The sequence below is a fragment of the Alteromonas sp. KUL150 genome, from assembly GCF_009811475.1.
GTDB classification, from domain to species: Bacteria; Pseudomonadota; Gammaproteobacteria; order Enterobacterales; family Alteromonadaceae; genus Alteromonas; species Alteromonas gracilis.
Map to the genome: position 1 here is coordinate 1 of NZ_BLIJ01000033.1, position 57,671 is coordinate 57,671.

General features: G+C 44.9%; 54 protein-coding genes. 27 read left to right on the forward strand and 27 right to left on the reverse strand.

The features are described 5' to 3' along the window. Positions 1-25: 25 nt before the first annotated feature. On the reverse strand, positions 26-1,030 hold the full coding sequence (locus tag GVO62_RS07140; protein ID WP_159118367.1) for a 5'-methylthioadenosine/S-adenosylhomocysteine nucleosidase family protein: 1,005 nt from the start codon (positions 1,028-1,030) through the stop codon (positions 26-28). A 271-nt stretch (positions 1,031-1,301) separates the two neighbouring features. On the opposite strand from GVO62_RS07140, the gene GVO62_RS07145 reads away from it, so the two are divergent. From GVO62_RS07145 to lysC, 7 genes are all read left to right on the forward strand, one after another. Then, positions 1,302-3,014: an ATP-binding protein gene (locus GVO62_RS07145; protein ID WP_159118368.1), complete on the forward strand. Its 1,713-nt coding sequence runs from the start codon at positions 1,302-1,304 to the stop codon at positions 3,012-3,014. 150 nt (positions 3,015-3,164) lie between these two features. Further along, positions 3,165-4,346, forward strand: coding sequence for an alpha/beta hydrolase-fold protein (locus tag GVO62_RS07150; protein ID WP_159118369.1), 1,182 nt, complete (start codon positions 3,165-3,167; stop codon positions 4,344-4,346). A gap of 6 nt (positions 4,347-4,352) precedes the next feature. Next, complete coding sequence (locus GVO62_RS07155) at positions 4,353-4,637, forward strand: DNA ligase (protein WP_159118370.1); 285 nt, start codon at positions 4,353-4,355, stop codon at positions 4,635-4,637. 140 nt (positions 4,638-4,777) lie between these two features. Continuing rightward, complete coding sequence (locus GVO62_RS07160) at positions 4,778-5,725, forward strand: DNA ligase (protein ID WP_159118371.1); 948 nt, start codon at positions 4,778-4,780, stop codon at positions 5,723-5,725. A 361-nt stretch (positions 5,726-6,086) separates the two neighbouring features. Continuing rightward, positions 6,087-8,699 (forward strand): bifunctional aconitate hydratase 2/2-methylisocitrate dehydratase, encoded by a 2,613-nt coding sequence (acnB, locus tag GVO62_RS07165; protein ID WP_159118372.1) that lies wholly within the window; start codon positions 6,087-6,089, stop codon positions 8,697-8,699. Positions 8,700-8,771: 72 nt separating this feature from the next. Further along, complete coding sequence (locus GVO62_RS07170) at positions 8,772-9,221, forward strand: DUF192 domain-containing protein (protein ID WP_159118373.1); 450 nt, start codon at positions 8,772-8,774, stop codon at positions 9,219-9,221. 60 nt (positions 9,222-9,281) lie between these two features. Further along, positions 9,282-10,631: a lysine-sensitive aspartokinase 3 gene (gene lysC, locus GVO62_RS07175; RefSeq protein ID WP_159118374.1), complete on the forward strand. Its 1,350-nt coding sequence runs from the start codon at positions 9,282-9,284 to the stop codon at positions 10,629-10,631. 73 nt (positions 10,632-10,704) lie between these two features. On the opposite strand, the gene GVO62_RS07180 is transcribed toward lysC, so the two are convergent. The 8 genes from GVO62_RS07180 to lptD form a co-directional block, all read right to left on the reverse strand. Further along, positions 10,705-11,271, reverse strand: a complete 567-nt coding sequence (locus tag GVO62_RS07180; RefSeq protein ID WP_159118375.1) for an SOUL family heme-binding protein — start codon at positions 11,269-11,271, stop codon at positions 10,705-10,707. A gap of 229 nt (positions 11,272-11,500) precedes the next feature. Next, complete coding sequence (locus GVO62_RS07185) at positions 11,501-13,525, reverse strand: HAMP domain-containing methyl-accepting chemotaxis protein (protein WP_159118376.1); 2,025 nt, start codon at positions 13,523-13,525, stop codon at positions 11,501-11,503. 300 nt (positions 13,526-13,825) lie between these two features. Next, entirely contained in the window at positions 13,826-14,653 is an 828-nt protein-coding gene (locus GVO62_RS07190) for a symmetrical bis(5'-nucleosyl)-tetraphosphatase (protein ID WP_159118377.1), read from the reverse strand. A 7-nt stretch (positions 14,654-14,660) separates the two neighbouring features. After that, a complete protein-coding gene (gene apaG / locus GVO62_RS07195; protein ID WP_159118378.1) occupies positions 14,661-15,035 on the reverse strand; it encodes a Co2+/Mg2+ efflux protein ApaG in 375 nt (124 codons plus the stop codon). A gap of 8 nt (positions 15,036-15,043) precedes the next feature. Further along, positions 15,044-15,871: a 16S rRNA (adenine(1518)-N(6)/adenine(1519)-N(6))-dimethyltransferase RsmA gene (gene rsmA / locus GVO62_RS07200; protein WP_120960816.1), complete on the reverse strand. Its 828-nt coding sequence runs from the start codon at positions 15,869-15,871 to the stop codon at positions 15,044-15,046. After that, positions 15,868-16,854 carry a 4-hydroxythreonine-4-phosphate dehydrogenase PdxA gene (gene pdxA / locus GVO62_RS07205; protein WP_159118379.1) on the reverse strand — a complete coding sequence of 329 codons (987 nt, stop codon included), beginning with the start codon at positions 16,852-16,854 and terminating at the stop codon, positions 15,868-15,870. Before pdxA ends, rsmA begins: the two co-directional genes overlap by 4 nt. A 13-nt stretch (positions 16,855-16,867) precedes the next feature. Then, complete coding sequence (surA, locus tag GVO62_RS07210; RefSeq protein WP_268891131.1) at positions 16,868-18,181, reverse strand: peptidylprolyl isomerase SurA; 1,314 nt, start codon at positions 18,179-18,181, stop codon at positions 16,868-16,870. 29 nt (positions 18,182-18,210) lie between these two features. Next, positions 18,211-20,463 (reverse strand): LPS assembly protein LptD, encoded by a 2,253-nt coding sequence (gene lptD / locus GVO62_RS07215; RefSeq protein WP_159118381.1) that lies wholly within the window; start codon positions 20,461-20,463, stop codon positions 18,211-18,213. A gap of 499 nt (positions 20,464-20,962) precedes the next feature. Here lptD and djlA point away from each other — a divergent pair, with 499 nt between their 5' ends. From djlA to GVO62_RS07275, 12 genes are all read left to right on the forward strand, one after another. Continuing rightward, on the forward strand, positions 20,963-21,826 hold the full coding sequence (djlA, locus tag GVO62_RS07220; protein ID WP_159118382.1) for a co-chaperone DjlA: 864 nt from the start codon (positions 20,963-20,965) through the stop codon (positions 21,824-21,826). Continuing rightward, positions 21,827-22,753: a site-specific tyrosine recombinase XerD gene (gene xerD / locus GVO62_RS07225; RefSeq protein WP_159118383.1), complete on the forward strand. Its 927-nt coding sequence runs from the start codon at positions 21,827-21,829 to the stop codon at positions 22,751-22,753. 332 nt (positions 22,754-23,085) lie between these two features. Next, entirely contained in the window at positions 23,086-23,808 is a 723-nt protein-coding gene (dsbC, locus tag GVO62_RS07230) for a bifunctional protein-disulfide isomerase/oxidoreductase DsbC (protein WP_159118384.1), read from the forward strand. A gap of 215 nt (positions 23,809-24,023) precedes the next feature. Then, on the forward strand, positions 24,024-25,745 hold the full coding sequence (gene recJ, locus GVO62_RS07235; protein ID WP_159118385.1) for a single-stranded-DNA-specific exonuclease RecJ: 1,722 nt from the start codon (positions 24,024-24,026) through the stop codon (positions 25,743-25,745). A 43-nt stretch (positions 25,746-25,788) separates the two neighbouring features. Then, complete coding sequence (locus tag GVO62_RS07240) at positions 25,789-26,070, forward strand: hypothetical protein (protein WP_159118386.1); 282 nt, start codon at positions 25,789-25,791, stop codon at positions 26,068-26,070. Positions 26,071-26,177: 107 nt separating this feature from the next. Next, complete coding sequence (gene recO / locus GVO62_RS07245; protein ID WP_159118387.1) at positions 26,178-26,891, forward strand: DNA repair protein RecO; 714 nt, start codon at positions 26,178-26,180, stop codon at positions 26,889-26,891. 199 nt (positions 26,892-27,090) lie between these two features. After that, positions 27,091-27,828, forward strand: coding sequence for a pyridoxine 5'-phosphate synthase (gene pdxJ / locus GVO62_RS07250; protein WP_159118388.1), 738 nt, complete (start codon positions 27,091-27,093; stop codon positions 27,826-27,828). Between the two features lie 17 nt (positions 27,829-27,845). Further along, positions 27,846-28,226 carry a holo-ACP synthase gene (gene acpS, locus GVO62_RS07255; RefSeq protein ID WP_159118389.1) on the forward strand — a complete coding sequence of 127 codons (381 nt, stop codon included), beginning with the start codon at positions 27,846-27,848 and terminating at the stop codon, positions 28,224-28,226. Positions 28,227-28,376: 150 nt separating this feature from the next. After that, on the forward strand, positions 28,377-29,837 hold the full coding sequence (gene rlmD / locus GVO62_RS07260; protein WP_159118390.1) for a 23S rRNA (uracil(1939)-C(5))-methyltransferase RlmD: 1,461 nt from the start codon (positions 28,377-28,379) through the stop codon (positions 29,835-29,837). Positions 29,838-29,849: 12 nt separating this feature from the next. Continuing rightward, positions 29,850-32,033, forward strand: coding sequence for a GTP diphosphokinase (relA, locus tag GVO62_RS07265; protein ID WP_159118391.1), 2,184 nt, complete (start codon positions 29,850-29,852; stop codon positions 32,031-32,033). Beyond that, complete coding sequence (mazG, locus tag GVO62_RS07270) at positions 32,011-32,898, forward strand: nucleoside triphosphate pyrophosphohydrolase (protein ID WP_159118392.1); 888 nt, start codon at positions 32,011-32,013, stop codon at positions 32,896-32,898. The genes relA and mazG overlap by 23 nt, the downstream gene beginning before the upstream one ends. A gap of 275 nt (positions 32,899-33,173) precedes the next feature. Then, positions 33,174-33,542, forward strand: a complete 369-nt coding sequence (locus GVO62_RS07275; protein WP_159118393.1) for a YbaN family protein — start codon at positions 33,174-33,176, stop codon at positions 33,540-33,542. Between the two features lie 85 nt (positions 33,543-33,627). On the opposite strand, the gene GVO62_RS07280 is transcribed toward GVO62_RS07275, so the two are convergent. The 15 genes from GVO62_RS07280 to GVO62_RS07350 form a co-directional block, all read right to left on the reverse strand. After that, positions 33,628-34,794, reverse strand: coding sequence for a hydroxymethylglutaryl-CoA reductase (locus GVO62_RS07280; RefSeq protein WP_159118394.1), 1,167 nt, complete (start codon positions 34,792-34,794; stop codon positions 33,628-33,630). A 165-nt stretch (positions 34,795-34,959) separates the two neighbouring features. Beyond that, entirely contained in the window at positions 34,960-35,661 is a 702-nt protein-coding gene (locus GVO62_RS07285) for a tetratricopeptide repeat protein (RefSeq protein ID WP_159118395.1), read from the reverse strand. A 15-nt stretch (positions 35,662-35,676) separates the two neighbouring features. Then, positions 35,677-36,522, reverse strand: coding sequence for an SDR family oxidoreductase (locus tag GVO62_RS07290; protein WP_159118396.1), 846 nt, complete (start codon positions 36,520-36,522; stop codon positions 35,677-35,679). 65 nt (positions 36,523-36,587) lie between these two features. Continuing rightward, entirely contained in the window at positions 36,588-37,259 is a 672-nt protein-coding gene (locus tag GVO62_RS07295; protein ID WP_159118397.1) for a TenA family transcriptional regulator, read from the reverse strand. A 3-nt stretch (positions 37,260-37,262) separates the two neighbouring features. Then, a complete protein-coding gene (locus GVO62_RS07300; RefSeq protein WP_159118398.1) occupies positions 37,263-38,777 on the reverse strand; it encodes an AMP-binding protein in 1,515 nt (504 codons plus the stop codon). Further along, positions 38,767-39,510, reverse strand: coding sequence for a thermostable hemolysin (locus GVO62_RS07305; protein WP_159118399.1), 744 nt, complete (start codon positions 39,508-39,510; stop codon positions 38,767-38,769). Before GVO62_RS07305 ends, GVO62_RS07300 begins: the two co-directional genes overlap by 11 nt. Positions 39,511-39,619: 109 nt before the next feature. After that, positions 39,620-41,431: an ArnT family glycosyltransferase gene (locus tag GVO62_RS07310; RefSeq protein WP_159118400.1), complete on the reverse strand. Its 1,812-nt coding sequence runs from the start codon at positions 41,429-41,431 to the stop codon at positions 39,620-39,622. Beyond that, positions 41,428-42,105 carry a TVP38/TMEM64 family protein gene (locus GVO62_RS07315; protein ID WP_159118401.1) on the reverse strand — a complete coding sequence of 226 codons (678 nt, stop codon included), beginning with the start codon at positions 42,103-42,105 and terminating at the stop codon, positions 41,428-41,430. Before GVO62_RS07315 ends, GVO62_RS07310 begins: the two co-directional genes overlap by 4 nt. After that, positions 42,095-42,832 (reverse strand): glycosyltransferase family 2 protein, encoded by a 738-nt coding sequence (locus GVO62_RS07320; protein WP_159118402.1) that lies wholly within the window; start codon positions 42,830-42,832, stop codon positions 42,095-42,097. The genes GVO62_RS07315 and GVO62_RS07320 overlap by 11 nt, the downstream gene beginning before the upstream one ends. Before the next feature lie 90 nt (positions 42,833-42,922). Continuing rightward, positions 42,923-43,627: a hypothetical protein gene (locus GVO62_RS07325; protein ID WP_173359619.1), complete on the reverse strand. Its 705-nt coding sequence runs from the start codon at positions 43,625-43,627 to the stop codon at positions 42,923-42,925. Continuing rightward, complete coding sequence (locus tag GVO62_RS07330; protein WP_159118403.1) at positions 43,621-44,382, reverse strand: FTR1 family iron permease; 762 nt, start codon at positions 44,380-44,382, stop codon at positions 43,621-43,623. Before GVO62_RS07330 ends, GVO62_RS07325 begins: the two co-directional genes overlap by 7 nt. Next, complete coding sequence (locus tag GVO62_RS07335; RefSeq protein WP_159118404.1) at positions 44,372-44,737, reverse strand: cupredoxin domain-containing protein; 366 nt, start codon at positions 44,735-44,737, stop codon at positions 44,372-44,374. Before GVO62_RS07335 ends, GVO62_RS07330 begins: the two co-directional genes overlap by 11 nt. Then, entirely contained in the window at positions 44,721-46,010 is a 1,290-nt protein-coding gene (locus GVO62_RS07340) for a sensor histidine kinase (protein WP_159118405.1), read from the reverse strand. Before GVO62_RS07340 ends, GVO62_RS07335 begins: the two co-directional genes overlap by 17 nt. Position 46,011: 1 nt before the next feature. Continuing rightward, positions 46,012-46,677, reverse strand: a complete 666-nt coding sequence (locus tag GVO62_RS07345; protein WP_159118406.1) for a response regulator — start codon at positions 46,675-46,677, stop codon at positions 46,012-46,014. A 260-nt stretch (positions 46,678-46,937) separates the two neighbouring features. After that, a complete protein-coding gene (locus tag GVO62_RS07350; RefSeq protein WP_159118407.1) occupies positions 46,938-47,858 on the reverse strand; it encodes a hypothetical protein in 921 nt (306 codons plus the stop codon). A 273-nt stretch (positions 47,859-48,131) separates the two neighbouring features. On the opposite strand from GVO62_RS07350, the gene rplM reads away from it, so the two are divergent. The 7 genes from rplM to GVO62_RS07385 all read left to right on the forward strand — a co-directional run bounded on the left by rplM (position 48,132) and on the right by GVO62_RS07385 (position 53,259). Beyond that, a complete protein-coding gene (gene rplM / locus GVO62_RS07355) occupies positions 48,132-48,560 on the forward strand; it encodes a 50S ribosomal protein L13 (protein WP_012517329.1) in 429 nt (142 codons plus the stop codon). Positions 48,561-48,572: 12 nt separating this feature from the next. Further along, on the forward strand, positions 48,573-48,965 hold the full coding sequence (rpsI, locus tag GVO62_RS07360; RefSeq protein ID WP_025256473.1) for a 30S ribosomal protein S9: 393 nt from the start codon (positions 48,573-48,575) through the stop codon (positions 48,963-48,965). Between the two features lie 392 nt (positions 48,966-49,357). Continuing rightward, positions 49,358-49,987: a ubiquinol-cytochrome c reductase iron-sulfur subunit gene (gene petA / locus GVO62_RS07365; RefSeq protein WP_105930682.1), complete on the forward strand. Its 630-nt coding sequence runs from the start codon at positions 49,358-49,360 to the stop codon at positions 49,985-49,987. Between the two features lie 5 nt (positions 49,988-49,992). Beyond that, positions 49,993-51,258: a cytochrome b gene (locus tag GVO62_RS07370; RefSeq protein ID WP_159118408.1), complete on the forward strand. Its 1,266-nt coding sequence runs from the start codon at positions 49,993-49,995 to the stop codon at positions 51,256-51,258. Continuing rightward, entirely contained in the window at positions 51,255-51,989 is a 735-nt protein-coding gene (locus GVO62_RS07375) for a cytochrome c1 (protein WP_159118409.1), read from the forward strand. Before GVO62_RS07370 ends, GVO62_RS07375 begins: the two co-directional genes overlap by 4 nt. A gap of 167 nt (positions 51,990-52,156) precedes the next feature. After that, a complete protein-coding gene (gene sspA / locus GVO62_RS07380) occupies positions 52,157-52,789 on the forward strand; it encodes a stringent starvation protein SspA (RefSeq protein ID WP_159118410.1) in 633 nt (210 codons plus the stop codon). Beyond that, positions 52,786-53,259, forward strand: coding sequence for a ClpXP protease specificity-enhancing factor (locus GVO62_RS07385; protein WP_120960770.1), 474 nt, complete (start codon positions 52,786-52,788; stop codon positions 53,257-53,259). The genes sspA and GVO62_RS07385 overlap by 4 nt, the downstream gene beginning before the upstream one ends. 197 nt (positions 53,260-53,456) lie before the next feature. Here the strand turns inward: GVO62_RS07385 and GVO62_RS07390 are convergent, their stop codons facing one another. Further along, on the reverse strand, positions 53,457-54,314 hold the full coding sequence (locus tag GVO62_RS07390; RefSeq protein WP_159118411.1) for a spondin domain-containing protein: 858 nt from the start codon (positions 54,312-54,314) through the stop codon (positions 53,457-53,459). A gap of 12 nt (positions 54,315-54,326) precedes the next feature. Next, positions 54,327-55,142 carry a spondin domain-containing protein gene (locus GVO62_RS07395; protein ID WP_159118412.1) on the reverse strand — a complete coding sequence of 272 codons (816 nt, stop codon included), beginning with the start codon at positions 55,140-55,142 and terminating at the stop codon, positions 54,327-54,329. Positions 55,143-55,365: 223 nt separating this feature from the next. Here GVO62_RS07395 and GVO62_RS07400 point away from each other — a divergent pair, with 223 nt between their 5' ends. Further along, the gene (locus GVO62_RS07400) at positions 55,366-56,118 is read left to right on the forward strand and encodes a winged helix-turn-helix transcriptional regulator (protein WP_159118413.1); all 753 of its coding nucleotides are present in this window, start codon (positions 55,366-55,368) and stop codon (positions 56,116-56,118) included. A gap of 54 nt (positions 56,119-56,172) precedes the next feature. Here the strand turns inward: GVO62_RS07400 and mgtE are convergent, their stop codons facing one another. Then, complete coding sequence (gene mgtE, locus GVO62_RS07405; protein ID WP_159118414.1) at positions 56,173-57,531, reverse strand: magnesium transporter; 1,359 nt, start codon at positions 57,529-57,531, stop codon at positions 56,173-56,175. Between the last annotated feature and the right edge of the window lie 140 nt (positions 57,532-57,671).

Below are 57,671 nucleotides of genomic sequence, written 5' to 3' on the forward strand. Positions count from 1 at the left end.
CTCAGACTCTGACCCCATTTATTATCTATTGTGGGTCGGTTGCTACGAGTTCATCGAGTATACCAAGTAGCAGTTTGGTGCCGGTGCCAGAGGCTATTGCGTCAAAAACATTCTCTACATTTTTACCGTGCTGCCCGCCAGCTAGGTCGCTGATTGAGCGGATAATTAGCCAGTCCACATCGTTTACAAAACTCACCTGTGCAACTGTTGCCGATTCCATTTCAGCTACATCTGCGGTATAGACGTCCCGTAGCCATTCGCGATATTTGGCGTTGTCTACGAACACAGAGCCGGTTACCCCGTTACCACCTATATCTACCAGTATTTCTTTACCTGATGGCATAGTGATAGGCGGGATCTTTTTGAGCGCACGTTTTGCCATTTCTAACAACGCTTTATCGGCAGTAAAGTATGGCATTCTCTTGCGAGCATCCCATCCTTCTTTCACAACGGCGACTTCAGTAGGGTGAATAAATCCTATGTTTTTATAGTTAGGGGCATGCTCATCTGTGTCCCGGCGCGCTTTGTAATACTCGAGTTGTTTAGCGTAATAGTCAGGTAATTCATAGGCGCTAGCGTCATCTTTTTTAGGGTTAATATAGACAGATTCATCGTGGAAGTACCAGCGTTCAGGCACAGCAATATCACCAGGGGTGTATTTAGGGTTGATGGCGCCAGCAATCCCCATCATCACCAACTTATCAATAGGAAAGTAATCCAGCGCCATTTGTACTGTCATCGCTGCATTAGTGATGCTGACGCCGGTACTAAATACAACGATGGGTTCGCCTTTGTAGGTGCCAAGTTGGTATTTAACTCCTTTTATATAGATGGTTTGCGTAATTTGAGCGTCATCTATATCCGCAAATGCAGCATCTATGGCTTCAATTTCGGGCTCGTAGGCGGCAACAACAGCCGTCCATTTGTTAGATACATTTGAAAAATCTTTCGGGCCATATTGGCTGGTGTCGTCGTTAGCGAAAGACGACAGTGATATACATACGAATAAAACAAAACTACTTAAGCGCATAGTGACCTTATTTAATTTATTTGCGCACCAAACAGGTGCAGACTATGGAACAAGAGGGAGTCTTAAAGCCTTTGAGTGCTGTAGGCAAGGCTTAAGACACTACTATTCAATATATTAGTAAGGTTCGGCAGCAAGGTTTAGGCCAAAAATGAGTGAGCGGGACGGAGTTCATTGCTGGGGAAAAGTACGCTGACCCCATTATTTTTATGCAGAGACTCTGTTTAGTACTTATACTGTGTTATCAGCTATTTACTCATCTTTAGAACACCTAATGTCGAAGCAGTACACCACAAAACCTGAATCATTTGGCGAAGTCACTGCGAGCGTGCGAAGCGCGGGCTTCAAGATTTTGCTGGGTTTTTCTTTATTGATCCTAGCGGTTATTGCTATTAAACAACCCGATAACGTTTATGTGGCATCATTTTTCGGCCTTTCTTGGTGTTCTATATCAGCAGCAGGTCTCACCTTTCCTAAATACCAGGAACTATTGGCAAAATTGTGGGCCATACTCACAATTCCAGTCGCCCCTTATTTGGTAATAAGCAATGGACTTATGCCCGCAACCTTGGCGCCAATTGCCACCATATTTCCTATTTTGTTGCTCTCTAATAGTTGGCGAGTTGTTGCCATGGTGGTACTTGCAAGCTGCACGTTTCTCGTCCCTTTCTATGACAAACCTTACGATGAAGCCCTTTGGTTAAGGTTATGCTTAACAAATGTGGTGGTTTCCCTAATCATCTATGTCTTGGCAAGTCAGTTGGAGAAAGCCTTGCTGGAGAGTAAAAAGAAGTCCCTTGAGCTAAACAGAGCACTTGAGAGTGAAAAACAAGCTTCGGCTGCACAATCGCGGTTTCTTGCAACTATGTCACATGAAATCCGCACGCCGTTAAACGGTATTCTGGGCTTGACTGATGTTGTGTTATCCAATGAAATTACAGAAAAAGTGCGGCCAAATTTGGAAAAGATCCAGCGTTCAGGGCTCTCACTTAACCGCATTTTGAACGACGTTTTAGACCTCTCTAAATTGAATGCGGGAAAACTCGCATTGGAATCTATTCCCTTCGACTTAAAACGTACTGCCAAAGATTGTGTGGCTTTCTATGCACAATTAGCAGAGAACAAAGCCATTTCACTGCGAATAAGTGTCGATAAAAAATTGAATACCAGTGTAGTGGGTGATGCAACGCGCCTTTCTCAAATATTAAACAATTTAGTGAGTAACGCGATAAAGTTTACTCATCACGGAAGCGTCACGTTATGTCTGGCTAAAGGAGAATCGTCAAACACCCATCAATTTGTCAGGTTTTCTGTCAAGGATACAGGAGAGGGGATTAATGCCTCTGAACAAGATCGCGTATTCGATGCTTTCACCCAAGCTAACAGCAGCATAAATCGAAAGCATGGTGGTACAGGACTTGGTTTACAGATAGTAAAAAGCTTAGTTGAAGCAATGGGCGGTACGGTTTATCTACTAAGTGCTCAGGGTGAAGGAAGTGAATTTTATTTCGAGCTGCCGTTTGAAATTGCAGAGAGCCCAATTGACGTTTTAGAACAAGTGAATGCACCGTCGTTCTCGAATCTTAGCGTGCTAGTGGCCGAGGACAATGACATTAATCAGGTCGTGGCCAAATCGTTATTAGAAGATTTAGGGCTTAAAGTAGTACTTGCTAATAACGGAAAGCAAGCCGTAGAGCTCGCGCATAATCAGGATTTCGACCTTATCTTAATGGATTTGCATATGCCTGAAATGAACGGCTCTGAAGCTGCATTCGCATTGCGACAGGCAAATATCACCATTCCTATTATCGCGTTCACTGCTGCGGTAGTTGTAGAAGAAATAGATAAAGCGTTAGCGTCAGGAATGGATGGATACCTTACGAAACCAGTCAATAGGTCGGAGTTATACGCGACGCTGACCAAATATTTGGGCGGGGATATGTCTGCCAAAAATTCCCGTATTGCCAAAGTGGAGGACACGGAGTAATTTAGCCGTATGAGTAAAGATAGTTCTAATAAACTGCTTTAAAAACATAAGTTAAACAAGACGCCCGTGCCCCAATCGAGCCGATATTCAAATTCTTTACTAAACGATAGTGCTTGTGGAAAATAGGGGGCTACATAACAGGATTTAAATTTGAAGTCATATATACACACCATTATTGCCCTATTATTTTTTGCTTTGCCGAGTTTTACGGTTAGCAGTGAGCCTGACACAAACAGTCAGCGTTATGAACTGAAAGTAGAGAAACTCCAATCCCATGTGTTAAACGAGCAACGAGAAGTGGTGGTTCAGCTTCCTAAAAGCTATGCGGAAAATCCTGATAAGAAATATCCCGTTGTTTATCGACTTGATGGTGGAGGCAATCTTCCTGTAATGAATGCGGTACTGGAGTCGCTCCAATCTCAAAATGCTGCGCCAGAAGTGATTATAGTAGCGATTGAAAATACCGACCGTCTTCGAGATCTTTACCCAACGGCAAATGAAGATCCAAACGGGCCATTAGGCTATGGTGGTGGCGGAGCAAAGTTTCTTTCTTTTATAACCACCGAACTTATGCCCATGGTAGAGAGTAAATATCGTGTGCATGACTTTCGAGTGATTGAGGGCGCATCAGCAGGTGGTGTATTTGCGTTATACGCGCTTTCCCAAAAACCTGAGCTTTTTAACGCCGCGCTTACTTACAGTGCTGCAGTTTGGTGGAATTATGGCGCATCTGCAAAGCGGATGGTTGCGTTCTTAAAATCTGCCAACCAATTAGACCATTATATTTATACGTCTATTGGGAATGAAGGTGCCCCCATGCGTTCTTATTACAATGACATGATTTCTGGAATACGAGCTAACCAACCCGCCGGCTTGAGGTGGGAAAATGAAGCCTATGCCGATGTCCCGCATAATCTGGTTACTGCCGCGTCTACTTTTAGCGCTTACCACCACCTGTTTTTATCAGCCTATTTGATGCCGCAGCAGTACACTGGCGATGTGAATAGTATCAGCGAGTATTATGCCCGCGTTTCAAGACAGCGAGGCGAAAAACTGGAAGCACCGGAATGGGTCATTCGTGAATTGGGCTATCACTACGTAGGTTTACAGAACTATGACAAGGCTATTGACTTGTTTAAACACGCCATCGCCAAATATCCGCAGACTCCAGATGCGTATAATGGCCTAGCGTATGGTTACGAGCGCATGGGTGAATATGAAAAATCGCTGGAGAGTGTGAATAAGGCTTTGGCCCTTTCGACGCCAGAGCACGACGGTCATCAGGTGTATTTAAGCCGACAAAAACGTCTGCAATCTCTGCTTGAGGAATAAGTTACATTGAATTATCCAAATACAAATCGACAGCTAAAACCATTTGCTACTGCACTTATTATGGTTGCTATCATAGCAAGCATGAGCGGTTGCAGTACCGTTACGACAGGTCAAACTGATTACTGCATTGAGCAAGCTAATAACGCAGATGTTCATGGAGTAAGCACCGCCGATGAGCAGTTAAATGCCTGTTTAGAGACTTATCAAATCCGACGGAATGAAGAAAGAACCTTTGGTGAAGCTTTAGCTGAAGAGGTGCTGATCTCTGTCATTGATATAATTACTGATTAAAGCCTGGGTTAAACGAAAAACTATCCAACGTACAGTTAAAAAAGATGAGAAGGCAGAGTAATTTACTCTGCCTTCTTTGTTTTTGCTCTGTTTTTGAAAGCGCTGAAGTGGGTAACGTTTAATGCATAAAGGTGAATCTAGTGCGATACTTTTTAACTTTATTTTGGTTGTTTTTTGTTACGGGTCTTGTCAGTGCCAACGACAAGTTAGAATTTGTCGATGGGGTACAACTTGCCAAGCAGTACGATTTCAATGACACTGAAATTAACATAGCCGATTATTGGGTGAGCGAAAAGTTAGACGGCATTCGCGCAAGATGGGACGGGTCTGAACTGCGCACCCGCAACGGTAACAAGATTTTTGCGCCCGCGTGGTTCACTGCTAAGTGGCCAAAAGCCACTATTGACGGTGAACTTTGGATAGAAAGAGGAGAGTTTGAGCGGACGGCTTCTATAGTGCTTTCAACGTTAACGAGCGTTGAGCTGCACTCTGTTACCAACGCTTTATTGAGCACTAAATCTATAACTGACGCTACTGCAGCAACAGGTTCCGTATCAAGGCAACGCTGGACTAAAATTAGGTTTATGGCCTTTGACATGCCTATGACAGGTGAGCTTTTTCAAACCCGGCTTAACATGCTTAACAGGCTAAGTGAGATTACCCCTAACCCAACGTTTGCCGTTATCCCTCAATTTAAGCTTACATCTATTGATGCACTTGTAGAAAAGCTAAATCAGGTAACACAAGAAGGCGGGGAGGGCTTGATGCTACATCATGAAAAAGCGCTATACATCTCAGGGCGAAGCAACAAGCTACTCAAAGTAAAAAAATTTGAAGATGCAGAAGGGAAAGTATTGGCACAACTTCCAGGGAAAGGTCGTTTTAAAGGGATGATGGGGTCGCTTCTTATAGAAACGCGAGAAGGCATTCAATTTAAATTAGGAACGGGCTTTTCGAAAATAGACCGCCAGTCGCCGCCAGCCATCGGCAGTTGGGTGACCTTTAAGTTTTACGGTGTAACGAAAAATGGGAAGCCAAAGTTTGCAAGCTACCTTCGCACTAGACCTCAGTCAGACTTACCCAATTAGCACTTTTCAAAATGACTGTGCACACTCCATGAACCGCCTCTCACTTGCTGTTGTTAATCGTTTACGGTTTTCTTTATTCAAGGAAACATCACGTACAGTTAACTTCTTGTCTTTAAGTCATAAACCCTTATAACTTATCTATATGCTAATTACTCGAAAGACTTTATTTACTTCTATTTAATCGCTTTTATCGTTTAAAAGTAATGGTATGAATAGCGATTATAAGTAAATAAAAAGGGCGCAAAATTTAAAAAACTAGCCTGTGAAGTTATACTGTTGATGATTTATTAAACACACCTTGCGTCAAGTGTTCACAAGACCGTTTACTCCCAGCGCGCAAGCTAACGTAGAGGAAGACACTGTGTTACAAGATTACCGCAATCACGTTGAAGAACGTGCCGCTCAAAATATTCCACCTAAACCTCTCAATGCTGAACAGGTGGCTGGCCTGGTTGATTTATTAAAAAATCCCCCGGAAGGTGAAGGGGATTTTTTATTAGAACTGCTTTCTGAGCGAGTGCCGCCAGGGGTTGATGAGGCGGCTTACGTTAAAGCCGGATTTCTAAGTGCCATCGCAAAAGGCGAGGACAGCTGTGAGCTTATTTCTAAAGAAAAAGCCGTTGAACTGCTTGGTAATATGCACGGTGGCTACAATATCGCCACATTAGTAGCGCTACTCGACGATGAAGCATTAGCGCCGCTGGCAGCGAAAGAGCTAAAACATACGCTTTTAATGTTTGATGCCTATCACGATGTGGAAGAAAAGCACAAAGCAGGTAACGAGTACGCCACTGACATCATTAAATCGTGGGCTGAGGGTGAGTGGTTTACGTCGCGCAAGCTAATGGACGACAAAATTACCTACACCGTTTTTAAGGTAACCGGTGAAACCAATACTGATGATTTGTCTCCTGCCCCTGACGCATGGTCTCGCCCAGATATTCCTCTGCACGCCCTTGCAGCTTATAAAATGCCGCGGGAAGGACTTGTTCCGGAGGAGCCAGGCGTTAAAGGCCCAATGGCACAGATAGAAGAAGTTAAGAGTAAGGGATACCCTGTCGCTTTTGTCGGTGATGTAGTCGGTACAGGTTCGTCGCGTAAATCGGCCACTAACTCTGTGTTGTGGTTCTTTGGCGAAGACCTGCCGGGCGTGCCAAATAAGCGCGGTGGCGGTGTGTGCATTGGTTCAAAAGTCGCACCTATCTTCTTTAACACAATGGAAGACGCCGGCGCGTTAGTGTTTGAAGCTGATGTGGACAAAATGAACATGGGGGATGTGATAGATATCTATCCGTTTGAAGGCAAGATCACTAATCACGAAACCGGTGAGCTTCTCTCAGAATACAGCTATAAGTCGAAAGTAATTTTAGATGAGGTGCGTGCAGGCGGACGTATTAATCTGATTATCGGTCGCGGCCTCACCGAGAAAGCGCGCGAGACACTTGGTCTCGGCCCAACCGATCTTTTCCGCACGCCGGAACAACCCAAAGAAAGCGCAGCGGGTTTCTCGCTAGCACAGAAAATGGTAGGTAAAGCCTGCGGTGTTGAAGGTATTCGCCCTGGCACCTACTGTGAGCCTAAAATGACAACCGTGGGCTCGCAAGATACCACAGGCCCTATGACTCGCGATGAGCTCAAAGACTTAGCTTGTTTAGGGTTCACCGCCGATTTAACCATGCAGTCATTCTGTCATACCGCGGCTTATCCAAAGCCGGTGGATATCGAAACCCAGCACACATTGCCTGACTTTATTATGAACCGTGGCGGTGTATCGCTTCGCCCGGGGGACGGTATTATTCACAGCTGGTTAAACCGTATGTTGCTGCCGGATACGGTTGGTACTGGCGGTGATTCCCATACCCGTTTCCCACTAGGTATTTCATTCCCCGCGGGTTCTGGCTTAGTGGCGTTTGCTGCGGCAACCGGCGTTATGCCCCTTGATATGCCAGAATCGGTACTGGTGCGATTTAAAGGCGATATGCAACCGGGTATTACGTTACGCGACCTAGTACACGCCATTCCGCTGTACGCCATTAAACAAGGGCTGTTGACGGTAGAGAAAAAAGGCAAGATCAACGCCTTCTCTGGTCGTATTCTTGAAATCGAAGGCCTAGAAAACCTCACGGTAGAGCAGGCGTTTGAGCTTTCAGATGCATCAGCAGAACGTTCAGCCGCAGGGTGTACTATCAATTTATCTGAAGCGTCGATTGCTGAATACCTGCGTTCAAACATTACTATGCTTCGCTGGATGATTAACGAAGGTTATGGCGACCCACGTACGTTAGAGCGTCGAGCGCAGAAAATGGAAGAGTGGCTAGCTAACCCAGAATTAATGCGTGCCGATGCAGATGCCGAGTACGCAGAGGTTATAGAGATTGATCTCAACGAGATCAAAGAGCCCATAGTGTGCTGCCCGAACGATCCAGATGATGCAAAAACCTTATCTGAAGTTGCTGGCGATAAAGTAGATGAAGTCTTTATTGGCTCGTGTATGACAAACATTGGTCACTTCCGCGCAGCCGGTAAGCTACTTGAGCAGTACAACAAAACATTGCCAACCCGTTTATGGATGTCACCACCGACTAAAATGGATAAAGCCCAGTTGATGGAAGAGGGCTATTATAATATTTATGGTCGTGTGGGTGTGCGCACAGAAATGCCAGGATGCTCACTATGTATGGGAAACCAAGCAAGGGTTGATGCCGGCACAACGGTCCTTTCAACGTCTACTCGTAACTTCCCTAACCGGTTGGGCGATGGGGCCAATGTATATTTGACCTCAGCTGAGCTTGCTGCTGTGGGCGCTATTGTAGGACGTATCCCAACAGCCGACGAATACATGGAATATGCCAGCAAAATTAACGCGATGTCTGGTGAAGTTTTCCGCTACTTAAACTTCGATAAAATGCCTAGCTTTAAGAAGGCTGAAGAAGAAGCGAAAGCGCGCATTATTCCAACATTGAATGTTGCTTAAAATAGTGTATAAACTACAAAGCCGGTGACCGTAATGGTGACTGGCTTTTTTTATGGCGAAAAGGAATGTCTAATGGGAAAATCTTTCTTTATTGTTGCTGCACTTGTATTAACCTTAGGGTGTGCAAAAGCGCAGGTTGATCCTGTAACGTCGTTGAACTCAGTGGACTTCGAATCCATCACACTGGAGATAGGCGGCAAGCACTATGAAGTAGAGTATGCCAAAACCTTCGAACAGCGCGCCCAGGGTCTAATGTTTCGTAAAGCCCTATGCGTAGATTGCGGTATGTTTTTCAAATTTTCTAGCCCCAAATTTGCGGGCATGTGGATGAAAAATACTTTTGTTCCCCTAGACGTGGCATTTATCGACAGAAATGGCGTAATAACGGATATAAAACCTCTCACTCCCCACAGTTTGGAGTCGGTCGGATCATCGAAAGAGGTACTTTACGCGTTGGAAATGAACCAAGGGTGGTTTGCCGAGAATAATATAAAAGTAGGCGACCAAATTACGATTGATTAACTGCGCAGACCGCGCGGTTACTGCTAGCAAAAAGCTAGTTTTATTCTGGAGTTAAATATAGTGACAAATGCCTTATCGATAGCTAAGTTCGGTGGAACTAGCGTTGCGAATTACGAAGTAATGCAAAACTGCGCCCGAATTGTTGCCGGTAATGACAAAACGCGCATTGTGGTAGTAAGCGCTGCAGCAGGTGTAACCAATCATCTAGTAAGTTTAGCGCATACACCCATGACGCAGCAGCAAATTGAAGAGACCTGTCAGGCTATTATCAACATTGAACTTGCCATTCTTAACAAGTTAAAAGACAAAGATGCGGTAGAGCCGAAACTCAATGACTTGTTAGAAGAAATGCGTAGCTTAGCGTTTCACGAAGAAATACTTCATCGAGACGACTTGAAAGATCAGCTGCTTTCTATGGGTGAGCGAATGTCATCACTGATGTTCGCCTCAGTGCTTGCAGAAGAGGGCGTGAAAACCATGAACTTTGACGTACGTAAGGTGCTGCGTACGGACAGTGAGTTTGGTGAAGGCGCGCCTCAAATTGAAGAAATAGAAAAGCTGTCCAAACAATTATTGGCACCTGAAATTGAGAACGCTATCGTTGTTACACAAGGCTTCGTCGGTGCAGATGAACAAGGCCGAACCACAACGCTAGGTCGTGGCGGTTCTGACTTTACAGCTGCCCTGCTTGCAGAAGCACTTGATGCCGAATCGTGTGAAATTTGGACCGATGTAACTGGTGTATACACAACTGACCCGCGCATTACACCTGCGGCTCACCCTTTGCCAGAGCTTAGTTTTGAAGAAGCGGCGGAAATGGCCACCTTCGGAGCCAAAGTTCTTCACCCGGCAACTATGGAACCAGCGCTTCGAAAAGACATTAAAGTGTTTGTAGGGTCAAGCAAAGAGCCTGAAAAGGGCGGTACATGGATTGTGCGTGACTGTGAGCACGAACCACCGTATCGTGCTATTACTCGCCGTAAAGAGCAGGTAATGGTGACAGTGAAAACACCGAAGATGATGTATGCGCAAGGCTTCCTACAGCAGGTATTTGCCATCATCGCTAAGCACAAGCTAAGTGTTGATTTGGTTACGACCTCGGAAATCTCGGTATCTTTTACCCTTGATAACCCAGCAAATTCTGTGGCTCAGCGACTGAACAAAGAAACCATTGCCGAACTTGAGACCATCTGTGATGTGAAAGTGGAAAAAGGCTATGATCTTGTTACCGTTGTTGGTAACAACATGCAGACAGCTGTAGGCGTTTCAAGCAAAATTCTATCTGCGGTATCAGACTTTAACCTGCGTATGATTTGCTTTGGTGCTAACCCGCACAACTTGTCGTTTTTAGTGAATGAAACAGACAGCGATGTGATTGTTCGAAAACTTCACACAACGTTATTTGAATAACACCTGTGATTGCATGTATTAAATTAAAACGGCCGCTTATGAAAGCGGCCGTTTTTTTTAAGGCTAGACTGGTTTATTTAATTTCTACAGGAACGATGATCTCGTGGCGTTTATTCCAAGGAAGCGTAAAAGGGGAATCATACCCCATGTAACTGGGCGCTCCGACCGCCTTGATATTGTTATCGCTCAACGTTTTAAGCAGTTTATTTTTAAACTCCTCTTTTTTATCATCACCGTTTAGCCCAGAGTACCGAATTGCAGCCACCGTTCTTTCTGGCACGGTGACTAAAGATACATCTTTATGGGTTGGCAAAGGGGCGTTCTCAGCACTGTATTTACTCGGTAAGAAAAACATCATTTTCTCTGACGATGACATCTCTACAGGGGAGGTCATTGAAATCTTTGTGGCATTATTGCCAACCTCTACAGGTGACGTCATTGACACATCAGTGTTCGTTTTGTTTTCACCTGAAATGTAATTAAACAAGAGCCTGAAAGCCCCGGTGTCTTGATTACCAGACGATTCTACGGCCATAGACGCTTCATAGTGTCTAATCTCCGTATCGTCAGAAAGTGTTTCGATGACGGCGTAAGAAAGTGTTTCTGTGTCTTTGTAATACGAAGGCTCGGCATGACTCATGGAAAGCGGTATCCAAAAAACGGTTAATGCAGAAATAAGGCTAATTCGACGTAAAAACATATTATTTAAAAAAGTTAGAAACTCATATTCTTATTACGTGTTTCCAGCTTTTTATGCTCATTTATATTTACAGTGAAGCGCAGCGGTAGAAGATGGATGGATTGATTTCGGCAAGCTAAAAACAAAAAAAGGGGCGCGCGCCCCTTTTAAAATAGTCTGTTGAGCAAGATTACACTTTAAACTGCCTAATAGACTGCTGTAACTCGTCAGCAAGGCGAGCCACTTCATGGCTAGACTCAGACGTTTGTTGTGCACCTGCTGTAGTCTCTTCAGCGATGCCAACAATGGTTTCGAGCTTTTCACTGATTTCTTGCGACACTGTGTTCTGTTCACGCGCTGACTGCTCAATTTGAGAGCTTACGTCATGTGCTTTGTGCACCGCATCGGTGATGATATCCAGTGCTTGGGTTGCTTTTTCAGTTTGCGCAACGCAGGCCGCGGTTTGTTCTTTACCTTGATCCATTACCGCTACAGCTTTCTCAGCCCCAGCTTGTAGTACTTCAATCATGGCATTGATTTCTTGGGTTGACTCCTGCGTACGGCTGGCAAGGGTTCTTACTTCATCGGCAACTACCGCGAAGCCTCGGCCTTGCTCACCTGCACGTGCAGCTTCAATAGCCGCGTTCAACGCTAGCAAATTGGTTTGGTCTGCAACACCGCGGATAACGTCAAGGATCCCGCCAATGCTCGCACTGTCTTGATGAAGCTTATTGATAACGTCAGCAGCTTCCTGTACGTCGCGAGATAAGATCTCAATCGTGTTTTTATTTTCAAGAGAAATCTTACGAACGTTTTCCGCTTCTGCATCTGCATGGCGAATTTGGCTTAGTGTATCTTCAGCATTCTGAACGACCAGTTGCGACGTTGAGTGCATTTCTGTCGTCGCCGTGGCCACTTGGCCAATTTGTGATTTTTGATCTTGAATAGAATGGGTAGTTTGTGCCGTAACCGCTGACGTTTGTTCTGACGCCGCAGCTAACTGCTCCGCTCGCACGTTAATCGCAGTGATAAGCTCTTTTAGGTTACCAATTAGCGTATTACAGTTTCGCGCTAGAAGACCAAATTCGTCCTGTGCAGAGTCATCTAAACGATGTGTGAGGTCGCCTGATGAAGCAACAGTAAGTAGCTCGTTTACGCGATAAAGGGGGCGTGTGATAGCGCGCACTGTTGCGAAACCGATAATTGCCGCCACGGCGATAGAAATTAATACCACCACAATTACAACGGTGTTACCCGTTGTGATAGCACCGTTTACCTGACTTTCCACATGCGATGCTTTTTTATCTGCAAGCGTAAGTAGGTTTTCTAGAGCTACAACACCTTGTGCAATATTGTCATCTGACGCGTTTAACCCTTTTTCAGCGTCGTTTCTGCGCTCTAATCTATCAACGTGAAGCTGCATTACCCCGTCGTTTGCTTTGATCGCGTTAATTGCGTTATTAACCAGATCGTTAATGTCATCAAGCGTGCCCGAATCGTCGCGTCCGCCCGCGGTCTGCATCATGTCGCTCAGCTGAGTTACCACTTTCTCAACCACAAGATCAACTTCGTTCCCCAAGGTTTGTGAACGTACTATTGTCTGAGTTTTAATGTACTCATAAGATACAGTTAGCAAAGAAAGCAATGAAGTTTCTAGCTGACCGCCAACCTCGGCTGCCCTACGAAGGTTTGCGTCGCGCTGAACACTGTCTAAATCTGAAAAGTCTAGTAGATACGTTGATGCGTCGTCAGCATTATCTTCAGCGTCACCGAGTCTGTCTTGAATCGTGTTGCGCAAATCAAGGTACATTTGGTGGTTTTTATACATAGCCTCAACGTTAGTGATATAACTCTCGTAAGACTCGCGTACTGAGCTAAGCGTATTTTTTAGTTCAGGCTCGTTGTTAACTGCCAGTGCTAGCTTTTTATATTCACTTTCGAAGGTATCTTTTGCCGAATTGAAAGCCGTTCTTTTGTCTTTCAACTCACTTAAATTCTCTTCAATGTAGCTTTCAAAGGTCAGGCGACCCATGTTAAGAAAGCTTGCTTTAAGCGCGTTACTGCCCGCTACTGTTGGAAGCGCAACATCGTTAACTTCTTCAGTGGCTGAACCTATTGAGTTGAGGTTATAAAGTGAAACAACACTAATGACGATTAGAAGTGCGCTAATCGCGACAAATCCCCCGATTACGCGTGTGGCTACCGTTATTTTCATCGGAACTCCTGGATGAGTGTTTTTATTTTTATCTCTAACGATATTACCCGTCTCAGCCAACAAAATATAGCGCTTAAAAGCTGCAGTATTGTTCTTAAGCAGAGAAGATAATTAAACATCATCGTTACTAACTGACGTAATTGTATCGGCTACAATAACTTAATGTTTATTTTATTTAGTCACTTAGTATAAAAATAATTTGCAAAATTTAGCTGGTAATACCAGTTATTTTTTAAAAGTAGCGTCGGTAAGGGGGGAATTATCTATGCGGACTGGTATTAAAGTTGTCTTTTGTGTTTTTTAAGCGTCGATTGCAACTTGTAATGAGTTGTCTAAATTCAGTAAGGTCATGCTCTGTCCCCAAACATATCCCGTATCTAGCCCTATAAATTGATGGCTGTTAGTTTGGCCAGAAAGCGCGGCCCAATGACCAAAAACAACCCGTTGTTCAGATGAAAGCTGAGTGTTTTTACGCTCGAACCAAGGCATGATTGTGTTGCTCGTGCTATGAGACACGGCGCTAGGGTGGGACTTGTTATTAAAATCGAGTGTGCCATTATCGTAAACAAATCGCATACGAGTACACGCATTTACGATAAAGCGAAGTCGCTCTGCGCCTTCTAAGTTCTCAGACCAATTATCGGGGGTATTCCCGTACATGCTTTCCAGAAAGTCAGCATAGTTATCAGCCATCAAAATTTCGCTGACTTCGTCGCTAAGAGATATGCTTTGTTCGATAGACCATTTAGGATAAAGCCCCGCATGTATCATTACCGAGCGATCGTCAATTTTCATTGCCAACGGAAAGCGTCGTAGCCAGTCAACAAGTTCAGGTAAGTCTGATGCCTTAAGCAGTGGCTCTAATTTATCTGACTTTTTTGACTTTCGTATGCCATTAACTACCGAGAGCAGATGTAAATCATGATTGCCCAACACGCTATGAAAATTTTTACCGAGGGATTTTAAAAAGCGTAGCGTATTTAGGGAGTCTTCTCCCCGGGCAACTAAGTCGCCTACAGCAAGAAGCGTATCGTTTGTGTCATCGAATTTAACTTTATCAAGAAGGCGACGAAGACCATCATAGCAGCCTTGAATATCGCCAATAACGTAAGTGTTTTCGTGAGACATAAAATCCTTAATGGAGAATACTAGGGATAGCTAGACGAAATATATCGATTGGAAGTCGAAAACGCTCGCCGTCTTCTAACTCCATCTCGTAATAGCCTTCCATATTACCCACTGGGGTGTCAATGACTGCGCCACTCGTATATTCAAATTGCTCGCCAGCTTTCAATATGGGTTGTTTACCCACCACACCTGCGCCTTGTACTTCCGACGTCTTGCCATCTGCGTCAGTTATTTTCCAATAGCGATTAATAAGCTGTACGGTTTTATCACTATTGTTCTCAATTGTGATGTGGTACGCAAAGGCAAACTGCTTTGAATCTGACGGAAGGTGTTCTGGGAGGTGGCGGGTTTTTACCCGCACCTTAATATCAAGTACATCCATGAATATGGCTATTGCTCTTGTTGACTCTCTTTTGCCGTTACTGCATTAGCCAGTGTGGCAAAATCGTTGAGTGATAAAACTTCAGCGCGACAAGTAGGGTCGAGACCCAGTTCACGAATTTCATCTTCACTTAAACAATCTTTAAGTGAGTTGCGTATGGTTTTACGGCGCTGATTAAAGGCTTGAGCACAAACACGTTCGAGTGTATTCACAGACTCAACGTCAACAGGCGGTGCCTGGTGTGGCACAAGCTTCACTACCGCAGAATCGACTTTTGGTGGTGGCTTAAACGCACCAGGCGGCACATTCAGTACCGGGATAACATGGCAATAATATTGTGCCATGACGGAAAGCCTGCCGTAATTTTTCGACCCAGGCCCTGCAGCCAAACGATTAACCACTTCTTTTTGTAGCATGAAGTGCATGTCTTCAATGCAGTGAGCATGGTCGAAAAGGTGGAACATCAACGGCGTTGAGATGTTGTAAGGCAAGTTACCAAACACGCGAAGCTTTTTGTCTTTTACCGGCATCTCTTTGGCCAGTGAGCCAAAATCCATGGTCATCGCGTCTTGTTCAATAACGGTGAGTTTATCACCATTGAACGGATGATGGCGTAAGCGCTTTGCTAAGTCGCGGTCTAATTCTATAACCGTTAGTGCGTCTACTTCTTCACAAACGGGGTCTGTCAACGCACCTAAACCAGGTCCAATCTCTACCAAGTTTTGTTCGTTTTTAGGCGCGATTGCGGCGACAATTTTTCCTATAACATATTCATCATGTAAGAAATTTTGTCCAAATCGCTTTCTGGCCGTATGGCCTAAATGTGTTTTACTCATTGTTGGTGATATGCAAGCTCAATGGCTTTTTCCAATGCTTTTCTAAAACTGCCGGCGTCGGCTTCTCCCGTACCCGCTAAATCTAGCGCAGTACCGTGATCGACCGAAGTGCGAATAAAGGGTAATCCTAAGGTAATGTTCACAGATGCCCCAAAACCTTTGTATTTTAACACGGGAAGGCCCTGGTCATGATACATAGCAAGCACTACGTCAGCATGTTCTAAGTATTTAGGTTGAAAGATGGTATCGGCCGGTAAAGGTCCAGTTATCTTTAGCCCTTCTTCCCTAAGCTCATCGAGCGCAGGAATAATTGTATGAATTTCTTCAGTGCCAATATGCCCATCTTCTCCGGCATGCGGGTTCAAACCGCATACATATATGTGGGGCTCTTTAATACCAAATTTAAGTTTTAAATCGGTATTGATGATATGAATAACTTTGTACAGACGGTCTCGAGTTATTGCTTTTGCTACATATTCTAACGGAATATGGGTTGTAGCAAGCGCAACGTTTAGCCCTTCAGTGGCAAGTAGCATCACAACGTCTATGGTATTTGATTGATACGCAAAAAATTCGGTATGGCCACTAAACGATACGCCCGCTTTGTTAATAATACCTTTGTGAACAGGGCCTGTAACAACCGCATCAAAATCGCCTTCCATATTTGCCTGACACGCTTGACGCAGAGTTTCTACCACGTATAAACCGTTTTCGCTATCAAGGGTGCCCGGTAAAACTTCGACCGACGTATCAATTTGTTTTATAAACAGTGAACCCGCAGCTTGAATCTGCGGGTTATTGGCATCGTAATCGATAAGTGTGAGGGGAAGACCTAAGGCGCTTGCTCGTGCTTTAAGCATCTCGCCATCGGCGAATACGACAAGCTGCGCTTGCCATGCTTCTTGGGCCAGTTTAATTATCAAATCTGGCCCGATACCTGCCGGCTCTCCCGGGGTTATTGCTATTTTTATTGGTGTAGTCATGAATAACTTATTGTTACGACTCGACAACTTCGACGTAAGCTGCATCGCGCATCTCACGTAACCAGTTCTCGGTTTCCTCTGCAAATTTACGGTTGAAGATAAGCTGGTATGCTTTGTCTTCTTTACGCTTATCTGTTGCGTCATCCATGCGACGCTCGATAAGCTGAATTAGGTGCCAGCCATGAACGGTGCGAACTGGTTCACTGAATTCACCCGGCTCAAGTTGAGATAATGCGTCTTTGAATTCAGGAACATAATTGCTCGGGTCTGACCAGCCAAGCTCGCCACCACGAAGGGCCGATCCCGGATCTTCTGAATATTCTTTCGCTAAATCAGCAAATTCTGATTCACCGCTTTTCACTTCTTCTTTGAAGCGAGAGAGCATTGCTTTGGCCTTCTCTTCACTAAGAATGATAGACGGCTTCACAAGAATGTGACGAGAATTTACTTCTTCAACAGTGACTTTTTCAATTCCGCGTGTGTCTAACACTTTCAAAATGTGAAAACCAGCACCACTTCGAATAGGCCCAACAAGCGCATCTTTATCCTTGTCTTGAACAGCTTCAGCAAACAGTGTAGGCATAGCATTAATGTTCAGCCAGCCCATATCACCGCCTTCTAGTGCCTCATTGCCTGACGATGATGCAATGGCGATTTTAGCAAAATCAGAACCTGACTCTAAGAGTGAAATGACTTTATCTGCACGCTCACGAGCAGCTTGAATATCTTCATCCGTTGGTTCCGGCGGAAAACCAATAAGAATGTGGCCTAAACGGTATTCTGCCTGGGTCGCGCCCTGTTGCTCAATTAAGTCAATCAGCGTATCAATTTCTTGTGGCGTAATGTAAACACGACGGCGCACGTTAGCACGGCGAACTTCACCCATGATAATTTCTTCACGAATATCTTCGCGGTAATCATCGTAGGCGATACCCTCAGCTGCCAATTGAGCACGAAGTTGTTCAACGGTTGCATTTTGGTTAGACGCAATATTGCTAATGGTCTGTTCTAACTGTGGGTCGCTGATGCGTATACCCATACGTTCAGCCATTTGAAGCTGTAGGTTTTTGGTGATCAAACGCTCAATAGCCTGTGTGCGCAGCGCTCTGTCTGAAGGCAGCTGTTGATTATTCGCTTCTGCGTTGCGCTTTACTTCTTGTACAAGGGCATCAATTTCGCTTTCAAGTACCACGCCTTGGTCAACAATGACAGCAACACGGTCGAGCATAACTTCTTGCGCAACACTGTTAAACGAGAGTAGGGCACCTAACATCAATGCACGGATAATGAACTTCATACACACTCTTTTATTATTGGTTAATTGCATTTAAGCGATTAAAAACGCTCAACTGCGGGTTAATTTAAACTATAAGGCTGACGATAGCCAAACATACCGTCTTGTAGCATGCTTCTTCGGGTTCCCGACGAACCAATACCTTTAAAGATAAACTGCAGCGATATACCAGAATCAAAGTCGTCGGTTGTTTGCTGGCCAACGTCATTATAACGGTTATTTAAGCTGCGCTGTGCAACAAGGCGCACTGCCCAGCAGCAAGATTCATATTGTATACCTGCATAAGTTTCTACACTTCTGTTGCGCTCTAAATCTCGATACGTACGGCCAACCCATTGCCAGTTTTCAGAAATAGGCCAGCTTGCAGAAATACCGATTTGATCTATCGTCTCGCCGCTGAGATCGCGAACATAGCGATGACTTAATTGAATAAAGCGCGCGTCATCTTTGCGGTATTCAATACCTACGCTACTCAAATCAACTTTATCAGTATCAGTGGTTACCTGCACATCAGAATGGAAGAACCAATTGTTGTTAAAGCGCCAGTCAATTTCGGCCGCAAGTGCAGAACGATCTTGATTTTTAGTTGCCGCAACGACTTTGTTATCTTCAAGGTAGAATATCTGACCCACACTAAGAACAAATTGTTCCCGATTGTTTTTATCAAGCATGCGTGTGGTAGCGCCAAGGGTTATCTGATTGTTGTCACTAATGCGATCAAGTCCAGTAAATTCCTGGCCCCTAAATAGCCCTTCCACGTCGGTAAGAAGAGGCGTGGAATCGTAAAATCCGATGGCAGTTTGGTCTTCATAAGAGGTGTAGAGGTACTGTACTTTCGGCTCTAGTGTCATGGACATGTCGTCACTAAACCATGATGTATCTCGCTCAAAATACAATGCGCCGTAAAGACGCGCTTGACCAAGAGTGCGCTCCACGTCCTCTTTTAAGTTAGTGCCCTCAACGTTATCTTGCTGATAAACCGTTTGAAATACCGTAGTTTCAGCGACAAGTTCACCCCATGCGGCGCGTAGCGGCATCGCCAGTGTTGGCGCAATGTGAAAACGGGTGGCGGTTGGCGCTGTATCTAGCGTATTGTCAAAATGCGCGACTTCTGAATCCAAGTTAAATTCAAAATAGTCGCCTAAAGATTTGCTGTAATTCACCTTTATTTCAGGTACGGCGCGGTAGCTATCTGCGGTGTCACCAAGTACCTCGAAATCTTTTATCTGCATATTTACAGATAAATTTTCTGAGTAGTAACTTAACCCAACGCTGCGATAAAGGTGAGTATCTGCACGGCTGTAATAGTCAGAGCCTAAATCTACAAGGTAGTTATTATCACTCAACCCGTTAAAGTCTATGTTGAGCAACCAATTATCAGCAATCAGGCCTTGGTGTTCTAACCGATAAAAATAACGGTCAGGGTTACCTTCAATATCCGAATCGCTTGGTAAGTATTCTACGTAGGCTTTACCTTCACTGCGCTCAGTTAAATAACGAAACTCAGTATTAAGCTGCAGGCCGCGAAGTGACATCACTCGCGGCGATATCGTCATGTCGTAATTAGGCGCAATATTCCAATAAAAAGGTTGAGTGTAATCGACCCCAGTTCTGCTCGAGCTGGTTAGTTCAGGAAACAGCAGACCTGTTTGTCTTTCATTGCTTACTGGAAAAGCAAAATAGGGTAAGTAGAACACCGGCACGTCGGCAATATAAAACCGAGTATGTTTGGCTTGCCCCCATACTGTCCCTTTTTCCAAACTTATTTCACTGGCCCGTATCGACCAGTCTTCTTCACCTTCAGGGCAGGTAGTAAAGCTTACGTCTTTAAGCACAATACCTGAGGCGGTATCGAGTACTATATCTTTGGCAGCGCCTTGGCCGACAAAACCGGTAAGTTGATATCGGGTGTTTTGCATTTCTAGACGCTCTTCTTCTGAACGAAGAGTTACAGCATCGCTTTCTACTTTTAACTGCGCATCTTGGTAGGTCACATCACCTTTCGCAATAAGGTCGCGACCACCGCCATTGATTTGGGCCTGTGATGCACTGATTATTGCGGTATCCGAGGTAATATCGACATTGCCTGAAAACAGGGCTACGGTATCTTGGATAATTTCAGTGCGGTTTGCTTCCACTTTTACGTGGCCTTTAGGCATTAGTGCCTGGCTGCTAAAAGTAACAGGTTCCACCGAACAAAACGCCAATGGAGCTGCATCTGTTAGGGAGATAGAGTCTAAAGTTGTCGTTTCCTGTGCAAACGCGACCGTAGGCAAAAGAGTCGCGGAAACAAGCATGGCGCAGGTGTTTTTCATGCGTTAATGGGTGGCCTGTTTTGTTGTATGTTGCTTTTAAACCCAAGTGAGACGGTGTGCGTCTTGGTTAGTTCGACATAACGTTTAAAAAACCAGTGATAGTACCAGTTCCAACCAAAGCTTGAGGTGAATCAGTTTATCACTTGCGATTACTTTTTATTTAGGGGCTCAATTCTAAGCACTTCTGGCGCAATTACCAACCATTCAGGTAAAAAAATGCACTTTTATAGGTTTATCATCGCAACGAGTAAGGCGATTATCTGCTCAATGCTTGATTTTAAGCCTTCAAGACCAGAAGAGAGAATCGTGGTTGCCCAATAAATAGCGCATTAGTACTGTTGGGACAGATACTAGGGAAAAACGTCAAGCAAAGCGCTACAAGCGCTAGTTAACTAGCTTATGTATTTGATATGATGCAGGACATGTCACGCTGTGCACGGCGTGCGCAGGCAAAGAAAGCATTACCTTTTTGATTCGTGCACTAATGGAGTATGACGCGATGTCAATTTGGGGAAAAATCCTCGGCGCCTTATTCGGCTTTATGTTTCTTAAAATACCTGGGGCAATTTTAGGCCTATTAGTTGGTCATTTTTTCGATAAAGCCTACCGTCAAGATTTCAATCAGTTAGGTGGATTTGGCCGTTTTTTTACCGATCAGGATAACCTAAAGCAACAGGCTATTTTCTTTCATAGCTTGTTTAGTGCATTAGGGCATTTAGCCAAGTCAGACGGTAAAGTAACAGACCGTGAAATCCAGATCGCTACATCACTAATGGATGAAATGCGCCTAACAGGTGATGCTCGACGTGAAGCACAAGATGCGTTTAGAGAAGGAAAAGCACGGGATTTTCCTTTGGTCGACACCTTAAAAGGGTTCTATGAAGCAAGTCATGGAAGAAGAGATATACTCCAAGTATTTCTGGAAATACTTATCCAAGCTGCATTTGCCGACGGTCAACTCTCTCAAGAGGAATATCATGTACTTGAGAAAGTAGCGAAACCGTTAGGCTTTAGACGCCGGGATTTAGACTACTTAATTTCTATGTACGAGGCGGAAATTCGCTTTAGACAACGAGGCGGTCAGCGTGGTCACTCGGGAGCGGGGCAACGTCAACACTCTGCCGGGCATCAATCTGCATATTCAGAACAGCAAAGTATTGATGACGCTTATAAAATATTAGGCGTGTCGTCTTCCGACGATGAGAAAACCATTAAACGTGCTTACAGAAAACGCATGGCTGAACATCACCCGGATAAGCTTGTCTCTAAAGGGTTGCCAGAGCAGGCCATGGAAATTGCTAAGAAAAAAGCACAAGATATTCAGTCAGCCTATGAATTAATCAAACAAAAGCGTGGCTTTTAAATGGCGAGAACTGAACGCGAGCTAACCTATGTGCCGGCGGCCAGCCAAGCGCATATCGATGGATTTATCGAAATGCTGTGGCTTGAAAAAGGGTTGTCAGAACATACGCAGCAAAGCTATCGCACAGACCTTACCAAGCTTGCTATTTTCAGCAATAACGTAGGCGTTAAAGATATCGCAGTGTTAACTACCGAGCAGCTTCAGGACTATTTAGCATTTCGCCACGATAAAGGATTATCGACACGCAGTACTCAAAGAGCGCTGAGCGCAATTCGAGCGTTTTTCGTTTATCTTATTAGCAAGCAAGTTCGCGTTGATAGCCCAGTTTCAGCGCTATCTAACCCTAAAACACCCAAAGCGTTGCCCTCATCTTTAAGCGAACAGCAGGTAGAAGACTTGCTTAATTCACCGCTTACGGACGACCCTATTGAATGTAGAGATAAAAGCATGCTCGAAGTGCTCTACGCTACCGGTCTTCGAGTGAGTGAACTTATCGGGTTGACGATGGATCAGATAAGTATTCAACAAGGTGTAGTGCGAGTAGTAGGTAAAGGTAACAAAGAGCGTTTAGTTCCATTAGGGGAAGAAGCAATTGAATGGCTGCTTACCTATATCAAAACGGCGCGTCCCATCCTGGCAACTAAGCCCTCTGACTTTGTGTTCCTTAGCAAACGGGGCCAGAAAATGACTCGTCAGACGTTTTGGCACCGTATTAAATATTATGCTGTGAAAGCCGGAATTGAACAGCATTTGTCACCACACACCCTAAGGCATGCCTTCGCAACACATTTGCTTAATCACGGCGCTGATTTGCGTGTTGTGCAAATGCTGTTAGGACACAGTGACCTCTCTACTACTCAAATTTATACCCATGTGGCAACAGAGCGACTTCAAACGCTTATTCACAGTCATCACCCAAGAGGCTAGTGTTAAAAGAACTGAACTTTAAATCACAAATACTATAAGTGGTGTACTGCATAAGATAAGGTTCATATTCAGCGTGTATTAAGTTGAATTGTGTATGGTAGGATATTCTAGTCGAGTGAAAGTTGTTGTGATCGTAATGTGAGCATTAATTAGAATAAGAGCTCTCGGCCATCTTTTTGGCGTGAATATTCCCTGAAAGTTAGCATGTGAAATGCAATTTTTGGGTAACTAATACGGTCTGATGAGAAGTAACGTTAGATTGTAAGCGGTTGCTTTATGGTTAATGAGAGCACCAGCGCAGTTGCCCAAAAGGCACAATGGAGAAATGTTTAGTGAAAGTAGTACAGAAAATATTGTTAGCTGGCGTTGTCGCAGCAAGTTCATTACTCGGGCTTAGCGCACACGCCGCTGATGAAGCCGCTATTCGTGACAAGTTAACGTCGATGTTAGGTTTAGACGTGGAAACGATTGCAGACTCTCCAGTGTCAGGTTTGGTGCAGGTATCTACAAACCGCGGCTTGTTTTACGTTAGTGAAAATGGTCAATACTTACTGCAGGCCCGTGTATTTAATATCGACGAAGAAATGCGCAACGAGACAGAAATTGCGCTTTCTGGTCTGCGTAAAGACGGCGTAAAAAAAATGGAGTCGTCTTCAATAACGTTTAAAGCGAAAGATGAAAAGCACGAAATCAGTGTTTTCACCGACATTACCTGTGGCTACTGCCGTAAATTCCACAACGAAATTGATGCGTTGAATGATGCTGGCATCACTGTTCATTACCTTGCATTTCCTCGTTCGGGCCTAAATAGTCAGAATTACGAAGATATGGTGTCAGTATGGTGTGCCAAAGACCCTCAAAAAGCACTTACTAGAGCAAAAGCGGGTAGCGATGTAGCCAGCGCAAGCTGCAAAAATAAGGTAGCGGAACAGTATATGCTGGGGCAAAAGTTAGGGGTAAATGGCACCCCAAATATTATCTTGCCTGACGGTTCACTGATACCTGGATATCAGCCTGCTGCTTTGTTGACAAAGGCGCTAGAAGCGACAGAATAACGCTTTGTAGAACTCCAAAAGATTATAGAAAAAACGCACTTGTGCGTTTTTTCTTTTTCTGGGGTATTATCTCTTAAATTCTTTTCCAAAAAGTTTTTCATCACATTTTTGTACAGTGAGACATTGCGATACTGAAAGAGTAGGTTGTTACTGTAAAGAGTATGTCGACACTGTACATCATCAATTGTAACGACAATATTGGTTAGTGGTATCTCATGATTTTGCCTATTGTTCGCCGCGAGGTTTCGGGCACCTCGCTAAGCTCAGACTTACACCCAGTTATCGACAGAATTTATCGTGGCCGCAATGTTGCGAATATGGATGATTTGGAAAACGGTCTCAAAGGATTGACCCACTTCAACGCCCTGAAAGGGATGCCAGAAGCAGCGCAAATCCTCGCTGATGCGATAGAACAAAATAAGCGCATAATTATTGTTGGCGATTTTGATGCCGATGGTGCCACCAGTACCTCAGTGTGCATTTTGGCGCTTCGCGCCATGGGCTATCACAATGTCGATTTCCTAGTGCCTAATCGATTCGATTTTGGATACGGACTTAGCGTGCCCATCGTAGACGAAGCTGCTAAACAAGGGGCAGAGGTAATTGTTACGGTGGATAACGGCATATCCTGTATTGATGGTGTAACCCATGCTAAAGCACTAGGAATGCAGGTTGTTGTTACCGACCACCATTTACCTGGTGAAGTCTTACCGCCAGCTGACGCGATAGTAAATCCTAACCAACCCGGTTGTACGTTTCCCTCTAAAAACTTAGCAGGTGTCGGCGTTGCCTTTTATATTATGCTTGCGCTAAAGGCTGAGTTGCAGCAGCGAGGGTATTTTGAAAAGGTAGGCATCGCGCCGCCAAATTTAGCTTCACTGCTTGATATCGTTGCCGTCGGTACTGTGGCAGACGTGGTGGTACTGGATAAGAATAATCGAATTTTGGTTCACCAGGGGCTTCAGCGCATTCGGGCTGGCAAATGCCGGCCAGGTATTAAGGCGCTGGTGGAAGTGGCCAATCGCGATTGCGCTCATTTGACGTCAACTGACTTAGGCTTTGTTGTTGGGCCTAGGCTCAATGCGGCAGGACGCCTCGATGACATGTCGCAAGGCATTGCCTGCCTGTTAGAAGAAGAAGTGATTCAAGCGCGAATGATAGCGGCTGAACTTGACGCGCTTAATAAAGAGCGCCGTGAAATTGAAACCGGTATGAAAGCGCAAGCTGAAGCTGTGCTTGAGCAAATGGCGCTAGATGAGGGGGATATGCCAAGTGCACTGGTGGTTTATCGTGAAGACTTCCATCAGGGCGTTATTGGGATAGTCGCAGGGCGTTTAAAAGAAAAGTATCTTAAACCCGTTATCGCTTTTGCCCATCAAGACGACGCAATCATTAAGGGCTCCGCACGCTCTATTCCGGGCGTACACATTCGTGATGTGCTTGATGAAGTGAATACCCGCTATCCGGGTGTTATTGAAAAGTTTGGTGGGCACGCCATGGCAGCAGGCCTAAGCTTGCCTGTTGAAAAGTTGCAAGACTTTGAGAAGGGGTTTATTGAAATCGCGGCTAGGCATATGGAAAAACTCGACGGTAGTCACGCGCTGCTCTCGGACGGTGATTTATCATCAGAAGAACTCTGTCTGCCTTTTGCACACCTGCTGCGACAAGCTGGCCCATTTGGACAAGGCTTCGAGTCTCCACTATTTGATGGTGAATTTACCCTTCTCGATCAGCGTTTAGTGGGGCAAAAACATCTTAAAATGGTGCTAAAGTCTGACGGTATCAACGAGGTCGACGCTATAGCATTTAATGTTGATATCAACTCATGGCCAAATGCTATGATCAAGCGTATTCGAATTGCTTATCGACTCGATATCAATGTATTTAGAGGGCAAGAAACGGTGCAACTTATTGTGGAGCAAATAGAAGCGATATAGCATAGTGGACGTGGCTTCAGGGAAAATCAAAGGGTACAAAAGGGTGAAAAGCGAAAGACAGAAATTGGTTGAAAAGCATCGTCAGCTAAATCAAACCGACACTGTTAAAGTGATGTCGCATGTGCAGCGTGAAGAGAAAGACAGTGATTGGATCCGCCACACCATTATGCTGGAAGGCATCGATGTGCCCTTTATCTACCGACGTAAGCAGCAGTACCAGAGCTTGAAAGGTGCTCGGGTTAATGTGACTTACTATCGACATGTTGAAGATGTGGCCGGTATTGAATTTGAAACTATGAAAGTGGTTCGAATCAAACGCAGTTAGGCGCGTGGCTCGTAGAATGCTCCATTGCCGTCTAATGAATAAAAATTGAAACGGGATCGCTGCTACGGGTAGCAACATCGTATGCCGATAAAACACAGTGAGAAACAATGAATAATGAATGGTTAAATGCCTATGTGTTACATAGACGCCCCTACAGGGAAACCAGCTATATTGTTGATTTTTTCACGTTGGAAGAAGGACGGATAAGTGCGGTTGCGAAAGGCGTAAAAAACAGTAAGTCAGATAAAAAAAGTCTGCTCCAACCTTTTCAACACCTTCTTTTGCAGCTTAGTGGTAAATCAGAGCTGAAAAACTTGCGGCACGTTGAAAGTGTTTCTCCCTCCATCAATCTTGCGGGTACCGCCTTATTTTGTGCCATGTATGTCAATGAATTAACTAACCGCATAATGCCTGCAGGTCTCGCCAGCGATGGCGTGCACAATGCGTATGAAAATGCACTGTTATCACTGCGTGATGAAAACGATATAGAAGTTACCTTGAGGCAGTTTGAGTTTGCATTGCTTGATGAAATGGGTTTGTTGCCCGATTTCACTACGGACGTGGAATACGAGATGCCGATAGTGGAAAGCGGAAGCTACCATTTTCAGATGGATGCTGGATTTATTAGATTGCCAGAGGATGTGGCAGGCGCAAGAGGAATGCGGGGGTTACCTGGCCAAGCCTTACTCAGTTTGTCGCAGGGCGAATTTACCCCCCTTAGTAAAAAGGTGGCAAAAGTACTTTGCCGCGATTTACTTAAACCACTTATTGGTGACAAGCCGCTGAAAAGTCGGGAACTCTTTATGTCAAAGCCCCGTTGAGCATTCGCGTAAAGGGTGGACAAGATAACGGCTTGTTCATCTTAGTAAAAATTATTTTCTCTTAACTCAAGCGCGTAAACAGCACCTAAAATCAAAAACTTTGTTACAATCTTCAAACCTTACAAAGGCGTATTACGCCGTTAAATCAACTTGATAGATACGAAGAGTGCTTCTTCGTTCTTTTACGCTAGGTGGTGAAATGAGCACGATTTTATTAGGCGTTAACATCGACCATATCGCAACGCTTCGCAATGCGCGTGGTACACATTATCCAGATCCAGTGCACGCTGCTGATATAGCTGAGCGTGCGGGCGCAGATGGCATAACGGTTCATTTACGTGAAGATCGCCGCCATATAAAAGACCGCGACGTACGTATTTTGGCGCAGACCATCAATACGCGACTGAATTTAGAAATGGCAGTCACCGATGAAATGCTTGCTATTGCAGAGGAAGTGAAACCCGTTTTTTGCTGCTTAGTACCTGAAAAGCGAGAAGAATTAACCACTGAAGGTGGCCTTGATGTAGCGGGCAATTTTCACAATATCAAAGCCGCCTGTGAAAGACTCGCTAATGCAAACATTCTGGTGTCGTTATTTATTGATGCAGATAAAGCGCAAATTGACGCGGCAGCAGCATGTAAAGCGCCTTATATCGAAATTCATACAGGGCAATACGCAGAAGCCATCAGCGAAGAAGAGCAGCACAAAGAACTCGCTCGTTTAGTAGAGGGAATTGAGTACGCCGACAGTTTAGGGCTGAAAGTGAATGCGGGTCATGGCTTGCACTATCATAATGTTAAACCTATCGCGGCTATTCCTCAGCTAATCGAGCTAAACATTGGTCACGCCATTATTGCGCGCGCGGCGTTTGATGGCCTTCACACTGCCGTTGCCGATATGCGTAAACTCATGCTTGAAGCTCGAGCAGGTATTTAATAAAGGTAAAACAAACAGTGGCTATCGCTGGATTGGGTACGGATATAGTAGAAATTGCACGCCTTGGAAAAGGCGATGGTGTCAATGAACGCTTGGCCAAGCGTGTGCTTACGGCTGCTGAACTGCAGCAGTTCAGTGAGCACAGCACGCCGGTGCGCTTTTTAGCCAAACGCTTTGCTGCAAAAGAAGCGGCGGTTAAAGCGCTAGGCACTGGTATTGGCAATGGTGTCAGCTGGCAACATATTGAAGTGCGCAATAACGACCTAGGTGCGCCAGAATTACATTTTTCTGGTGAATTTGCATCAATATGTGAAGCGCGAGGCATAACACGAAGTGTAATTAGTATCTCAGATGAGCAGCATTACGCCGTTGCCACCGTTATACTAGAGACAGCGTAACCATGGGCTTCCTTTGAGGGAAGCAACACGTTAGCCAACAGTGCTTACTTTTCTTATTAATATTTTTTAGAAAGCATCGACGGCAGATTCTTATGAAGGTTGAAAGGCCTAGCAAAAACCATTTATACAAACAGGGAACCGGAGTCTCACTTGGCAAACCTTTTCAAACAGTCGCGCAGTAAGCAAAAAGATAAAGCGTCTCGTACTCAAAGCAGTGCTTCAAAAAGAGGAAGTGTTAGTGCAAATGCGCAGGTCGCTGGTCTGCGGTTTGGGAAGGATAAAAAAACAACAAATATCAGCGCAAGCCAAGCAATAGATACGGTAACCATTGATGATTTAGATTGGATGGGTAATGGCGTGGCGCGCGGTAATCCCATGGTGTTTGTGGAAGGCGCCCTTGTAGGAGAAACCTGCGATATAGAGGCGTTATCTAGTAAAAAGAAAGTCATAAACGCCAAAGCGAAAAAAATCCACGCGCCAAGTGAAGTAAGACAAGTACCTTTTTGCCCTGTGTTTGATGCATGCGGCGGGTGCCAGCTACAGCACATAAAACCCGACGCTGCCCTTGCGCAACGTGACCTTGCCCTTAAAGTGATGATGGAGCGTCACCTTGCAATGAAGCCACACGTTTGGCAAGCATCTCTAGAGGGGCCTCGCCCTCAATATCGCAGGAAAGCAAGGCTGGCCATAGATGCCCGTAACCCTAATCTAATTAAGTTGGGCTTCCGCGAAGCGAATAGCAATAATGTTATCAATGTAGAAACATGCCCTATATTGGTTGACCCGCTATCTACAATTATTGGTCCGTTGCGAGACGCGTTGACAGGGTTTGAGTCTGCTCGTCATATTGGGCATGTTAGCCTTGTTGCAGGTGATAATACCTCACACCTTGTTATTAAACACACCAAAGCCCTTGAGGCTGAGCTGATTGATGCGGTGAGCGCATTGGTGAGCGAAAATTTCTCTGTTAGCGACCATGATATCGAATTCAAACTTGAGAATAAGCAAGGGCAAATTCGCAGTGTAGGTAAGCATACTGATATTGTTATGAATACGGTAAATGGTTGCTCAATTTCCCCCAGTGCTAACGACTTTATTCAAATAAATAAAGTGGTTAATGAAAAAATGATTAACCAAGCAATAGACTGGCTAAGTCCTCAGCCCGACGAGCGTGTAGCTGATTGGTTTAGCGGGCTGGGTAATTTTACTTTGCCCATTGCTAAGCGAGGTGCAAAGGTTCAAGCGATAGAGGGTGTGGCCGAGATGGTGCGCCGAGCTAAAGACAATGCACAGCAGCAGGGCATTGAAAATGTTGAGTGGCTGCATTTAGATTTAGCCGATAAGACCAACGTCGAGGCTTCATTGCAACAAGGCGTTGATAAGGTATTGCTAGACCCCTCACGAGAAGGGGCGTTGACTGTTTGTCACGCGCTTGTAAAAGCACTACCAAAAACGATAGTGTATGTTTCTTGCAATCCAAGTACGTTTACAAGAGATGCAAAGGTGTTGATAGACGGAGGTTATGAAATGGAAAAAGCGGGCGTAGCAGAAATGTTCCCCTTCACCCATCACATGGAAATGATGGCCTTGTTTACGCGTAAGCAGCAGTAACGAGTAAAGGATATGGTATCTACAAGAAAGGTCCACGAAGCCGATCGGCCGCCCTTTGAAGCGTGGTTAGACAGCCTAGAGCTAAGTGCAGAAACAAAAGAAAAGCTAAGTGCGGTGTCCTCCATGCCTGAGCGACTATTGGTTGGTCAGGAAATGGTTGAGATTTTGTGCCAACTTAATATGGATGATGCGACGCTGCAGGCCGCGCTGGTTTTTCCTTATTGCGAACAGCATGCGTTGAGTGAAGACGACATATATGAAGAGTTTGGCGGCGAGATTCGCGACCTCATTGTTGGTGTTCGCCGCATGGATGCCATAAAGTCGTTACACGCTCGTAAAGTAAGTGGCTCTGGCTTTGCTCAGAAATCAGATGAACAGCACATAGACAGCATTCGTCGCATGCTGCTTGCGATGGTAGAAGACGTACGCGCCGTTGTAATAAAAATGGCCGAGCGTATTTGCGCACTACAACAGGTTAAAAAAGCCGACGAAGAAACTCGCGTCATGGTGGCACGGGAGTGCGCTAGTATTTATGCGCCACTAGCAAATCGTTTGGGCATAGGTCAGCTAAAGTGGGAGCTTGAAGATCTCGCTTTTCGTTATTTGCATCCGATTACCTATAAACAAATTGCGCAGCAGCTTGACGGCAAGCGCAGAGAACGCGCCGAATATATAGATACTATTGTAGACGATCTGCAAGGTTTGCTTGACAGCGAAGAGATCCGCGCCGAGGTTTATGGTCGCCCTAAGCATATTTTCAGCATTTGGAAAAAAATGCAGAAAAAGCGCCTTACGTTTGAGCAGCTTTTCGACATTCGTGCAGTGCGTATTATTGCCGAGCGTTTGCAAGACTGTTACGCAGCGCTAGGCACCGTTCACGCTAGTTACAAGCATTTACCCAACGAGTTTGACGATTATATTGCAACACCAAAGCCCAATGGCTATCAATCTATTCATACGGTTATTGTGGGGCCTGAAGGGAAGTCGGTCGAGATTCAAATTCGCACACAGAAAATGCATCAGGATGCAGAGCTTGGTGTGGCTGCGCACTGGAAGTACAAAGAAGGTAGCACGGGCAAGCAGTCAGGCTATGACGAGCGCATAAATTGGCTTCGTCGTATACTTGCATGGCAAGAAGAAGTGGCCGAATCGGGTGATTTGGTTGAAGAGCTTCGTAGCCAGGTGTTTGACGATAGAGTGTACGTGTTCACACCGAAAGGCGACGTTATTGACCTTCCCCAAGGTGCTACGCCGCTTGATTTTGCGTATTACATTCACAGTAATGTAGGTCATCGCTGCATTGGCGCAAAAGTGAATGGGCGTATCGTACCGTTTACTTACTTGCTGCAAAGTGGGGATCAGATAGAAGTACTCACCGGCAAAGAACCAAACCCAAGTCGCGACTGGATGCACCCTGGCCTTGGTTATGTGCACTCCTCACGGGCCCGTGCCACCATTCATTCGTATTTTAAGAAACAGGACAGGGATAAAAACCTTGCCGCTGGCAAAGAGCTGTTAGAGCGTGAGCTTCAGCGCGCCCACTTGTCAGCTAAAGTACCTAATGAGGCATTTGAGAAGTTTAACTTACAAAGCCTTGATGATTTGTATACTGCGGTAGGCGCTGGCGATGTGCGCGTTATGCAGGTGATTAACTTTATTCACCATTTGCAGGAGCCGCCAGCCCCAGAGCCCGAGATAAGCCCGAAGGTTAAAACCAGAAAAACCGCAGCCGGCACAGGTAAGAAAGATGCGGTGGTAGTGCAGGGCGTGGGTCACCTAATGAGCCAGCTGGCGAACTGCTGTAAGCCGGTGCCCGGCGAAGCTATATTGGGTTATATCACCCAAGGTCGCGGTGTAAGCGTTCATAAAGAAAATTGCGACCAGCTGCAGCACTTGTTGTCACAGCACCCTGAACGCCAAATAGAAGTGAATTGGTCACAAGAGCTTAAAGTGGGTTTTGAGACGGGCATTGATATATTTTGTCATGATAGAACAGGGCTGTTGCGCGACATCACTACGGTGTTGGCTAACGAAAACGTGCCGTTATTAGGTGTAAACAGCTTAAGTGACAAAAACAGACAAACGGCGCTAATCACTATTTCGATAGAAGTTCATGATCTCGACACCGTATCAAAAGTGCTAACTCGACTGCGACAGCTTAAAGGCGTGACTGATGCAAAACGCAAACAAAGCTAAGCTTACTGAAATGCAGCGGCTGCTTGAAATAATGGAACAGCTGCGCGACCCCCAATCTGGGTGCCCGTGGGATGTGAAACAGACCATGGAAAGTCTAACTCGCTACACCATAGAAGAAGCCTACGAAGTGGCTGATGCTATTGCCACTGGTGATATGCGCGATATTAAGGATGAGTTGGGTGACTTGCTGTTTCAAGTGGTGTTCTACGCGCAGATAGCCAGTGAATCTAAAGCGTTTTCTTTTGACGATGTGGCGCAGAGTATCAGCGACAAGCTGGTGCGTCGTCACCCTCATGTTTTTGCTGATAGTGCCAATAGCAATAACGGTTTAAATGAGACCGCGCTGAACGAACAATGGGAATCAATCAAGGCTGAAGAAAGACGCGCTAAACAAACTGGTAATCACAGTATTTTAGATAGTGTTCCGTCAGGAATGCCAGCACTGATGTACGCACAAAAGTTGCAAAAAGCATGTGCCAAGGTTGGCTTTGATTGGCCTGATGCCGCACCCGTAATAGATAAAGTACGTGAGGAAGTGGAAGAGATTCAGCAAGAACTGGATTTCAAACAGCGAGCACAAGGGGCACTGAATGCTGGCGTTGCACCTTTAAACAGTGGCGTGCCCGATAACCAACAAGCTATTGAAGAAGAAATTGGCGATGCACTTTTTGCCATGGTTAACTTGGCAAGGCATTGCAAGGTAGATGCTGATACCGCACTTCGAAACGCCAGTAATAAGTTTGCTAACCGTTTTAAAGGAGTAGAGCACTTGGCGGCAGAGCAGGGCGAGAAGCTCGACGCATTGACGCTTGATGAAATGGAAGCGCTGTGGCAGCAAGTTAAAAAGTCCTCTCGTTCTAAGTGAAGAGCTCGTTATGGAGTCTCCAAACACGCCTCGTTAATTAACTTTCTACCATATTCGCCTATCAGAAAACGAATGGCCTATGAATTAGACCAATGTAGATGGAAACTTTCCCATTTTGGCTTATGTTTATAATGTAGGTTTGATTTACGACAAGGCCACGTAGATCCGTTTTGTCTAAAATCTGTGTATAAAAATGGCACATTGGAAGGGTGTTTAACCAGTGTTCTTCAAAAGCACTGGCCGAGGAGTTGGTTTGGATTGGGCGTAATTGTTTTATGAAAAAAATACTGTATTCAACGCTGGGGTTGTTCTTAACGCTCTTAGGCATTGTTGGAGCATTCTTACCGGTAATGCCAACCACGGTATTTTTGATAGCTGCGCTTTTTTGTTTTACGAAATCCTCACCGCGCCTTGAAAGCTGGTTGATTCAGCATCCCAAATACGGCCCAGGTCTTGTTGCATGGCGAAAGCATGGTGCAATATCGAAAAAGGTAAAATGCATTGCCTGCTGTAGCATGCTTTTAAGCTTTATTTTTGTTTGCCTGTTTGCATCTATTCCCATTCCTGCCTACATAGGCATTGGTGTGTTTATGGGAGTCGGCGCGTACTTTGTGGTTACACGCCCCAGTCTTCCTGCTATTTAGTTTCTTCAAACGCATTAAGTCACGCTTATTTTGAGAAGTCTTTGCCTTATTCGAAGGCATATGCTTTTTGATACACTCAAAACGTCTAGCGATTTCTACCAAGTCGTTCGTGACTACTTACCCATTCATCGGCCACCACAGCAGAACCCAAAGATAAATCGCCGCACAATACGGTCGCAGCAACAATTTCAGCAAACTTATTTACGCTGCCTCTTTCGGTGCAGCCAAGCACACTTAAACATTCGTTTTGGGTTGCCAGGCCCGTACCACCGCCATACGTGGCAACGATTAACGACGGAATAGTGACCGAAAAGTAATAGTCGCCGTTTGGCGTTATTTCAGCGTAGGTAAACCCCGCCGACGACTCAGCCACATTAGCGACATCTTGCCCGCAAGCGATGAACATGGCGGTAATACCGTTAGCGAAATGCGCACCATTGTTAACGCTACCTGCCATCAATGCGCCCATATTTGAATATTGGCGCTGTTTAAACAAAGCCTCTGGCGGGCAATGCATAATCTCCGTCATAAGTTGTTTTGGCAGGGTGATTTCTGCTACAACGCGCTTTCCGCGGGTATGCAGCGAGTTTAAGTGCGAGTGCTTTTTATCGGTATCAAGGTTTGCGGCCAGTACGAAATGGTCGATAGCGTTTGGATAGTTTGCTTGTATCCACTCGCAACCCGCTTTTGTGGCTTTACTTACCATGTTCTGACCAGCAGCATCGCCGCAGGTAAAGTTGAATCTAAGCCAGCGTAGCTTAGAGGCCGCATACTGCTCAATATCTCTTAATCTTCCCACGCTGGTGGTGTTATCACAGGCTTGTTTAATTGCACTGAAATTTTGCTCTACCCACTTACCAAAGGCTAAAGCCTCTCTGGCATTGCTAAACGCAAACAAAGGTGCTCGCTGCATAGCATCGTCAATAACCGTCGTAGTAATACCGCCTGCTTCCCTTGTTAGACGCATACCTCTACTGTAGCTGGCTGTTAGCGTCCCCTCTGTTGTAGCCATGGGAACGTAAAATTCGCCCTTAGCATGCTCTCCATTTACCAACATTGGGCCTGCAAAGCCAATAGGTACCTGTGCAACGCCGGCAAAGTTTTCTATGTTGCCCGATAAGGTTTCAGGCGGGATTGAATAGTATCCTAAGTGGTTTAACTGAGTGCCTGTCTCGCGGGCGATAAACTCGCGGCGGGTCTGGCTCATGTCATGGGTATAGTCGTTGTCTGAAGAACGTGGGATTTTAGGCATTAGGCCACTCCTTTTTTATTTCATAATAGGAGCGCTGGTATCAGATGAACACTGTTTACAATTTATACATTAAGATAAATGCAGTCTATGTAAATGAATTAAGTGAAGAAAGGCGTCTAATACACCTTTCTATCACTAATATCTGGAAAAGTTAGGCTCTGCCAACTAACTTTTTCTCGCTATTTTCGCCTCCAATAAAGCGATTTCTTTTTTGCGACCTAAGTCTGCAATAGGGCGATCTGAACGACTTGGAGCGACCTGTGCCTTTTTGGCGAATTTAAGGGCTTCGTCATATTTACCGTTATCGAATAAATACTCCGCGTAAAAATAGTTAGGATCTATTCCGTCAGGGTTTATTTCAAGCGCATGCTTTAGCAATTTTTCAGCTTTTTTGTCGCTACCGAAACTAATAGGCCAGCCCGGAAGCTTATGGTACAGCACGCCTAGACTGGTCATTGCAGAGCCAGAGAGTGCGTTTTCGTCCAATCGCATTGCTTGTTCAAAACTCTTACGAGCATCCTTTGCGTAGTCCAGAGCACCAAGGCCGCCCTTGGCACCGGCTGTACTGGATTGAATTATGCCTTGCCAAATCAATAGTTCAGGGTTGTTGGGTTCTGCCTTAACGAAAGATTTAGCGGTATTAATAAGGGCGACGAATGCTTTTTCCCTTTCTGCATCATCAAGTTCATAGTTAATATGTGCCCACTGATGCTGAAGTGTCTTTAACGGGGTGGTTGCTGTTTCACTTGAGGCTGATGTCGGCGCTGTACTTTCTGTGGCCTCGTTAGCTTGAGCCATAGCCGTATGACTTAATGCCAGACCGAGTCCTAGAATTACCGTGGTGCTAAGCGTGGTTAATTTCTTCATAGTAATGTCCTCGTGTTAAATCAGCTTATTACCCAGGCGGGTATCGTTTTGAGCGCTGGTTTGTTTGTCTTGTGATTGCGATTTTTGAAAGGCATAGCGTTTAATCATTGGAAGTTTTTTTGCCAACGCGTTGTCAACAACACTGGGAACTAGCGCGTTAAGTTTGGCAAAAAAGCGTTCAGCACGTCCTAGCGCCACTCTTGGCAAATTGTTTTCCAGCTGTTTAATAAATGCTTGTGCTACTGCATCAGGCTCGTCTGTCTGGTTGCCTAATGCGTCGTTTAGCGCAATAGCGCGTTGGTCGTTTATGTCGGTGCGCGTTGCACGTGGTGCTAGATAATGAAATTTGATTTTGCTATCGTTGAATTCTCTGTGCATGGCTTCCGTCCAGCCTTTCAACGCGAATTTAGTTGCGCAGTAGGTTCCGTGCGCAGCAAAACCGATACCTCCAAAAGCAGAGCCTACATTCACAATGTGCGCAGACGGTCTACGTTCTAGTAACGGCAGCAGGCGTTGGGTTAGTAGCATGGGTGCCAGCATATTTGTCGACACAATCGACTCGATAGGGGTGCCCTCAAACTCGCCAACATAGGTAATGCCGGCATTGTTAACCAGAATACTTAAAGGAAGTCGTTGGCAGGCACTTACTACTCTATCTCTGCCTTCATCTGACGTAATGTCAGCCACAACGGCGGTATGATGAAGGGTTAAATTTTGTTGCAGCTGTTCGAGCTTCGCCTTACTTCTGCCAGTTAGGATAATGTGCGCGCCTTTTTCATCAAGCGCCTTGGCTATTGCTTTACCAATACCGCCAGTAGCACCTGTAAGAAGCACCACTTGATTACGCCACTCAATATTCATTGTATTTACCTTAACGTGTTAGCCGTTTACCTCAGGAGATAAGTACCAGAGGTACACCCTTGAATTTAAGCAACCTGTTCCAAGCCGTGTTCGGGTGTTAATTCGCGAAAGATATCTCCGTATAAGCGATAAAACATGTTCGCGCTGTGAATGATCATTTGTTGCTCTTTGGGGTCGGTAATTTTGTTCATAAGCCCTTCAAAGAAAACAATGTGCTCTTGGTCTAGCGCACCGTGAGAGGTAAGGTATTTAAACGCTGATTTAGGCAGTGATAACTTGTCTTTGATTTGTTTTGCAGCGGCGTCGGCAAGCGCGATACTTGTGCCCTCTAAAACGAATACCATGCCGAAGAAATACAGTGGACTTTTGCGTGCGATTGCATCAAAAGCATAGGCAACCATTAATTCGGTAGCGGGTGCAGGCTGACTATTCCTCGCCTTTTCTTTATCAACGCCACAGGCTCCAAGGTCGTTAAGGATCCACTCCTGGTGACCCATTTCTTCTTCAATGTATTCACCAATTGCTTCTCTTAGCCATTCCTTATCTTCGTTGAGTTTGGCACCTGTAGCCATAAGCAGGGGAACAGTAAACTTAACGTGATGATAGGCCTGTTGAAGAAAGGCAATATAGTCGTTTAGGTTAAAATCACCGTTAAAGCAGCGTTGTATAATCGGCGCCTGTAAGAATGTCTGTCTGGCATGCTCGGTGTTGCTTTGAAGTTGCTGATAGAAATCCATAGATTATTCCTTGATAACAAATTGAGAAGAAGATGGTATTGTGCTTTGAGCGCTGTACAGGTGTTGGTCTAGGCTCTGGTAGAGCAAGTCTAAATCAGTCGCGTAGCTAGCGATTATTGCGTCACGTTTCAGCTTTCCCGTTGGGGTAAGCAGTTGGTTTTCTGGCGTGCAAAGACCGATGGAGGTGAAATTAACAACTTGCGCATAGTCAGGTAACTGCTTATTGATAAGTGCAACGGCGCTTTGAATTTGTGTATTGGAAATAGTATTGGAAGCGGGTACGAGGAGCGCAACACAGTAGGGTCTAGCTTCACAATACACCAAAGCCTGTCTAAACAGTCCTGTTCCCAGTAACAATGATTCAATCCACTCCGGCGATACATTTCTACCAAAGCTGTTCACCATTATGTTCTTTATACGCCCACTAAGCGTGAGTGTGTTGTCAGAAAAAAAGCCTAAATCGCCGGTTCTGACCTGGGTCGGATAAAATGAGGAAGGTTGATTCAGATAGCCCAGAAAGTGGTTACCTGTAACTACAATTTCACCCTCTTCGATGTGCAGTTGATTATGACCTAGCGTTTTTCCGGCACTGCCCATCGTATTGCAATTGGGCGTGTTCAATGTTGATACTGATACCGCTTCAGATAAGCCATAACCTTCAAATACTGGTAGTCCCTTCGCTTGAGCTTGCGCCAGCAAAGCGGGCGATACATGCGCACCACCAACAGCAATGAACATTAGTGATGAAGGCGGTGCCCAGCCCTGATTACATGCCTGTACTAGCACCATGAGTAAGTCGGGAACCAAGATGACAGACGTTGGTTGAACGCGGTCTATCAGTGACAGCAGTGCATTTGGGTTGACGAGTTTGCTCCCTTGAAATCCGCGCTCAGATGCTGTGGCTAAATAAACCGTGCCGCCGTGGTATAGAGGAGCGTAAACGCCGGCAATATTCTCAAGTAGGGTAGACAATGGCAGCAAACATAGGTGGTTAACTATTTCCGGTTGAACTGCACGCTCAATAGAATAGGCAACTTTCCATTGTGATTCAGTTGACAGGCATACGCCTTTCGGTGAACCCGTAGAGCCTGAAGTAAAGGTTATTTTGTTAGTACCTAAAGGCATATATACCCGAGCGTCATGTTTGAGCGGATGAGCGACAATGTCGTTTTCGCTATCAATAACTGTCGGAGACTCACTCCATTCACTTAGTTCGCCACCGCTATTGGTCAACAAAAAGTGACACTGGCTCTCATCCAATACATGTTCTTGTTGGGAAGCGCTAAAAAATAGTGGAACGGGAACACAGCAGACATCAACCTGTTGGCAGGCTAAATCAGCAATCACCCATGCAAAACTATTGTCAAAGGCAATGCCTATCCTCTCGGCATTGTGGTTTGTTATCCAGCTTGCGAGGTTCTCGACGGCGCTGAAAAGGGCGCGGTAAGTCATTGAACTGTCATTGCACTTCAGCGCAATATCATCATCGTGCCCATTTATATACTGATTAAGCAACATACGCCGTTTCCTTTTTGGTGCACATACTTTGCGTTAACGCATCCACATTTGCGGAAATAAGCTCAATTGCTCTTTGGTAATGAGCATTAAGTTCAGGGCATCCAATGATGTGTTGGGTTACGTGATTTAGCGACAGGGCAGTAACCTGAGGAGCGGTATCATAGTAGGTACCCCAGTCATCACTATTTCCTTTAAGTTTTGATACATCAGCTCTAACAAGGGGGAGGAGCTGAATACCCGCGCCCAAGAGTAAAGCGGTGAGTTGTGAAGTCGCACTGAAAACCAGGTATTTGCTACCACATCGTTTTAAAACGAAGAACAGGGCAAATAATAAGGGGAGGGTATAGCGCGATGCACTGCTAAAAAGGTTACCAACTTCAGCAATATGCGCTCTGTTTACGGTTATCCCTTGTAAGGTGAGGGCAGTTTCTACCGAAGTGTTGAGGTATTGCTCTATAAAAAGAGAATTATACTCACCATCATATGCGGCAAATCTTGCGCCTGCGGCGGCTTTAACTCCATTAGCTTCAAGAGCAAACAGCATAGGCATAAAAGAAGTCACTCGTGCGTTATAGCGAGCTTTAAAACCACTTGCTATAAACGCTTCAATGCGGCGACGGGCATTATGTCCATGTTTTGCCGCGATAAAGGTTATAGCGGGCTTTTCCTTTGAAACAATCGCAGATTGCTTACCAGCAACCTGGGTTGGAACAGAAGCTAAAACGTAACTCATAAACATGCTCATTGGTTTTGCGATGTTATGAGTATTAACGCGAGACCTTAAGAGAACCTTAAGTGTGAAAAATTTTTATAAAGGTTAATGTTAAGAACGCCCAAGCCATTTAATTGCTTGAGCCTTTATAGCTGTTAAAAACTGGGCCGTTAGTCGGTAAATCACAGGTAGCGTTTGCAGCACTGGCAGGAAGCAATAACCATTCGTCACGGTGGGCTATGCCCAGTGAAGTTGCTTGTGATAAGTCTACACATTGAAACTTGTAGTCACTTGGAACTAACAAAAAGCGTTGACGTATTGGGGAGCTAATCCGCTGGCCTGAAGCTTTTGTTAGCCCGCGCGAAGGCCCGGAAGTATCAGTTAGCCAAGCCCACGCTGTACCGTTTTCTAGCTCTTTAAGGGTATGGTAACCAAAATGAGACATTTCAAAGGGTGAAAAAAGCAAATACTGTTCTTTAAAGCTGACTATCCCTACCTCGAAGGCAGTTGAATCCTTCGTCAACATATTATCTATTTGGCTTTCTGCATTTTGAAGGACTATACGGGGAGTACGGTAGTCATTGAGCAGCCATGCTCCGAATGTGGAAGGGATTACAGTTAAAATGAAAAGCCATGAAAGTAATTGGTAGGCAAGTGATTTCCCCTCCACTGCATTGCGATTTTTATTGTAAAGATAATAGACAATATGAGTACAAAGCCCAGCGAAACCGAGTACGAGTAATAACATACTTAAACGAACAAGGGTTTCGCTGTCGCTGTCAAAGCGCGTAATCAACTTGCTGGCGATGGGCTCTTGAAACAGCAGTGCTAAGCCAGCAATCAATAAAGCGCCAGAGATTAACGAAGTTACTGCACGCGAAAACAGCGCTAACCCTCTTGATACAGTTGAATTTGCAAGTACTAGACCTGCAATCATGCTCAACGCTGGCAGTGCCGGTAGAACATAAACACCACGTTTACCTGGGCTGATACTGAAGAAAATGACGACTAATATTACCCATATCAACAATGATGAGTAAGCGGGATTTTGAGTAAGCACATTTCTTAACCATTTAGCTTTTGATAGCAGTATGGCAACTGGCGTGATCCAAAATACGGGAATAACTTCAACAATATAGTAATACCAAGGCTCTATGTGATGCCACGCATTGGCATAACGCTCAGCTGTTTGTTTAAATAAAATGTTCGACAAATATTGTTGAATTTGAGGCTCTTGTTTTATCAAGCCAAGATAAAGCAGAGGTGCAAGCCACATCGCCACAACCGATAGCATAATTAAGGGACCAAACAACATACGTAGTGACCACTGGCCGCGATGTAAGCCGCTAATAAATGCGAAAAACGCAATGGGAATAAACAAAAGAATAGGTAAAAAGCCAACGCCTTTCGTTATGATGCCAAGCCCCATAAAGAACCATGCTGTAAAGTACCATCGCCAACTAACACGCACGTAAAAGTGCTGAATGAACCCGTAGACGCCAATCCAAATAAAACAGGCGACAAGGGCATCGATTTGAGCAAATTTGGCTTGAATAAGAAACTGGGGGCTAAGTAGAAGTACGAGCATACTCAACATTGCCGCTTTTTCGCTGGCAAGTCGTAGCGATAGGTTGTAGGTTAGCCCCAAAGTGACAAGGCTTGCGATTGCGTTAGGCAGGAGCATAGCCACCTTCAGGCTACCCGTTATAAGGTAAAAGAAGGCAATACACCACATAAACACAGGAGGCTTGTCCGGATAAATTTCGCCACCGCGCATGGGCACAAGCCACTGTCCGCTGTTCACCATCTCTTTTGCGACTAAGGCAAATCGAGGCTCATCGGGTGGCCAAGCATCTCTGAAGCCTAAACCTATCAATATCAGAGCACAGGCGAAAAAGAACAGAGTTGATGCATGGCTATTTAAGTTAAGCACAAGCCTCACGACGGCTCACTCCTACGAGAAATGCCTGATAAGGATAGAAGTAGAAGAAGGCTTATGATCAAGCCACCTATTTGTAAAGGCTGTTCAAGGGAACTGACAAAGCGAGAACCGCTTCCAAGTAAAGTAAACAAAAAAGTTTGAGGCGCAAAACCGATTGCACTTGCAAGAATAAACGGGACGAACGGAACGCTTAGCACACCTGCGACAGCGTTTGTGATTAAGTTAGAGCCTACAGGGAATAAACGAACAATTAACACATTGCGAAAACTTCGCTTGGCCAGTTTGTTTTCAACTGGTTTTAACTTTGAACCTAAAAGACGGACAGCGAGTGAGCGCAAAGGGCCATTTGCTAATGCGTAGGCGATACATGCAGACAATACCGTTAGCAACAAAGCAATTAATCCTCCCTGCCATGCGCCAAAGCTCACTCCGCAAAAAAAGCTGACTGCCTGACGGGGAAAACCCATAGTTAAAAGCACAACACAGCCACTTAAAATCACACTCAGCGACTGCCAATTTAAATTTGAAATATAGGCATTCAACCAATCTGTATCATCACCGTGTTTCCATACTTCACCTGTGACCTCAAGCGACAAATAGCAGATAAGCGCGATACTAGCTGCACCAATTAAAAACCGCATGACGCTTTTGAGGCGGCGAACATTAGTCTTCATGACCCATTCCGCTGGCAATGTGATTAAGCTTGTTTCTGTACATTAGCCATCTGACGCCAAGCGTATCGATGATCCCTGCCCAGCCACGATTCCATGCTGTGTAATTTGATTTACCTTCTAAACGCGCGCGATGATTGACCGATACACATACCACCTTTCCCCCAAGCCTTTTAGTTAAAGCGGGAATATATCGGTGCATATGGTCGAAGTAGGGTAACAGTAAAAAGGTGCTTCTTGGGAGTAGCTTCAAGCCACAGCCCGTGTCTGGTGTGTCGTCTTGTAGGATCCACTGGCGAACACGATTGGCAACTTTAGACTGAAATCGCTTCCACGGGGTATCTTTTCGCTTTTTACGATGTCCGATAACGCAGAAGTGCGCTGCGTTAGTTTCTTTAGCTGCGCGAATAAGTCGCGGTATATCAGCAGGATCGTTTTGCCCATCAGCATCAAGGGTGATGATCCACTTTCCTTTTGCCTGCAAAACACCGTGAAAAACGGACGTGCTTTGACCGCAGCTCATAGGGTGGACGATGACCCGACAACTTACCGGCAAGGTGCTTGAAAGGTTACGCAGTAAGGATAGAGATTCGTCGCTGCTACCATCATCTACAACAATAATTTCTGTTGTTGCATTGGGGACCACCTCTGAAATTTCTAGCAACAAAGCAGAAAGGTTTTTGGCTTCATTTTTAGCAGGTAAAACAACACTGACGTCAAACTGGCGCATAAGAATATTTGGTAAATCATCGAATGACGTGCACTTTATAAGTCGAACCTTAAGGGAAGCTTAAGTTGGGCGCTAAAGTACAAACTTACATTAGAATTCGTATTCCAACGACATGCGAAGTGTGTGATCTTTACTGTCACCGTTTAGTCCAGCTATAAAGCCCAGTTCCCATTTTAACTGCTTCTGTCTGTCATAACGCTTTATACCCATAAAGGCTGGGCCTACGCCAATAAAATCCTCAGCAACATAAACTTCAACGCCGGGCTGTATTTCAGGAAGCCAGCGGTATCTAAACTTGGCTTTAAATTCGCTTTCCCATTCGTTAGCAACCGTTTCGCCCCATTCATAAACGACGCTAATGTTGGTAGTAAGGCTAAATTGGCCAAACTCTTTTTCAGTAAGCAAGCCTGCCTTTACTTCCCAGTCATCAGTATTATGTTGTTTTTCAAGCTCAAACAATGTGCCCCAGTCAGCCCAATACTGTCCCTGTTCGGTCATCATCCAACGTAATTCTAATTCGTAACCCTCTACGCCAAAATCTTCATTCTCATCACGCGCCCCTACTACATAGGCCTCTAAAATTAAAAATTCAGAAAGTGCGTGGCCGAATGAAAATCGTTGCATTAGCACATTTCCATCGTCGTTTTGTCTGGATGTCAGGCGCCATTCGAATTCTCGCTCAAACGGCAGAACGTAAGGATGATATACCTTATCGACGGTAAAGTTATCTGCGCGTACCTGACCGGCAAACAGTAACAAAAACGTGATTAAGGAGAAAATAGCACGTTTTAACATGCGGCCTCCTTGAGAGGGGTAGACCTTTGTCTTGTACACAAAAAAGTGATGAGATTAGGGACAATCAAAGCAATTAAAAAGACAAGGATATAATTTATAGAGGGCGTGGCTTCATAGCCAACAAGCGCGTTAAGTAAGTGCCCGTACTCGCTGTTATCGCTCACAATGTCGCTGCTATCCCAAAGTTGGTTTGGCGAGGGGAACGTATCGGTTTGTTCCAATAATAAAGCGATATTGGCTGCCTGCGCTGCAACAAAAACAGAAATAAAGCACTGCGTTACTTTTAAATTAACAAAATGAGTGAGAAAAATATTAAGCAAGATGGCAATGCTGATGCTTATACCAAGCCCAATAGTGGTGCCCAGTAATAGCAAGGTGCTATCGCTGTTTCTCGTCAGTTCAGAGATGAAGTAAACTAAAAAGTGCAGCGAATTTGGTAGTCCAATACCCAATACTAGCAGCGAGACTCCAATGCTAAGCAATGATGAATTCGATGTGCCATATGACGCGAGAAAGCACATGCCAATCCAAGCAACAAAAAATAATAACGTCTTAAGAAGTTCAAATCCTGCGCCTTCATAAAATTCTGACACCAAGCCCAGCTTTGGATAGGTCAATAATGCGATAAATATAAGCGCAAACAAACGCCATAAGATATTGACCGAGGAAACGCGAGGTAGGGCTAGCAGCACGCTGATAAGTAAGAAAATAGGTAGCGTATCACGCAGAAAAAGCACAACAGTATTAATGAGCATATTGATTGTCCTCTGCGCTTTTCACTACTACCTTACCGACCGCGGTGTTTGGATGAAATTCTCCGAAGAATGGGTATTCTCCTGGTGTGAGCGGTCCGATAAATATGGTGCCTCTGCTATTTGCAAATATCACCTTCTCTCTGTTTAAGGAGAAGCTATCGATTTCCTCTGGTGTATTATCAAAGTTGATAAAAGTAAGTTTTACCTTTTGCCCAGCTGGAACAGTGACTTCTTGGGGGTAAAATAAATGTGATTTAATTTCAACTACAACCTCAGGTAGCGCCCAGGCACTTGGTATGTGGCAGGCAAAAAAGCCAAAGACAAAGGCAAGGGATGACTTAAAGTACGTAGTCATTTGAAAAATTTACCCTTACTTCTAAACCGCCCAGCGAACTTTCGTGCAGTGTGAGTTCTGCATTATGTAAAGCAACAACTTGCGCAACAATTGCGAGACCTAGTCCACTCCCCGAAGTGGGTTTACTCGTAGACCCCCTTTGAAACCGTTTTATAACCTCAGGTCGTTGATCAGCAGGAATGCCCGGGCCCGAATCGCATACACTTAATGAGACACCACTGTGATGACATTCTACTTTAATTAAAATTTGCGCCTTTTTAGGCGAATAGTTACTCGCATTACTTACCAAATTCTGAAGCAGCGTATACAGCATAAACTGCGAGCTTTGAAGCCAAACCTCATCCCCTTCCAGCGCAATTTCCTGTGCTTTATTTTCTATTTTTCCATAAAGGTCACTAATGACCTCTTGAGCAACATGGTGCACATTAATAGGCTCTCGTTGCTCAACAAAGGTCTCTGGGCTTGTTCTAGTTAACAAGAGAAATTGGTTTACTGCATGGATCATTCTGTCAGTATCAGCCTTAAGTGTTTTAAGTACTTCACCCTTTTCGCCCAATTCATTTGCGATGTTGTGAATATTGATTTTCATAACACTTAAAGGCGTTCTAAGTTCGTGCGCCGCATTAGAAGCGAACTGTTGTTCACGCTCAAATGCAGCGTTAAGGCGATTGAACATAGTATTCAATGTAGAAACCACAGGTGTAAGTTCACTTGGTTCTCTTTGCAGTGCAATGAGAGAAAAATCGTTGCCTTTTCGCTTTGCTAGCAATCTAGATAAATGTTTTAAAGGTGACAAGCCCCATGTTATGCCAAAAAACAAAATAAGAGCGAGCAAAGGTACACTCAATATAAAAGGAGTGATGGCCGCTACGGTGAGCGAGTCGGTAAGCATAAATCGGTTGCTTACCGGCTGAGCGACCATATACCAAGTGGCAGGTTGTTCCTGGTACTTAGCAAACACACGCCAACGAGTACCCAACGCGTTGACTTCAGAAAAACCGGGTGTGAAGGCGGCTATGGGGGTAGTGAGTTCAGCCGAAGAGGTGCTTATTAGTTCGCCTCTCTTCCAGATCTGAAACAACAGTGCATGTTCCTCTTCCTCACTATTACTATCAAAATAAGCAATGGCGCGGGAGAGCTCAATCAATTCGTCGTCTAAAAGTGCACTAGAGATATCTAGAGTCGCGCGATAACCATGAAGGGCTGCGCTAAAAATCACCAGCACGAGGGCACTGATCAATGTAAGAATTAGAAAACGGCGAATAGACGACAACTCATTCCCCCGATTTAGAAATACAGTAGCCCACGCCGCGAATGGTTTTGATAAAATTATCAGGCATTTTTTTTCGCAAATGACTCACATGAACCTCTATCGTGTTACTTGCTACTTCTTCGCCCCATTCATAAAGTTTGTTTTCAAGCTGATTTTTGCTCAATACGCGCCCGGCATTTTCTATGAGCGCTTTAAGTACCATAAGCTCACGTCTTGGTAAGTGTATGGTCTCATTGTCGATTGTCAGCGTGTGGTGTGCGGTATCAAGACTCACATTTTTAATCGTAATGATTGTTTGGGAAGCCGTACCTAGGCGGCGTTCAAGTACGCGTAATCTGGCGAGTAATTCATCAATTTCAAATGGTTTTGGTAAATAATCATCAGCACCTGCGTCTAACCCAGAGATTTTGTCGGATACTTTATCTCGTGCAGTTAGAATTAATACCGGGAGTGTCGCATTCTTTTTGCGTATCGATTGAAGTACATTCAAACCATCTGTATCGGGTAAGCCTAAATCAAGAACAACGATGTCGGTTTGTCCGATACTAAGGGTTGTCATTGCGTCTGCACCTGTATAAACGCAGTCAACAGCATAGTTTGCATTTTTAAGAGACAAGGCTAGCGCATCAGACAAAGGCCTATCATCCTCAACCAATAATATTCGCATTCAGATACTCGACGATATGTAATCAGTAAAAGTGTATACCAGAAAGCTTAAGAAAACCTTAAGAACTATACTGTGAGGGCAGTCAAGTTACTGTTTTCATGAAGATTGCGAAGGCTTACTTACTAGCTACCTTTCTTGCTTCGCGTTTTGCGAACGCCAAAGACTAACCATGTGGTGCCCGTATGAGCAATGGACATCGAAAAACAGTCGCAGCGTTGTAAAGTCATCAAATAAAATCTTAAAAACGACCTTGGTGTTTATTATCGCAATTCAATAAGTTCTTTTCTTAGTGCCTCAATCGCTAGCTGTGGGTGTTTGTCCCAGCGGGCGTAGTTTATTCGATAAGGAATGTTGGGATTATCAAGATAGTGAATTCTACGTGTGCCACTATCGACGAGCTTTCCTGCCTCTTCGTGGTAGTCAAAGTAATTAAAAATGTTATTAAGTTCACCGTTTTCCAATATTCGAATAAGACCTATCTTCAACCTGTTGGCAAGCGCCTGGTTATTTGGGCTTACAAAAAAATATTCATAGTTGGGATAATTGAGTAGGTGATATTGCTCTAAGGAAACATGCTTATCAGAATGGCGGGACAGCTCGCGATGTACTTCAATGATGTTGCGGGGAAAGGCGTCAACAAGATTTTTCTCCACGAGTGAATACATAGAATTAAACCACAAGCTCCAATCCTCACCTTCAACGTTGTAACCATTCGAGCTCAGTACAGTTAAATCAGGCCAATCCGAACCCTGTACTAGGGTCCGAGTTTTCAGTGTTGAACTATCAATGGAATAGTTAAAACTATCTTGTTTATCTGGGTTTATGACGAACACGCGGAAGCCAGCAAAACCCTTGAGTAATGGAAGTCTGATAGGGATAAGTTGTTTTTCTCGAACTTGACTGGTTGCGCTCCACATGACGTCAGCTTCGCCATTGATAAGTGACACCAGCTGACGGCTTTGACTCATGGGTTGGGGATGTGGAACTAAGGTTGTGGTTCCCAGATCTGGGGTTGCATTAAGTGCGGCTTGCAAAACTGCGACGTGATAGTTGCCGTAATCGTTGTCTGCAAACGCGCGTGTGAAAACAATACTCTGGTGATTTTCTTCTTTGGCCACTACATCGTAGCAAAGAAAAAATAACGCAAATGCACTAAGACATGCCGCTGATGAGAATTTCATTTGTTTTAATTTTGTGATCAAAAATATAACAAATAAAAAATATCGCATATTAAGCGCATTGTCATTTGTTTTATGGCTAAATATTATTCATTTATTTTGCATTAGGGGTTCGCATTTATGTCAATTCCTGTATAATTCGCGCCCTGCCCAGTTACGCCCACCTTTGGGAAGGTGGAAGAATCAGCCGGCTCGAAGGGGTCTTTGTGTTGATTTTAAGGTGATTTCTGGTGTTCAGAAATCAGTAACGACGATATTATTCGGGTGAATTTGAAAATGAAAACTTTTGTTGCTAAGCCAGAAACGGTACAACGTGACTGGTATGTGGTAGACGCCACAGACAAAACTCTAGGCCGTTTGGCTTCTGAAATCGCACTACGCCTTCGTGGCAAGCACAAGCCAGAGTACACACCTCACGTGGACACTGGTGATTACATCATCGTAATCAATGCTGAAAAGGTTGCGGTAACAGGCCGTAAAGCGCAAGACAAAATGTACTATGCGCACTCTGGTTACCCAGGTGGTCTTAAAGAGACAAACTTTGAAAAACTAATTGCTCACAAGCCAGAAATGGTTCTTGAAAAAGCAGTTAAAGGCATGTTGCCAAAAGGCCCTCTAGGTCGCGCAATGTTCCGTAAAATGAAAGTTTACGCTGGTGCAGAACACTCTCACGCAGCACAGCAACCACAAGTTTTGGACATTTAAGGAGCTATTAACATGGCAGATACTCAATACTACGGCACAGGCCGCCGCAAAAGTTCTACTGCTCGTGTGTTCCTACGTCCAGGCACAGGTAGCATTAAAGTAAACCAACGCGCTCTTGACGAGTACTTTGGTCGTGAAACAGAGTGCATGGTTGTTCGTCAGCCACTTGAACTTGTTGAAATGACTGAAAAGTTTGACGTTTACGTCACTGTAAAAGGTGGTGGTTCTAACGGTCAAGCGGGCGCAATCCGTCACGGTCTTACTCGTGCTCTTATGGAGTATGATGAAGCGCTACGTCCAGCCCTTCGTAAAGCTGGCTTCGTTACTCGTGACGCACGTCGCGTTGAACGTAAGAAAGTTGGTCTTCACAAAGCGCGTAAGCGTCCTCAATTCTCAAAGCGTTAATTTTTACGCTTTTTGTATTGCAAAAACCCGGCTTATGCCGGGTTTTTTATTTTTGCTTTCACAAGTGATTTTATAACAAAGGTTTAATTTCTACGCCTTATCCCATCAAATATACCTCAAAACCTTGATTTTAGAGGTTTACCTCGCTAAACCTTATCATACCTTTTGAATTAAATTATCGCTTAAATAGCAGTAAAACCTTGTGTTTATAAGGGCTTTTCTTTTATCATTTGCGGTCGAAAATTTTGAAAACTTTCGTGACTTCGTGAACTAGCAAAATTTTGCTGTAGCGTCGCTATCATGACAAGCCATATGATGCATGACTCAAGCGTGACAAAACCAGTATAAGCTTGGGTTACACATCATAATTATCCAAACCTGGAGAAATGTGGATGAGCAATGTATCTGTAGATGCAACAGAGTCTGCACACAATGAAAACCAGCCAGAAAACAACACTCGTCGTCGGTTCTTGACCGTTGCCACGTCGGTAGTTGGTGGTGTAGGTGTCGTTGGTGCTGCTGTGCCTTTTATTGCGTCCTGGAATCCAAGCGCCAAAGCGAAAGCCGCTGGTGCTGACGTTGAAGTAGATATCAGCGGGATTGAACCTGGACAGTTAGTACGTGTAATGTGGCGAAGCAAGCCAGTATGGATTGTTCGTCGCACGCCAGAAATTCTTGAAGAATTAGGCGCACACGAAGATAAGCTGAAAGATCCTAACTCTGAAGCTGAGCAGCAGCCAACTTTTGCTCAAAATCGTTTCCGTTCAATGAAAGAAGAATACCTGATTCTTGTTGGTATTTGTACGCACTTAGGTTGCTCTCCACAGCACCTCAAAGATGGCGCGTTTGAAGAATACGTTGAAGGTGTACCTGATGGTTTCTTCTGCCCATGCCACGGTTCTAAGTTTGATATGGCGGGACGTGTATTCCAAAACGTACCGGCACCTTTAAACCTAGTAGTGCCGCCTTATCAGTTCGTTGATGATACAAATATCATCATTGGTTCAGAAGCGGAGGCTTAATTATTATGAACGCTTTTCTAGGTTGGATTGAAGACCGCATCCCATTGATGCGCGTTGCAAACATGCACGCTATTCAATACCCAGCGCCAAAGAACATGAACTTTTGGTATGTGTTCGGATTCCTAGCTACTATCGTTTTGGTAAACCAAATTGTTACTGGTATTTGGTTAACCATGAATTTCGTTCCTTCTTCAGAAGGCGCTTTCGCTTCTGTTGAATACATCATGCGTGAAATCGACTACGGTTGGATTATCCGCTATATGCACAGTACTGGCGCATCGGCGTTCTTTATCGTTGTATACATGCATATGTTCCGTGGCATGATTTACGGTTCTTATCAGAAGCCTCGTGAACTTCTATGGGTGTTCGGTATGTTTATCTACCTAGCGCTTATGGCGGAAGCATTCATGGGCTATGTACTACCATGGGGACAAATGTCTTATTGGGGTGCTCAGGTAATCGTTTCGCTATTCGGCGCAATCCCTGTTGTAGGCCCTGACCTTGTTGTTTGGTTACAGGGTGACTATGTTATCTCTGGCGCTACACTTAACCGTTTCTTTGCACTTCACGTAATTGCACTGCCTTTGGTTATTGTTATCCTTGTGTTCCTTCACATTATCGCACTTCACGAAGTGGGTTCTAACAACCCCGACGGTGTTGCGATTAAACACAAGAAAGGTTCACTACCTGAGTCTGAAAAGACTAAATATGAAATCCACGAGTACTACACAAGCAAATACGACATCGCTGATGACGTGTTACCGTTCTTCCCACACATCGTGCTTAAAGACCTTGTGGCGTTCTGTGTGTTCCTAGCACTATTTACTTATGTACTGTTCTTCGCGCCAGAAATGGGCGGTAAGTTCTTGGAACATCCTAACTTTGAAATTGCTAACCCGCTGAAGACACCTGAGCACATCTTCCCAGTGTGGTACTTCACGCCGTTCTATGCGATTTTGAAAGCGGTACCTGACAAGTTGTTCGGTGTACTAGCAATGTTTGGTGCGATTGCTGCGCTATTTGCTCTACCTTGGGTTGACCGTGGTCGCGTTAAATCATGGCGCTATCGCTGTGGCTTGCACAAAGTGAACCTAATCGTGTTTGCAATTGTGTTTATCTTCCTGGGTTATCTAGGTGGTACGCCACAAGAAAACTGGAAAATTGTAGCGTCGCAGGTTGCGACCATCATGTACTTCGGTTTCTTCATTGCACTGTTCTTGTACAGCAAAAACGAAAACACTAAACCTGTGCCAGAGAGGATTCCTAAATGAAAAAAATGATGTGCTTTTTAGCCTTCTTCCTACCTGGCGTAGCGCTTGCGGCAGGTGGTAACGTGCACTTAGACAAGGCGCCTATCGATTTAACCGATAAGGCATCTTTACAGCGCGGTGCTCAATTGTTTATGAACTACTGCTTGGGCTGTCACTCTATGAAGTATCAGCGCTATCAGCGTTCATTCCAAGACTTGGGTATTCCTGATGAACTTGGTCAAGAGTATCTCCAGTTTACGGGTGAAAAGGTGGCTGACTATATCACTCGTGCCATGCCTGAAGAGGCAGCTGCAGGTTGGTTTGGTGCTGCGCCACCAGATCTTACGCTAGTTGCTCGCGTTCGTGGTGAAGATTGGATTTACACCTATCTGCGCTCTTTTTATGTAGATGAGAGCCGCCCGTTTGGTGTGAACAACACTGTATTCCCAGAAGTGGGCATGCCACACGTACTTCAACCACTTCAAGGTACGCCTACTCGTACTTACGAAGAGCAAATGGTTGATGGTGAAATGGTTAAGCGTTTTGTAGGCATCAAGTCAGATGGCACTGGCGCCATGTCTCCTGACGAATACGACCAAGCCGTTGCCGATATCGTGAACTTCCTTGAGTACACGGGTGAGCCTTCAAAACTTGAATCTCACAAAATTGGTAAGTGGGTACTTATCTTTATCGCAGTATTGTTTGTATTTGTTTACTTACTGAAGAAAGAATACTGGCGAGAAGTGCACTAATCGCACAGATTTATGTATAATATGAAAAGGGGGCGTCTCGCCCCCTTTTTTGGTATTTATTCGTGCTACCTGAAAGCGTCTAAGACAAGCGCTTTCAGGTAGCACGAATTAACGTAATAAGCTTACCGTTTGTAAGCATAAACTTGTTTCTCGACGGAGGAAATTGAATGGCCGTAGCCGCGAATAAACGTTCTATTATGACGTTGTTCTCTGACACAATTGATATTTACAGCCACCAGGCACGTATTGTGTTGGCAGAAAAAGGTGTGGGTGTTGAAATCAGCTTCACAGATCCTAGCAACCTGTCTGAAGATCTGTTGGAGCTAAACCCTTACGGTACTGTTCCAACCCTAGTTGACCGTGAACTTGTACTTTATAAGTCTCACATCATCATGGAATACCTTGATGAGCGTTTTCCACATCCACCATTAATGCCTGTTTATCCTGTATCACGTGGTCAAAGCCGTCTGATGATGCACCGCATTGAGCAAGATTGGTACTCACTGGCTGCGCGCATTTTCCGTGGTGAGGGTGATGTAGAGGCAGCACGAAATGAACTGCGTGAAGCATTGTTATCACTAGCACCTGTGTTTGGTGAAATGCCTTACTTCATGAGCGAAGAGTTTAGTTTGGTCGACTGCTACCTTGCTCCGCTACTATGGCGTTTACCAGCACTTGGTATCGAGCTTAACGGTGCAGGCAGCAAAGAAATTAATGCTTATATGAATCGCATTTTCTCTCGCAGTTCGTTTAAAGCGTCTTTGACTGACCAAGAGCGCGAGATTCACAACCCGTTATGACATCTATGACGTCAAACCAGCCCTATTTGCTTAGGGCGTTCTATGAGTGGATTGTTGATAATGACTTAACGCCGTATATTGTGGTCGATGCAACCAACGAACTGGTAGAAGTACCGCAAGAGTTCGTTAAAGATGGTCAAATCGTCTTGAATGTATCACCAAGTGCGTGTGTTAATTTCTCCCTTGATTTAGATGGCTTATCGTTTCAAGCGCGTTTTTCTGGGCAACCAAGAAGACTAAGCATGCCATGTGAAGCAATTATAGCGATTTATGCAAGGGAAAACGGTGCGGGTACCGTGTTTGCAACAGAGGAAGATGTGGCACGAGCACAGCAAGACAGTGCGGACACATCTGAAAATGCATCTCAGCCTAGCGGCCCAACGTCGCTTGAAGACGCTGATGCAAGCGACGTCAAAGACGCGCCTGTTCCACCTAAAAAGGGTAAACCTACTCTCAAGGTTATTAAATAGCTTATTAATTAGCTCATTAAATAGCTTGTCAAATAATGTATTAGCCTGGTTTTGTGAAGTTTATCTACTCAGCAAAGCCAGCGCTTATCTTTCTTATTCCCTTAAGTTTCATCTCCGGTTCTCCCTTTCGCACAAAAGTAAAAACACCCCATTACCTGCGTAATAGGGCGCTTTAACGTGGCATTGCCGTTTACCAGTTAACGGGTTCGCGTTATCACAACACGACTTGTCGGAAAATCAAAGCGATGGGCTTCGGTTAGTACGGACGTTGACAAACCTTCACGGCTTGGGTCATTTGCGTTTGCACTGGTTACCACACCTTGATGGAGCCTTACTGCATCGGCAAGGTCGTCCCTAACTACATCATAACCCGCTGCCTCTCCGCCACCACCAGCTGCACTAGCAGCAGGGCCAGGCATAGTGGTAGCGGTTTCTGTGTTTGCTTCGGTACCAGCGTCCCAGGTCACTGTCATGAACGTTTTTGTATCACCAACCGCCATGTTACTTACATTAGCAGCGTTTAAGCCGGTGAACGCGTCGTTAGTGTTGACCAGCATGGTGGTTACCGTAAGGCGTAAGTCGTCAGCATCGAGTTCCGGAACCACAAGGGTTAGTTCTGTGCCCATTGAGCGAGGGCCCAATATGCCTCCAGAGTTTTGCGCATCCAAAAAGTCCGTGGAGTCCATGGCTTCAGTAATGACCATAGACGGGTCACCGCCCTCAGCCATAATTTCAATGCCCATGCTGGCTGGCTCGCCCTCACTAAATGAATGGAAGCCTGACTCGTGTAAAATGACGGCGGCAGGTGCAAAGGGCTGAGAGTAAGTTAAGTTGGTAATTTGAACTGTGTAAACCGCTGAATTACCGTTGCTACCGTCTTGCCCGTTCGAACCGTCTTGGCCGTCTGCGCCATCGGCACCATCTTGACCGTCGACTCCAGCTTCACCTTGAGGACCAGCTGGCCCTTGAGGTCCTGTATCACCATCATCGCCGCACGCCGCTAAAAGAGCCGATAGCATCAATAACGTACTGAGTTTTACTATTTTATTAGTCATTTTAATGGCTCCTTAAGATGCAGGAACAGTTATAACAACACGTGCAACGGGGTTTAACCAACGGTGTACGGTAGAGTCCAGATCACTGGCACCAGCGGCGCTATCAGTATCGCCAAGCGCATTGCGGTGGATGTGTACTGGGCCATCTTCACCATCTTCTATTTCACCGTTAACTACCTGTGCCGCCACACCTGTGCCGCCCGTACCTAAATCGACGATACGAGTAGGCGCACCGCCGCCAGCGACACCAGGAACACCATATCCACCCAGCGCATTTCCTGTACCAGCTTCAACGACGTCAGTACGAGCACTATTTAGCTCATCGTTTAACTCAGTGCCAGCATCGTACGCATTAAGATAATACGTATAGGTGCCAGGCTCAGTAGGGATTTCAATACTGTCCATACCTACAAAGGCATCATTAGTCGGTATCAGCATAGACAGCAGTGAAAGATAAGGCTTGTCCATTGTGTCGAACGGATAACTTAATGTTGCTTTCGGGGCTAGAAGGCCGCCAAAACGATGCCATGTGTTTGAGCCATTGTCTGTATCGACAGGGCCCAATAACGCCTCAAAGTTAGCGCCGCTTGAATCAGCGTTTTGCTCATCATCAATAACCCCCGCTTCAGCAAGCCACGCTAACGCCGATGAAGCTGGCTGTCCGACCTCAAAAGCGTCAACTGTGTCATCGTGAGCTATGACTAAGCGCGGCGTAAAGCTTTGCGCCTGGGTTAAGTTAGTAATTTCAACATCTAATATAACGGCTTGGCTTACGGAAATTGTTGCAAGCGACAGTAGGGTAGCGCTAGCAAGTTTAGTGAATTTCATTTTATTGTCCTTGTTTATGGCTTAAATCGCATAAGAATTTAGGGCAGTAAAATTTTTAATTCATCACAGAACTATCACAAAAAAAACACAGTTTTGTATCGCTAAATGACGATATTGTTAAAAATTTTTGGTGCTTATTTATCAATCAAAAAATTGTTATTAATGTGAAATAAAAACACGAAGGGTCGGGTCTTGTTTTTTATTGGCGAATTAGGAGCGAGTTATGATCCTTATCATCTACACTGGAAATAAGTTTCAACAAAATATATCGCAATGCTTAAGTAAGCATAGTTTTCTTTACGACGCAGTCTCTAATTTTCAATCCGCAGAGTCGTTGCTTAAGGCGCAGCAGTATTCACTTATTATTGTTGAATCGCACAGTAATACTATGTGCCTGCAGCGTATTAAAACTCTTGTAGACGCTAATACCGAAAGCTGGGTAGTGGCTGTTGAAAGTGATATGTCTCTAGCAGATAAGGTCTACACAGAGGTAGATGAGGCAAATTATTATGAAGCGGGTGTTGATGACTACTTTACTGGTGCGTTTGACGAACGTATGTTTTCAGCACGTATTCGCTCTCATATGCGTAGAAGTATGCCTAACCACGAAAACACGAGAGCTTCCGGTGGTAGTGACGAGCGTATCGAGATAGGCCCGCTTAGCGTCGACTTGCGTTATCACAGCGTGACGATTAATGGGCAATTGCTGACACTAACAGCACGAGAATTCACCTTGTTGAATTATTTCTGTCGTCATCCCAATCAGGTTTTTTCTCGCAACCAACTACTTAGCGAGGTGTGGGGCTATAATCACGAAGGGTACGAACATACGGTAAACACCCATATTAATCGTCTACGCACTAAACTTGATAAGGTTAACAGCATTGAAAATGGCGGACAGCTAGTACAAACCGTATGGGGTGTCGGATACAAACTGAATATTAATGGGTATACAGCCAATTCGTTAATTGCCTAAGCGCATAATATCAAAAATTGCTAGATCCTAATTAAGGATGATTGTTTTTTAGGCTTAAATTAAAAACAGCGTTGCCGTACCTAAAAAGGCAAAGATACCAACCACATCGGTTATCGTAGTTAAAATAACGCTTCCAGCAAGCGCTGGGTCTATTTTAAGGCGCTTCATGATCATGGGTAAGGTTGCGCCGGCAAGCGCTGCCGCAATCATGTTTACCATCATCGCAAAGGCGATAATAACGCCCAGCATGTAATCTTGCTTCCAGAGTGCGATAACAGAGGCAATAAGCACAGCCCAAATTGCCCCATTTAAAAAGCCGATAGAGATTTCCTTACTGATAAGCCAACGCGAGTTACTGGCATTTACATGACCGAGCGCCATACCCCGAATAACAAGAGTTAGTGTCTGGTTACCAGCCACGCCGCCCATGCTCGGTACGATAGTATTTAATATAGCTAATACGGCGAGCTGGCTTAGCGTGGCTTCAAATAAGTCACTTACCATTGCAGCCATTAGCGCAGTCACTAAATTAACTGCCAGCCAAACGGAACGGCGTTTAGTACTTTGCATAACAGGCGCAAAGGTATCTTCATCATCATCAAGACCCGCCATACTCATCATTGAGTGTTCAGCGTCTTCACGAATGATATCAACTACGTCATCAATGGTAATTCGCCCCACTAAGCGATGATTTTCATCAACTACCGGCGCTGAAAGCCAATTATAACGCTCAAACAGGCTTGCCACTTCATCATCTGGCATGTTTACCGGAATGGCTTCCGACTCTTCGTCCATAACGTCTGATACTTTGTCGTCAGTGTCAGCAGTGAGCAAACGGGCCACGGGAATAATACCAACTAAATTATCCGTTCTATTAACCACATAGAAGGTGTCTGTATTTTCCGGTAACTCTCCTTTTAAGCGAATGTAGCGAAGAACTACATCAATGGTTACATCTGGACGCAAGGTAATGGTATCGGTGTTCATGATGAAACCAGCGGTTTCTTCACCGTAAGATAGCGCTTGCTCTGCACGTACGCGGTCTTGTGCATCCATTGAATCAAGAATGTCTGCCAACACGGGTTCAGGAAGGCTACTCAGCGTTTCTGCCAAGTCATCGGTATCCATTTCTTCAAGTGCATCAACCACATTGGCGGGGAGCATCTTTGTGATAATACCGTTTCGAACATCATCAGATAGTTCTTCTAAAATATCACCGTGAAAGTCGCTATCAATCAGCTCCCAAAGCTCATCACGAGTCCGGCTGGGGCTCGACTCAAGTATGTGGGCAACATCAGATGGGGGCAATTCGAGCAGAAGCTTACGTACAGATACAAATTGCCCGTTTACTAACGCAGCATTGAGTGTGCGTAGCTGTGTTTGTACGTATTTAGAAACAAGCGCTTCTGCCATAAGGCGTTATTCCTATAGGGTGAAAAAATAAACGGTGCAGGCGTTAACGCCTAAGTGGCCGTAGAGTATCGCAATTATAATGATCCTGTCATGACAATTGCATAGCTTTTGCGCAAGATTTGATAAATACCAGACTGAAA

What these genes read in the sequence shown, in the direction of transcription:
- GVO62_RS07140 (WP_159118367.1), bottom strand. Translation starts at nt 1,030, where the DNA reads ATGCGCTTAAGTAGTTTTGTTTTATTCGTATGTATATCACTGTCGTCT.
- GVO62_RS07145 (WP_159118368.1), top strand. Translation starts at nt 1,302, where the DNA reads ATGTCGAAGCAGTACACCACAAAACCTGAATCATTTGGCGAAGTCACT.
- GVO62_RS07170 (WP_159118373.1), top strand. Translation starts at nt 8,772, where the DNA reads ATGGGAAAATCTTTCTTTATTGTTGCTGCACTTGTATTAACCTTAGGG.
- GVO62_RS07180 (WP_159118375.1), bottom strand. Translation starts at nt 11,271, where the DNA reads ATGAGTCATGCCGAGCCTTCGTATTACAAAGACACAGAAACACTTTCT.
- GVO62_RS07185 (WP_159118376.1), bottom strand. Translation starts at nt 13,525, where the DNA reads ATGAAAATAACGGTAGCCACACGCGTAATCGGGGGATTTGTCGCGATT.
- GVO62_RS07190 (WP_159118377.1), bottom strand. Translation starts at nt 14,653, where the DNA reads ATGTCTCACGAAAACACTTACGTTATTGGCGATATTCAAGGCTGCTAT.
- apaG (WP_159118378.1), bottom strand. Translation starts at nt 15,035, where the DNA reads ATGGATGTACTTGATATTAAGGTGCGGGTAAAAACCCGCCACCTCCCA.
- rsmA (WP_120960816.1), bottom strand. Translation starts at nt 15,871, where the DNA reads ATGAGTAAAACACATTTAGGCCATACGGCCAGAAAGCGATTTGGACAA.
- pdxA (WP_159118379.1), bottom strand. Translation starts at nt 16,854, where the DNA reads ATGACTACACCAATAAAAATAGCAATAACCCCGGGAGAGCCGGCAGGT.
- surA (WP_268891131.1), bottom strand. Translation starts at nt 18,181, where the DNA reads ATGCAATTAACCAATAATAAAAGAGTGTGTATGAAGTTCATTATCCGT.
- lptD (WP_159118381.1), bottom strand. Translation starts at nt 20,463, where the DNA reads ATGAAAAACACCTGCGCCATGCTTGTTTCCGCGACTCTTTTGCCTACG.
- djlA (WP_159118382.1), top strand. Translation starts at nt 20,963, where the DNA reads ATGTCAATTTGGGGAAAAATCCTCGGCGCCTTATTCGGCTTTATGTTT.
- xerD (WP_159118383.1), top strand. Translation starts at nt 21,827, where the DNA reads ATGGCGAGAACTGAACGCGAGCTAACCTATGTGCCGGCGGCCAGCCAA.
- recJ (WP_159118385.1), top strand. Translation starts at nt 24,024, where the DNA reads ATGATTTTGCCTATTGTTCGCCGCGAGGTTTCGGGCACCTCGCTAAGC.
- recO (WP_159118387.1), top strand. Translation starts at nt 26,178, where the DNA reads ATGAATAATGAATGGTTAAATGCCTATGTGTTACATAGACGCCCCTAC.
- pdxJ (WP_159118388.1), top strand. Translation starts at nt 27,091, where the DNA reads ATGAGCACGATTTTATTAGGCGTTAACATCGACCATATCGCAACGCTT.
- relA (WP_159118391.1), top strand. Translation starts at nt 29,850, where the DNA reads ATGGTATCTACAAGAAAGGTCCACGAAGCCGATCGGCCGCCCTTTGAA.
- mazG (WP_159118392.1), top strand. Translation starts at nt 32,011, where the DNA reads ATGCAAAACGCAAACAAAGCTAAGCTTACTGAAATGCAGCGGCTGCTT.
- GVO62_RS07275 (WP_159118393.1), top strand. Translation starts at nt 33,174, where the DNA reads ATGAAAAAAATACTGTATTCAACGCTGGGGTTGTTCTTAACGCTCTTA.
- GVO62_RS07280 (WP_159118394.1), bottom strand. Translation starts at nt 34,794, where the DNA reads ATGCCTAAAATCCCACGTTCTTCAGACAACGACTATACCCATGACATG.
- GVO62_RS07285 (WP_159118395.1), bottom strand. Translation starts at nt 35,661, where the DNA reads ATGAAGAAATTAACCACGCTTAGCACCACGGTAATTCTAGGACTCGGT.
- GVO62_RS07290 (WP_159118396.1), bottom strand. Translation starts at nt 36,522, where the DNA reads ATGAATATTGAGTGGCGTAATCAAGTGGTGCTTCTTACAGGTGCTACT.
- GVO62_RS07295 (WP_159118397.1), bottom strand. Translation starts at nt 37,259, where the DNA reads ATGGATTTCTATCAGCAACTTCAAAGCAACACCGAGCATGCCAGACAG.
- GVO62_RS07300 (WP_159118398.1), bottom strand. Translation starts at nt 38,777, where the DNA reads ATGTTGCTTAATCAGTATATAAATGGGCACGATGATGATATTGCGCTG.
- GVO62_RS07305 (WP_159118399.1), bottom strand. Translation starts at nt 39,510, where the DNA reads ATGAGTTACGTTTTAGCTTCTGTTCCAACCCAGGTTGCTGGTAAGCAA.
- GVO62_RS07315 (WP_159118401.1), bottom strand. Translation starts at nt 42,105, where the DNA reads ATGAAGACTAATGTTCGCCGCCTCAAAAGCGTCATGCGGTTTTTAATT.
- GVO62_RS07320 (WP_159118402.1), bottom strand. Translation starts at nt 42,832, where the DNA reads ATGCGCCAGTTTGACGTCAGTGTTGTTTTACCTGCTAAAAATGAAGCC.
- GVO62_RS07325 (WP_173359619.1), bottom strand. Translation starts at nt 43,627, where the DNA reads ATGTTAAAACGTGCTATTTTCTCCTTAATCACGTTTTTGTTACTGTTT.
- GVO62_RS07330 (WP_159118403.1), bottom strand. Translation starts at nt 44,382, where the DNA reads ATGCTCATTAATACTGTTGTGCTTTTTCTGCGTGATACGCTACCTATT.
- GVO62_RS07335 (WP_159118404.1), bottom strand. Translation starts at nt 44,737, where the DNA reads ATGACTACGTACTTTAAGTCATCCCTTGCCTTTGTCTTTGGCTTTTTT.
- GVO62_RS07345 (WP_159118406.1), bottom strand. Translation starts at nt 46,677, where the DNA reads ATGCGAATATTATTGGTTGAGGATGATAGGCCTTTGTCTGATGCGCTA.
- GVO62_RS07350 (WP_159118407.1), bottom strand. Translation starts at nt 47,858, where the DNA reads ATGAAATTCTCATCAGCGGCATGTCTTAGTGCATTTGCGTTATTTTTT.
- rplM (WP_012517329.1), top strand. Translation starts at nt 48,132, where the DNA reads ATGAAAACTTTTGTTGCTAAGCCAGAAACGGTACAACGTGACTGGTAT.
- rpsI (WP_025256473.1), top strand. Translation starts at nt 48,573, where the DNA reads ATGGCAGATACTCAATACTACGGCACAGGCCGCCGCAAAAGTTCTACT.
- petA (WP_105930682.1), top strand. Translation starts at nt 49,358, where the DNA reads ATGAGCAATGTATCTGTAGATGCAACAGAGTCTGCACACAATGAAAAC.
- GVO62_RS07370 (WP_159118408.1), top strand. Translation starts at nt 49,993, where the DNA reads ATGAACGCTTTTCTAGGTTGGATTGAAGACCGCATCCCATTGATGCGC.
- GVO62_RS07375 (WP_159118409.1), top strand. Translation starts at nt 51,255, where the DNA reads ATGAAAAAAATGATGTGCTTTTTAGCCTTCTTCCTACCTGGCGTAGCG.
- sspA (WP_159118410.1), top strand. Translation starts at nt 52,157, where the DNA reads ATGGCCGTAGCCGCGAATAAACGTTCTATTATGACGTTGTTCTCTGAC.
- GVO62_RS07385 (WP_120960770.1), top strand. Translation starts at nt 52,786, where the DNA reads ATGACATCTATGACGTCAAACCAGCCCTATTTGCTTAGGGCGTTCTAT.
- GVO62_RS07390 (WP_159118411.1), bottom strand. Translation starts at nt 54,314, where the DNA reads ATGACTAATAAAATAGTAAAACTCAGTACGTTATTGATGCTATCGGCT.
- GVO62_RS07395 (WP_159118412.1), bottom strand. Translation starts at nt 55,142, where the DNA reads ATGAAATTCACTAAACTTGCTAGCGCTACCCTACTGTCGCTTGCAACA.
- GVO62_RS07400 (WP_159118413.1), top strand. Translation starts at nt 55,366, where the DNA reads ATGATCCTTATCATCTACACTGGAAATAAGTTTCAACAAAATATATCG.
- mgtE (WP_159118414.1), bottom strand. Translation starts at nt 57,531, where the DNA reads ATGGCAGAAGCGCTTGTTTCTAAATACGTACAAACACAGCTACGCACA.